The 57382-nt window shown below is 61.5% G+C and carries 56 protein-coding genes (1 of these 56 cut by a window edge); 24 read left to right on the forward strand and 32 right to left on the reverse strand.

The genetic code is table 11. The annotated features are described in order from the left end of the window. A partial coding sequence (locus tag VMH34_00560) for a hypothetical protein (protein HTT07274.1) occupies positions 1–222 on the reverse strand: 222 nt, incomplete at its 3' end. 196 nt (positions 223–418) lie between these two features. Between VMH34_00560 and VMH34_00565 the strand changes: the two genes are divergently transcribed. Continuing rightward, entirely contained in the window at positions 419–1369 is a 951-nt protein-coding gene (locus tag VMH34_00565; GenBank protein ID HTT07275.1) for an HD domain-containing protein, read from the forward strand. Between the two features lie 38 nt (positions 1370–1407). On the opposite strand, the gene ppk2 is transcribed toward VMH34_00565, so the two are convergent. The 4 genes from ppk2 to VMH34_00585 all read right to left on the reverse strand — a co-directional run bounded on the left by ppk2 (position 1408) and on the right by VMH34_00585 (position 4060). After that, complete coding sequence (gene ppk2, locus VMH34_00570) at positions 1408–2325, reverse strand: polyphosphate kinase 2 (GenBank protein HTT07276.1); 918 nt, start codon at positions 2323–2325, stop codon at positions 1408–1410. A gap of 113 nt (positions 2326–2438) precedes the next feature. Continuing rightward, positions 2439–2738, reverse strand: coding sequence for a cytochrome c (locus VMH34_00575; GenBank protein ID HTT07277.1), 300 nt, complete (start codon positions 2736–2738; stop codon positions 2439–2441). Between the two features lie 160 nt (positions 2739–2898). Continuing rightward, entirely contained in the window at positions 2899–3627 is a 729-nt protein-coding gene (locus VMH34_00580) for a cytochrome c biogenesis CcdA family protein (GenBank protein HTT07278.1), read from the reverse strand. Positions 3628–3655: 28 nt separating this feature from the next. Beyond that, a complete protein-coding gene (locus tag VMH34_00585; GenBank protein ID HTT07279.1) occupies positions 3656–4060 on the reverse strand; it encodes a thioredoxin family protein in 405 nt (134 codons plus the stop codon). Positions 4061–4359: 299 nt separating this feature from the next. Between VMH34_00585 and VMH34_00590 the strand changes: the two genes are divergently transcribed. Together VMH34_00590 and VMH34_00595 are read left to right on the forward strand one after the other, a co-directional pair. After that, positions 4360–5277 carry a PHB depolymerase family esterase gene (locus tag VMH34_00590; protein HTT07280.1) on the forward strand — a complete coding sequence of 306 codons (918 nt, stop codon included), beginning with the start codon at positions 4360–4362 and terminating at the stop codon, positions 5275–5277. Between the two features lie 270 nt (positions 5278–5547). Further along, a complete protein-coding gene (locus VMH34_00595) occupies positions 5548–7659 on the forward strand; it encodes a methyl-accepting chemotaxis protein (protein HTT07281.1) in 2112 nt (703 codons plus the stop codon). An 86-nt stretch (positions 7660–7745) separates the two neighbouring features. Here the strand turns inward: VMH34_00595 and VMH34_00600 are convergent, their stop codons facing one another. Continuing rightward, positions 7746–8048, reverse strand: coding sequence for a hypothetical protein (locus VMH34_00600; protein ID HTT07282.1), 303 nt, complete (start codon positions 8046–8048; stop codon positions 7746–7748). Positions 8049–8269: 221 nt separating this feature from the next. Between VMH34_00600 and VMH34_00605 the strand changes: the two genes are divergently transcribed. The 3 genes from VMH34_00605 to VMH34_00615 all read left to right on the forward strand — a co-directional run bounded on the left by VMH34_00605 (position 8270) and on the right by VMH34_00615 (position 10110). Then, positions 8270–8629, forward strand: coding sequence for a hypothetical protein (locus tag VMH34_00605; protein HTT07283.1), 360 nt, complete (start codon positions 8270–8272; stop codon positions 8627–8629). Positions 8630–8740: 111 nt separating this feature from the next. Further along, positions 8741–9193 carry a hypothetical protein gene (locus VMH34_00610; GenBank protein HTT07284.1) on the forward strand — a complete coding sequence of 151 codons (453 nt, stop codon included), beginning with the start codon at positions 8741–8743 and terminating at the stop codon, positions 9191–9193. A 47-nt stretch (positions 9194–9240) separates the two neighbouring features. After that, the gene (locus tag VMH34_00615; GenBank protein ID HTT07285.1) at positions 9241–10110 is read left to right on the forward strand and encodes an ADP-polyphosphate phosphotransferase; all 870 of its coding nucleotides are present in this window, start codon (positions 9241–9243) and stop codon (positions 10108–10110) included. Between the two features lie 18 nt (positions 10111–10128). On the opposite strand, the gene VMH34_00620 is transcribed toward VMH34_00615, so the two are convergent. The 4 genes from VMH34_00620 to VMH34_00635 form a co-directional block, all read right to left on the reverse strand. After that, positions 10129–10722, reverse strand: coding sequence for a hypothetical protein (locus VMH34_00620; GenBank protein HTT07286.1), 594 nt, complete (start codon positions 10720–10722; stop codon positions 10129–10131). Between the two features lie 95 nt (positions 10723–10817). Continuing rightward, positions 10818–11786, reverse strand: a complete 969-nt coding sequence (locus VMH34_00625; GenBank protein ID HTT07287.1) for a DUF2950 domain-containing protein — start codon at positions 11784–11786, stop codon at positions 10818–10820. Between the two features lie 33 nt (positions 11787–11819). Further along, positions 11820–13247: a DUF3300 domain-containing protein gene (locus VMH34_00630; protein HTT07288.1), complete on the reverse strand. Its 1428-nt coding sequence runs from the start codon at positions 13245–13247 to the stop codon at positions 11820–11822. Positions 13248–13343: 96 nt separating this feature from the next. Then, the gene (locus tag VMH34_00635) at positions 13344–13700 is read right to left on the reverse strand and encodes a hypothetical protein (protein HTT07289.1); all 357 of its coding nucleotides are present in this window, start codon (positions 13698–13700) and stop codon (positions 13344–13346) included. A gap of 127 nt (positions 13701–13827) precedes the next feature. Here VMH34_00635 and VMH34_00640 point away from each other — a divergent pair, with 127 nt between their 5' ends. The 4 genes from VMH34_00640 (at position 13828) to VMH34_00655 (ending at position 18424) form a co-directional block, all read left to right on the forward strand. After that, positions 13828–14226 (forward strand): copper resistance CopC family protein, encoded by a 399-nt coding sequence (locus tag VMH34_00640; protein HTT07290.1) that lies wholly within the window; start codon positions 13828–13830, stop codon positions 14224–14226. 9 nt (positions 14227–14235) lie between these two features. Then, positions 14236–15900 carry a CopD family protein gene (locus tag VMH34_00645; protein HTT07291.1) on the forward strand — a complete coding sequence of 555 codons (1665 nt, stop codon included), beginning with the start codon at positions 14236–14238 and terminating at the stop codon, positions 15898–15900. A 118-nt stretch (positions 15901–16018) separates the two neighbouring features. Beyond that, positions 16019–17461 (forward strand): circularly permuted type 2 ATP-grasp protein, encoded by a 1443-nt coding sequence (locus VMH34_00650; GenBank protein ID HTT07292.1) that lies wholly within the window; start codon positions 16019–16021, stop codon positions 17459–17461. A gap of 15 nt (positions 17462–17476) precedes the next feature. Next, on the forward strand, positions 17477–18424 hold the full coding sequence (locus VMH34_00655) for an alpha-E domain-containing protein (GenBank protein HTT07293.1): 948 nt from the start codon (positions 17477–17479) through the stop codon (positions 18422–18424). Positions 18425–18456: 32 nt separating this feature from the next. Here the strand turns inward: VMH34_00655 and VMH34_00660 are convergent, their stop codons facing one another. The 5 genes from VMH34_00660 to VMH34_00680 all read right to left on the reverse strand — a co-directional run bounded on the left by VMH34_00660 (position 18457) and on the right by VMH34_00680 (position 24301). After that, positions 18457–19218, reverse strand: a complete 762-nt coding sequence (locus VMH34_00660; GenBank protein HTT07294.1) for a peptidase — start codon at positions 19216–19218, stop codon at positions 18457–18459. A 252-nt stretch (positions 19219–19470) separates the two neighbouring features. Beyond that, entirely contained in the window at positions 19471–20643 is a 1173-nt protein-coding gene (locus tag VMH34_00665) for an MFS transporter (GenBank protein ID HTT07295.1), read from the reverse strand. Further along, a complete protein-coding gene (aroC, locus tag VMH34_00670) occupies positions 20643–21746 on the reverse strand; it encodes a chorismate synthase (protein ID HTT07296.1) in 1104 nt (367 codons plus the stop codon). The genes VMH34_00665 and aroC overlap by 1 nt, the downstream gene beginning before the upstream one ends. Positions 21747–21794: 48 nt before the next feature. After that, the gene (prmB, locus tag VMH34_00675; protein HTT07297.1) at positions 21795–22685 is read right to left on the reverse strand and encodes a 50S ribosomal protein L3 N(5)-glutamine methyltransferase; all 891 of its coding nucleotides are present in this window, start codon (positions 22683–22685) and stop codon (positions 21795–21797) included. Next, positions 22682–24301 (reverse strand): HD domain-containing phosphohydrolase, encoded by a 1620-nt coding sequence (locus VMH34_00680; protein ID HTT07298.1) that lies wholly within the window; start codon positions 24299–24301, stop codon positions 22682–22684. Before VMH34_00680 ends, prmB begins: the two co-directional genes overlap by 4 nt. Positions 24302–24508: 207 nt before the next feature. Here VMH34_00680 and VMH34_00685 point away from each other — a divergent pair, with 207 nt between their 5' ends. Beyond that, positions 24509–26344: a GNAT family N-acyltransferase gene (locus VMH34_00685; GenBank protein HTT07299.1), complete on the forward strand. Its 1836-nt coding sequence runs from the start codon at positions 24509–24511 to the stop codon at positions 26342–26344. 10 nt (positions 26345–26354) lie between these two features. On the opposite strand, the gene htpG is transcribed toward VMH34_00685, so the two are convergent. After that, entirely contained in the window at positions 26355–28235 is a 1881-nt protein-coding gene (gene htpG, locus VMH34_00690) for a molecular chaperone HtpG (protein HTT07300.1), read from the reverse strand. A 102-nt stretch (positions 28236–28337) separates the two neighbouring features. Between htpG and mutS the strand changes: the two genes are divergently transcribed. The 7 genes from mutS (at position 28338) to VMH34_00725 (ending at position 36552) form a co-directional block, all read left to right on the forward strand. Beyond that, a complete protein-coding gene (mutS, locus tag VMH34_00695; GenBank protein HTT07301.1) occupies positions 28338–30911 on the forward strand; it encodes a DNA mismatch repair protein MutS in 2574 nt (857 codons plus the stop codon). 86 nt (positions 30912–30997) lie between these two features. Continuing rightward, positions 30998–31321, forward strand: coding sequence for a ferredoxin FdxA (gene fdxA / locus VMH34_00700; GenBank protein HTT07302.1), 324 nt, complete (start codon positions 30998–31000; stop codon positions 31319–31321). Between the two features lie 40 nt (positions 31322–31361). Then, the gene (locus VMH34_00705) at positions 31362–31811 is read left to right on the forward strand and encodes a DUF4124 domain-containing protein (GenBank protein HTT07303.1); all 450 of its coding nucleotides are present in this window, start codon (positions 31362–31364) and stop codon (positions 31809–31811) included. 232 nt (positions 31812–32043) lie between these two features. Then, the gene (locus VMH34_00710) at positions 32044–32187 is read left to right on the forward strand and encodes a hypothetical protein (protein ID HTT07304.1); all 144 of its coding nucleotides are present in this window, start codon (positions 32044–32046) and stop codon (positions 32185–32187) included. 244 nt (positions 32188–32431) lie between these two features. Beyond that, entirely contained in the window at positions 32432–34969 is a 2538-nt protein-coding gene (locus tag VMH34_00715) for a serine/threonine-protein kinase (protein ID HTT07305.1), read from the forward strand. Positions 34970–34981: 12 nt separating this feature from the next. Continuing rightward, positions 34982–35809 (forward strand): Stp1/IreP family PP2C-type Ser/Thr phosphatase, encoded by an 828-nt coding sequence (locus tag VMH34_00720; protein HTT07306.1) that lies wholly within the window; start codon positions 34982–34984, stop codon positions 35807–35809. Between the two features lie 23 nt (positions 35810–35832). Next, positions 35833–36552: an FHA domain-containing protein gene (locus VMH34_00725; protein ID HTT07307.1), complete on the forward strand. Its 720-nt coding sequence runs from the start codon at positions 35833–35835 to the stop codon at positions 36550–36552. A gap of 188 nt (positions 36553–36740) precedes the next feature. Here the strand turns inward: VMH34_00725 and VMH34_00730 are convergent, their stop codons facing one another. Genes VMH34_00730 through VMH34_00770 form a run of 9 tightly spaced genes read right to left on the reverse strand, consistent with a single transcriptional unit; the run spans position 36741 to position 45686 of the window. Then, the gene (locus VMH34_00730) at positions 36741–39008 is read right to left on the reverse strand and encodes an adenylate/guanylate cyclase domain-containing protein (protein ID HTT07308.1); all 2268 of its coding nucleotides are present in this window, start codon (positions 39006–39008) and stop codon (positions 36741–36743) included. Continuing rightward, entirely contained in the window at positions 39008–39610 is a 603-nt protein-coding gene (locus tag VMH34_00735; GenBank protein HTT07309.1) for an ABC-type transport auxiliary lipoprotein family protein, read from the reverse strand. The genes VMH34_00730 and VMH34_00735 overlap by 1 nt, the downstream gene beginning before the upstream one ends. Continuing rightward, positions 39607–40653, reverse strand: coding sequence for an MlaD family protein (locus VMH34_00740; GenBank protein ID HTT07310.1), 1047 nt, complete (start codon positions 40651–40653; stop codon positions 39607–39609). The genes VMH34_00735 and VMH34_00740 overlap by 4 nt, the downstream gene beginning before the upstream one ends. A gap of 13 nt (positions 40654–40666) precedes the next feature. Then, the gene (locus tag VMH34_00745; GenBank protein HTT07311.1) at positions 40667–41467 is read right to left on the reverse strand and encodes an ATP-binding cassette domain-containing protein; all 801 of its coding nucleotides are present in this window, start codon (positions 41465–41467) and stop codon (positions 40667–40669) included. A gap of 16 nt (positions 41468–41483) precedes the next feature. Next, the gene (locus VMH34_00750) at positions 41484–42293 is read right to left on the reverse strand and encodes an ABC transporter permease (protein HTT07312.1); all 810 of its coding nucleotides are present in this window, start codon (positions 42291–42293) and stop codon (positions 41484–41486) included. An 8-nt stretch (positions 42294–42301) separates the two neighbouring features. Then, positions 42302–42634, reverse strand: a complete 333-nt coding sequence (locus VMH34_00755) for an STAS domain-containing protein (protein ID HTT07313.1) — start codon at positions 42632–42634, stop codon at positions 42302–42304. Positions 42635–42682: 48 nt separating this feature from the next. Beyond that, complete coding sequence (locus tag VMH34_00760; protein ID HTT07314.1) at positions 42683–44350, reverse strand: SpoIIE family protein phosphatase; 1668 nt, start codon at positions 44348–44350, stop codon at positions 42683–42685. A 10-nt stretch (positions 44351–44360) separates the two neighbouring features. Next, positions 44361–45020, reverse strand: coding sequence for an endonuclease III (nth, locus tag VMH34_00765; GenBank protein HTT07315.1), 660 nt, complete (start codon positions 45018–45020; stop codon positions 44361–44363). Between the two features lie 9 nt (positions 45021–45029). Continuing rightward, positions 45030–45686, reverse strand: coding sequence for an Rnf-Nqr domain containing protein (locus VMH34_00770; protein HTT07316.1), 657 nt, complete (start codon positions 45684–45686; stop codon positions 45030–45032). An 86-nt stretch (positions 45687–45772) separates the two neighbouring features. Between VMH34_00770 and VMH34_00775 the strand changes: the two genes are divergently transcribed. Both VMH34_00775 and VMH34_00780 read left to right on the forward strand, forming a co-directional pair. After that, entirely contained in the window at positions 45773–46966 is a 1194-nt protein-coding gene (locus tag VMH34_00775; protein ID HTT07317.1) for a class I SAM-dependent rRNA methyltransferase, read from the forward strand. A 140-nt stretch (positions 46967–47106) separates the two neighbouring features. Further along, the gene (locus VMH34_00780; protein HTT07318.1) at positions 47107–47592 is read left to right on the forward strand and encodes a tetratricopeptide repeat protein; all 486 of its coding nucleotides are present in this window, start codon (positions 47107–47109) and stop codon (positions 47590–47592) included. Positions 47593–47610: 18 nt separating this feature from the next. On the opposite strand, the gene VMH34_00785 is transcribed toward VMH34_00780, so the two are convergent. Beyond that, positions 47611–48294, reverse strand: coding sequence for a DUF4197 domain-containing protein (locus VMH34_00785; protein HTT07319.1), 684 nt, complete (start codon positions 48292–48294; stop codon positions 47611–47613). Between the two features lie 68 nt (positions 48295–48362). Between VMH34_00785 and VMH34_00790 the strand changes: the two genes are divergently transcribed. Then, positions 48363–48905 carry an NlpC/P60 family protein gene (locus VMH34_00790; GenBank protein HTT07320.1) on the forward strand — a complete coding sequence of 181 codons (543 nt, stop codon included), beginning with the start codon at positions 48363–48365 and terminating at the stop codon, positions 48903–48905. A gap of 2 nt (positions 48906–48907) precedes the next feature. On the opposite strand, the gene VMH34_00795 is transcribed toward VMH34_00790, so the two are convergent. Genes VMH34_00795 through VMH34_00820 form a run of 6 tightly spaced genes read right to left on the reverse strand, consistent with a single transcriptional unit; the run spans position 48908 to position 54361 of the window. Further along, positions 48908–49525, reverse strand: a complete 618-nt coding sequence (locus tag VMH34_00795; GenBank protein HTT07321.1) for an RnfABCDGE type electron transport complex subunit G — start codon at positions 49523–49525, stop codon at positions 48908–48910. Beyond that, positions 49522–50547 carry an RnfABCDGE type electron transport complex subunit D gene (locus VMH34_00800; protein HTT07322.1) on the reverse strand — a complete coding sequence of 342 codons (1026 nt, stop codon included), beginning with the start codon at positions 50545–50547 and terminating at the stop codon, positions 49522–49524. The genes VMH34_00795 and VMH34_00800 overlap by 4 nt, the downstream gene beginning before the upstream one ends. Beyond that, positions 50544–52076 carry an electron transport complex subunit RsxC gene (gene rsxC / locus VMH34_00805; GenBank protein ID HTT07323.1) on the reverse strand — a complete coding sequence of 511 codons (1533 nt, stop codon included), beginning with the start codon at positions 52074–52076 and terminating at the stop codon, positions 50544–50546. The genes VMH34_00800 and rsxC overlap by 4 nt, the downstream gene beginning before the upstream one ends. A 1-nt stretch (position 52077) precedes the next feature. After that, on the reverse strand, positions 52078–52566 hold the full coding sequence (locus VMH34_00810; protein ID HTT07324.1) for an RnfABCDGE type electron transport complex subunit B: 489 nt from the start codon (positions 52564–52566) through the stop codon (positions 52078–52080). Continuing rightward, positions 52566–53141 (reverse strand): Rnf-Nqr domain containing protein, encoded by a 576-nt coding sequence (locus tag VMH34_00815; GenBank protein ID HTT07325.1) that lies wholly within the window; start codon positions 53139–53141, stop codon positions 52566–52568. Before VMH34_00815 ends, VMH34_00810 begins: the two co-directional genes overlap by 1 nt. Before the next feature lie 20 nt (positions 53142–53161). Beyond that, positions 53162–54361: a carboxynorspermidine decarboxylase gene (locus VMH34_00820; protein HTT07326.1), complete on the reverse strand. Its 1200-nt coding sequence runs from the start codon at positions 54359–54361 to the stop codon at positions 53162–53164. 141 nt (positions 54362–54502) lie between these two features. On the opposite strand from VMH34_00820, the gene VMH34_00825 reads away from it, so the two are divergent. From VMH34_00825 to msrB, 3 genes are all read left to right on the forward strand, one after another. Then, positions 54503–55441, forward strand: coding sequence for an ABC transporter ATP-binding protein (locus VMH34_00825; protein ID HTT07327.1), 939 nt, complete (start codon positions 54503–54505; stop codon positions 55439–55441). Between the two features lie 6 nt (positions 55442–55447). After that, positions 55448–56218 carry an ABC transporter permease gene (locus tag VMH34_00830; protein HTT07328.1) on the forward strand — a complete coding sequence of 257 codons (771 nt, stop codon included), beginning with the start codon at positions 55448–55450 and terminating at the stop codon, positions 56216–56218. Positions 56219–56437: 219 nt separating this feature from the next. Next, a protein-coding gene (msrB, locus tag VMH34_00835; protein HTT07329.1) for a peptide-methionine (R)-S-oxide reductase MsrB crosses the window boundary here: on the forward strand, positions 56438–57382 show its 5' portion. Its footprint extends 252 nt past the window's final position; 945 of the gene's 1197 nt are visible here — the first part of the coding sequence; it begins with the start codon at positions 56438–56440; its stop codon lies off the right edge, out of view.

A 57382-nucleotide genomic window follows, 5' to 3' on the forward strand; every position in this document is an offset into this window, starting at 1 on the left:
GCCGGCGGCGCCGTCCGCGCGGCGCACGGTGATGTGCGCGACCGAGGGCCGCGCCAGCCGGGCGACCTCGCTCACCGTCCGCGAGTAGGCATCCCGCAGGGCCTCGTCCGCCTGCTGAATCCCGGGCTCCTGCGCACCGGCACCCTGAACTGCAGGCGCGGGTTTCCCCGAGGCGGGCGCGTCGTTGGCGGCTTGCAGCGTGGCGATTGCGGGGGTTTTCATGGCCTTGGCGTTCGGCGTGGGACACGGCATTGATTCATGGATATGGGGGCAAAATCCCCCTTCTTCAATACGCCCCCGCCGGCCGCCCTTCCGCACCGGCCATGAAGGCCGACTTAAAGTAATTTCTGAGGGTTGATTCCTGCAATCAGTCGGGGCAGACTTGCGCGCTAGAACGCGCCGGGGGGGAGTTACGAGCGTGCGCCGCAACGATTTCGACGTCACCGACAAGATCCGCACCACCGACCCGTCCGAGGTCGTCCATGAGGTGATGCGCCTGTACCTGGGCCTTTACCCGTCGGGAAAGTCCGGGCCGATGAGGCGCGCGTTTGAGGACGTGACCCTGTTGTATCGCGGCAGGCATCCGGACTATTACCCCTGCGACACCGAATACCACGACATCCAGCACGTGCTCGACGTGACGCTGGCGATGGCGCGCCTGCTCGACGGGTACGAGCGCGGCCGGCGGGGGGAGGCGGCGCTGCCGGCGGACTTTTTCAGCCTCGGCGTGATCACCGCCCTGTTCCACGATTGCGGCTACCTGCGGCGCCGCCACGACCACAGGCACCGCTTCGGCGGGGAATACACCCTGACGCACGTCTCGCGCGGTTCGCATTTTCTGCGCGAGTACCTGCCGCACATCGGCATGAAGCGCTACGCGGCCGCCGCCGCGCAACTGGTGCACTTCACCGGCTATGAGCGCCAGCCGGACACGATCCGACTGAGCGACCCGTTGCTTCGCCGTGTCGGCGAAATCCTCGGCACCGCCGACATCATCGCGCAGATGTCCGACCGTTGTTACCTGGAGAAATGCCGCGACCGGCTGTACCCGGAATTCGTGCTGGGCGGACTCGCCCGCCGCAAGCTGCCCGACGGCCAGACCGTCACCGTGTACGAATCCGGCAACGATCTGGTGCGCAAGACCCCGGGATTCTATGCCACCGCATCGAAACGCCTCGACCAGCAACTCCACGGCGCCTACCATTACGCGGAGAAACACTTCGGCAGCCAGAGGAACCCCTACCTCGAACAGATGGATAAAAACATCAATTATGCGGAGGTCATGGCCGAGGTCATGACTGATTCTTCCCCGGGAGGGCTGCTGCGTCGCTGCCCGCCCAAGACCGTGCAATCAGACCTGCGCCCATAACCCCCGGGCTCGAACGCCCGCGCCCCGCCGCACCGGGTTCAATAAACTTCAGGAACGGTCATCTCCGAGGGCACGGGTTGTCGCAGGTAGTCCTCATGGCGTTCGCGCTCGGGCAGCTGGATGACCGGGCGCTCGATCTCCGCGTACGGCATCTGGCCAAGCAGGTGGTGGATGCAGTTCAGGCGCGCCTTTTTCTTGTTGTTGGCCTGCACGATCCACCACGGCGCCTCCGGAATATGGGTGCGCTCGAGCATGATTTCCTTGGCCTTGGTGTAATCCTCCCAGCGACGGCGCGACTCCAGGTCCATGGGGCTCAGCTTCCATTGCTTGAGCGGGTCGTGGATGCGGGCGAGGAAGCGCAGGCGCTGCTCGTCGTCGGAGATCGAGAACCAGTACTTGATCAGCTGGATGCCGGAACGCACCAGCATGCGCTCGAACTCCGGCGCCGAGCGGAAGAACTCCTCATACTGATCGTCGTTGCAGAAGCCCATGACCCGTTCGACGCCGGCGCGGTTGTACCAGCTGCGATCGAACAGCACGACCTCGCCGCCCGCGGGCAGGTGCGTCGCGTAGCGCTGGAAATACCACTGCGTCCGCTCACGATCGTTGGGCGCCGGCAGCGCCACCACGCGGCACACGCGCGGATTGAGCCGCTGGGTGATGCGCTTGATGACGCCGCCCTTGCCGGCGGAGTCGCGGCCCTCAAACAGGATGACCGCCTTGTGGCGCGTGGCGACCACCCAATCCTGCAGCTTGACCAGCTCGGCCTGCAGGCGGAACAGCTCGCGGAAGTAGCTCTTGCGCTCCTCCCGATCCGCGTCGCCCGGCGCGGCTTCACCGCCCGCGGCGAAGCGGTCGGTATTGCGGTCCTCCAACTCGAGTTCCAGCTCCTCGTCGAAGTCGTCGCGCAGGTCCTGATGGACGCGCCGGATGAAATCTGCGTCAGAGTAGTTCAAGGGGGCTGGGTTACGGGCAACTTGAATCCAAATTCACACTAGGCGCGGTTCGTTGCAGTTTTGTGACGGGGCCCGCCGGCGGATCGCCCGGGCCGCGGACGGAGGCTTCCCGGTTATTGCGGCACGGGATAGTGGTAGTAGAGCGTATTCAGGTATTGCACGACCTCCGTAATGTCTTCATTGCTCCATCCGGCCCCGGAGGATTTCTGCCAGCGACGTACCTGCGCCTGCAGACTTATCCAGTCCGTGGCCAGTTTCTTTTCGCGCCAATGTACCTGCGCACTGTGGCAGGCGACGCATTGCGTTGAGTACAACAACTCACCGCGTCTGGCATCACGCTTTGGCTGTTCGCCGGCAACTGCGGGAGTCGCCAACGAGACGACCAGCAAGGCCGGTATCAAACTCCGAGACATGTCGCCCCCCAACGTTGTTATCCCATCCTGTCTCAAGTATATGCCTCTACACGGGCCCGGTCTTTGAAAAGCTGTCTCCCAGGCGGAATGCCGGTTCGCGAAGGACTGCTTCTGGTCGGCGCCAGGGCGCGACACCCGCATGGCCAGGGACGGGTGTGACCTAAAACCGCGTTGTGAGGGTCAAGAGCCAGTCCGGGGAATGGCCGACGACCCAGGCCTCCAGGCCCTTGTCGTAGCCCGAGAGAATCAGCAGCCCGATCAGGACGAACAGTCCGCCCAGCACCCGCGTGGACGCCTGCGCCCTCTGGATCAGGCGATCGCGAAACATCCGCGTCATGCTGCGGGCACCCAGGCCGATTGCCGCCAGCGGCAGGGCGGCGCCGAGACCGAAAATCAGCATCAGCAGGCCGACCTGCGTGAGGTCACGGCCCTGGCTGGCCAGCATGCTGGCGGCGCCGAGCGTCGGTCCGACACAGGGGCTCCACGACAGGCCCAGCAGGGCGCCGACCGCGAACTGGCCGGGGAGATTGTCGAAGGCAAACCTGGCCAGAATCCGGTTGCCGGCGTTTCCGAGCCAGGCGGTGGAGCCGGCGAAGCCGCGTTGCAGCGGCGGCAGCAGCAGCACCAAACCGAGCGCCGTCATCAATCCGGCCGCGACCAGACGGACGCTGTCCGGATTGAGTCCGGTGGCGGCGCCGGTGGCGCCGATGACGGTCCCCACAGCCGCGAAGGAAAAGGCGACACCGAGCGCGAGCAACACCGGGCCATAACGGTGGACGTTGGCCGCCGAGGCGCAGAGGATGGGGATCAGCGGCACCACGCAGGGCGACAGCGTCGTCAGCGCGCCGGCGACAAAGCCCAACAAATAGGTGTGAAAACCAAAATCCATTGGACGGCAGTCGGGCCCCCGGTGATGCTCAACCGCCACCCTGTCCCGATGCACGCTGGAACAGGATTTCGATGAGATCTTTCTGGGTGATGCCGACCTGGCGGCCGACCTCCCTGCCCCCACGATACGCGATCAACGTGCTCTGCCGGTCAACGTCGAACTTTCGCAGCACGTCCTTCTGCTTGTCGAAATCGACCACCAGCACGTTGACGCCGCCGTACGGTTTGCTGCCCGCAAAACCATCGACGATGGGTTTCTGAACATGGCAGACGGGACACCAGTCGGCGTGCACGAACACGATGATCGGCGCCCCCGCGGCGTTGAGCTTCTCGAAGGCGCCGTCGGTGTAGGGTTGCGGCGTCTCGGCCCTTGCCAGACCCATTCCAAAGGCGATGAGTATTAAAAACAGTGATGCGGCACGCAGCTTTGGCATATGACTTCCAGTTCGACCCGTGTTGGATGCCTGCACCCCGGCCCTGGTTACAAATCGCTGATCCCATTTTGTCCGGTTGTGAATCAGTATCTTGTTAGTCCTTCCACAAAGAACCGGGTTCCGATTTTCTGCCGGATGTTTGTTCCAGGCCTGCGCCAATGCCCGGTCATTGCCATCCGCGACCGGCCGGGAACAGACGTTCAGAACGCGTCGAACCATGATGGCCGCAAAATTTCAGCGGAATTATCATGCGGCTGCACGCCCACTGCCGCAGGCGCAACGGGATAAAAGGTGAGCACATGAGCATAATCAGGCCATACGCCGTTGGCGTCGTCATATTCATACTCTGGTGGCTGGCTGCCGGTGTTGTCGAAGTACGGGCGGCAGAAAGTCAAATCCGCAGGCTTTCTGATGGTGCTCGCGAGCGAACTTATCTGATTTACCGTCCGGCATTATTGAGCCGCCAGACGGCAGTCCCCCTGATCGTCATGCTGCATGGCGGCTTTGGTTCCGGCAGGCAGGCCGAAAATTCCTACCGTTGGGACGCGCAGGCCGATCGGGAGGGGTTTGTCGTCGCCTATCCTGACGGCATAGGACACAGTTGGAATGCCGGGGGCATCTGTTGCGGTCCGGCCCTGCGTGAGCATGTAGACGATCTTGGCTTTTTGACACGCCTGATCGACGCCGTGACCAGGGCTGAAAATATCGACCCCAGACGCGTGTATCTGACCGGCATGTCGAATGGCGCGGCCATGACCTATCGTTACGCCTGCGAAGGCACATACCCATTGGCGGCCATCGGCCCGGTCGCCGGCAGCCTTTCCTTCTCCTGTTCGAGACCGCACCCGGTTTCCGTCCTGGCAATTCACGGGCTGGATGATCAGCACGTGCCTTTTGCGGGTGGGCAGGGTACAAAAGGCGTGACCCAGGGTTCATGGATGCCGGTGCCGCAAACGCTGGACGCCTTCCGGGCCGCGGATGACTGCCGCCCGCCCGCCGAGCGGCGGGATGGCGTCCTGCACACGGATACATCGAATTGCGCGCAAGGACGCGAAGTGGTCCTGATCACCCTTGATGGCGCCGGGCATCAGTGGCCGGGCGCAAAATCAAAATCCGGCATCGTTCAGCGGATACTGGGGCTGGATCCGCCAAGTACCGCCATGGATGCCACGACCACGTTGTGGAATTTCTTCCAGGGTCACGTGGCGCAGCCATAAATTGCCACGTCATTGCATCTGCTTTTACCTCAAATCTTCGCACTGATTGTGGGCGATTCGTGCCTGATGTTCCCGTCTTAGTGCGGGTTTCAACCAATCTTTACAGTGACATGCGTCACCCGCTGTGGAGATAACCCACTGAAGCGTAACCATTTCAAAGAAAAGAATATTTAGCCTTGGATTTGGTATAGTTGTTGCACCGCACAATCATCATACGCTTGACACTTTTTCCGCCCATCCTCTGCTGCAGAAGGTTCTTTAGGAGGACTCATGAAAGGGTTTAGCAGAATGATGTTGTGGCAGAAGCTCCTGCTGCTGGTGCTGGTCATGTCCATCCCCGGGGATTATCTGGTGTACCTGCTGATGGCCGAGAAGGGCGGCAATATTGCGCTGGCGGAAAACGAGATGACGGGCGTGCAGTATCTGAAGCCGGTGCAGGACCTCCAGCAGCACGTGATGGAGCACAGGGGCATGAGCTACGCGCTGCTGTCCGGCGACACGAGCTTCCGCGATCCGCTCGAGGCGAAGCAGTTGGAAATTGCGCGGGACCTGGAGGCCATCGCGGCAATGGAGAAGCGCCATGGCGCGATCCTGCGGACCGGAAACCAATGGACCGCGGTACAGCAGGACTGGCGGCAATTGCCGGCCCAACTGCCGCAACTCGGGGCGGAGGAAAGTTTCAGCCGCCACACCGGAATCATCAAGGACATCCAGGCGCTCATTGGACGTGTCGGCGACACCTCGCATCTCATCTTCGATCAATCGGTGGACGGCTACTATCTGGTGGACGCGGTGCTAAAGAGAATTCCGGCGGCGCTGGAGGCGCTGGAGGCGCTGCGCGGACGCAGCGCGGGGATGGCGGCGGGGAAGGCGCTGACGGACGGGATGCGCACGTCGCTGATGGTGACGCAAAACTCGGTGCGCGATCAGGCGGAGGCCATCCGATCCGACATCGAACATGCCATTGAGAATAATCCGGCGCTGAAACCATTACTCGGCGGCCATCTCGACGGCTTTCTGGCGAAGACCAATCGCACCACCCAGCTCATCGATCAGGTGATCGTCCGGAACAGCGGCGACGGCGCCCGGGAGATCCATGCCTCGAGCGCGGAGGCCATCAGCGCCACCCTGGCGCTGAATGCCGGGGTCACGCCGGCGCTGGAGGATTTGCTGAACAAGCGCATCGAACGGTTGAATGATGAAAAATACCTGACGCTGGCCCAGGCGCTGGGCTGCATGTCCCTCGTGCTGCTGCTACTCTTTTTTGTCAGCCGTTCGTTCATTCGTTACATCGACGACATCGTTTCCGTCACCAGACAGCTTTCCAAGGGCAACTTGAGCATTGATCTTTACCAGAGCGATGACAAGGATGAACTCAGCCGCCTGTACAACTCGATCTATCACATGCGGCAGAGGCTGATGGAGGTGATCCGCGGCATACGCGCGGGTGCGGATGAGGTGGGGACGGCCTCGGATCAGGTGGCGCTCGGCAACGCCAGTCTCTCGCAGCGGACGCAGGAGCAGGCCGCCAGTCTCGAGGAGGTGGCCTCCAGCATGGAGGAAATGACGAGCACGGTGAGCCAGAACGCGGACAACGCGCAGCAGGCGAAGCAGCTGGCCATACTGGCGCGCGAGCAGGCGGAACAGGGCGGACAGGTGGTCGGGAGGGTGGTCTCCGCAATGGCCGGGATCAACTCGGCCTCAAAAAAAATCGTGGACATCATTGCGATGATAGATGGGATCGCGTTTCAGACCAACCTGCTGGCGTTGAATGCGGCGGTGGAGGCGGCCCATGCGGGCGAGCACGGGCGGGGGTTCGCGGCGGTGGCCGCGGAGGTGCGCAGCCTCTCCGGCCGCTGCCAGACTGCGGCGAAAGAGATCAAGGGTCTGGTGGAGGACAGCATGCAAAGGGCGAAAAGCGGGACGAAACTCGCCGATGAGTCTGGACAGGCGCTTACCGGAATTGTGCAGTCCGCGATCAAGGTGAGCGACATCGTGGCCGAGATTGCGGCGGCGTCGCGGGAGCAGTCGGAGGGGATTGGACAGATCAACAAGACCCTGTTGCAGATGGACGAGATGACCCAGCATAACGCCTCGCTGGTGGCGGAGGTGGAGTCGGCGAGCGAGGCGATGAGGACGCAATCGGAAAAATTGAATGAATTGGTGCACTATTTCAAGCTCGAAGCGGAGATAAAAGTCCGGTCTGAAAAAGGGCCCGCCGCCAATATCACGGGTCCGTTGGAGGAACGGCATGAACCCCGCCGTCAAAAGAACAATTCCAAAGTCCATACCCCGGCGTTTCAGGTCGCGTTTCACACCGCTCGTGAAAAGGCCGTGGGGAAGTCCAAGCTGCTGACCCGGCCGTCCGTGAAAACGGGGTAACCCCGGCCCCGGGCGACGTTGAATGCCAAAAGAAGGCCCCGCTCGGGGCGGGGCTTTCGTTACATCCCACTACCAGCGGTGAGGGGTTACCAACCGTGATCGTGGCCGCGCCACTCACGACTATCATGGCGCGGGGAGTAGCTCCAAGGCCAGACATAGTAGCGCACCGGGGACGGCTGCACGTAATAGCCGTAGGGATAATACGGCTGATACGCGGGGACCGTTTCCACATAGGCGGGCACATAGGCCGGCTGCCGCACCACCGGCGCGCCGATGTTGAACCCGAAGAAGAGCCCGGTACCGTGCGCGGCCGCCGTCTGCGGCAGCGCCATGCCGGCCATCATCGTGCCGATCAAAAGACCGCCTGCTGCCGTCGTTCGAATGTTCATGGTAATGCCTCCTTTCGATGAATGAGCGTGATTACACCCTGACGAAGCCAGTCTATGGCCGCCCCGCCAAACCGGCGCTGAATCCCCGGACTTAATCTCTGAAATGTGATGCGGTTCAGATCACCCGTTTGGCTTGCATTCAGGAACTTTTACCGGTGCGCCGGTACAAACCGTTCCGTAAGCATCCACACAACTGTATGTATCGGGGAGGAGCAATCAATATGCGCCGAGTGATCAGTACGTCGTTCCTGCTGTTGATGGTGCTGCCGGCAGTTTCCGAGGGGAAGGCCACCATCGCGAATTCCACCGGGACCCTGTATCTTTCCTGTCCCTATGACAAACCTGCGGAGCTGAGCGGCACCTATGTCCAGATCATCATCGATCAAGCCAAGAATACGGTGGTCACCGGATCGGAATGCCAGGTGTCCGACGTGCACATCAATCCGGCCCGCATTGCCTTCAAATGCGGAGATGAGCTGGACATGACCATCGATCGCCTGAACGGGCACTTTCTGGCGACGGTCAAGCCGCAGGGACGCGCCTCCGGATATTGCGTTAAAGAGAAGGGGCCCAGATTCTGATTTGATTTTGTCGCCTTTGCTCCATGCGGCGGTCTAAACTCGCCCGGACAAAGCAGCTAAGATGGCGGTGATGCCGACGCTGCGACCTTCCCCCACCTTCAAGGAACCCTGATGAACGCATCGATGCTTGCACCTGCATTGCTCCTGTTCAGCATGTCCGCCGCGGCCAATGAACTGTGTGCGGCCAAAATCCAGGAAAAGGATCTGCACTCGATATATGTGGAGTTGATGCAGCCCGTCCAGGAGCTTTCCCACGGCACGAACAATCCCGCCGATGAATTTCTGGTCTCAAACCTGTGGTACCTGCTGGTGGAAGTCACCGATTTAATCGCGATGGGCGGGGAGACCGTGCTGCCGATGCGGGACAAACTGGCCACTGACCCGCAATTCGTGGACCAAACGGCCGGCGGTTACTTTCGCAAGCTGCGTCAGATCGTGGATGACGTGGCCGGTGAGATGGGCAAGCATCAATCCGGGATCAAGACGCCGGCCGCCGCCGCGAGCATGGAGAAGGCACGCCAGGGACTGGTCAAGGTCCAGGCGGTTTTGAAGGACTGCACCTGAAGCGCCGGCCCATTGCAACGGCGGCGGTGCGTTGAATCCCCCAGATCATGAAAATCGAAGCCGACAGATTCCGCGTACGGGAGGGGGAAAAAGTCAGGCTCAAGAAGCGGCCGACGCTTGTCGCGCCCGTGTACAAATCGAAGGAGCAATATCAGGAGTTGCTCGACGAACATGCGCGGCAACTCAGCGCGTTTCAGGAAATGCACTACGCGTCGAACCACTGCGCCATTTTGCTGATTTTCCAGGCGATGGACGCCGCCGGCAAGGACGGCGCCATCAAGCACGTGATGTCCGGCATCAACCCGCAGGGTTGCCAGGTGTTCAGCTTCAAACATCCGAGCGTCAGGGAGCTCGAGCATGATTTTCTCTGGCGCACCACGCAATGCCTGCCGGAGCGCGGCCGCATAGGCATTTTCAACCGTTCGTATTACGAGGAAGTGCTGATTGTTCGCGTACATCCGGAGATTCTGCGCAGCGAGGGCATCCCGGATGGCCCGCTCAACGACGGCTCAATATGGGAATCCCGCTATCGCTCCATCGTCGACCTGGAGCGGCACCTGCATCACAACGGCACACGGATCATTAAATTCTTCCTTCACCTTTCCAAAGACGAGCAACGCAGGCGTTTCCTGGAACGCATCGACAACCCGAAAAAGAACTGGAAATTCAGCCTCGGCGACGTCGAGGAGAGAAAATTCTGGAAGAAGTACATGGAGGCCTACGAGGATTGCCTCAGCGCGACCAGCACCCGGACCGCACCCTGGTATGTCGTCCCCGCCGACGACAAGGAGAACGCGCGGTTGATCATCTCGCAAATCATTCTCGATCTGTTCCGCGGACTCAAGATGACCTATCCAAAAACAAGCCGCGAACGCCGGGGGGAATTGCTGGCGATCCGGAAACGGCTTGCAAAATGACAGCCGCGCGGACGGGAATCAGCCGCTGCCGCCTTCCGACCTGACCCCGGTCGGGGTCTTGTCGTGGTGCGGCTCGGCGACCTTGACCTGCGCGTGGCTCAGGCCCAGATAAATGCGGCGGCGGCGATTGATGGGCCACCAGTCGTAGAGGAAGATCTGAATCGGCCGCCACATCGCCACCCAGCCGGCGATGGTGAAGCTCTCGCGCCCGAAGACCAGCAGCGAGGCGGTCGCGTACCGGTCGATGGCTTTGGCGGCCAGCAGGCACAGCGCCAGAAAGCCCAGGCCGATGAGCAGGCTCTCGCGTCCCTGCTTGAGGAGCCGGCGCAGTTCCCTGCGCGCGAGTTCCGCCTTGTAGTTGAAGTAGTTGTGGATCGCCTGACCGATGACCATCCCTGGGTTGGGTTCGGCGGGCATCTGCTGGAGGTGGACGGTGATGTGATAGCGGCTGTCCGACGGATACTCCATCGCCCAGCTCTCGATGTATTCCTCCGCGTCCGGGCTGAGATCGCGATTCAAAAACGGCGCCGGATCCATCGAATTGAAAAGCTGGGCCAGCTCGCGCAACCGCAATTCGAGCCGGTGGACATGATGGGCTGTGGTGGATGTCATGACGAAAGCGTCCGGAGCGGATCAATGCGGCTATGCGCCAAACCTTGAATGCATGGAGTCGACCCGGATTGGCAACCGGGCGCGACATGATGCCCTCAATGCCGCACTGTCGTCCAGGTCAAATCCGGATTGAATATGGTCATCTGCCGCGCAATCGCGGCGGTGTCGGGGCCGAGGTTCTTCTGATAGACCGTGCCGTCCTGGTTCACGATGAAGGTCATGATGCCGGAGCCGCCGTATTTCGCCGGGAACGCCACCAACGCGAAGCCGCCAATCATGTGACCGTTGACGACGTAGTCAAAGGCGCCGGCCATCGCGGCCGCTCCCTGCCGGATCAGGATCTTGTAATAGTAGCCGTGATAGGGCGCACGCTGCCGGTGGGGCTCCTTGCCGCCGTATCCCTCGGCGCGGGCGCTGGCGACCATCGGCCCCATGGGGCTTTCCTCCTCGCCCCCCTGTACGTCCCAATAAAGCCCGTCATGCCGGCCGGGACTGCTCCTGAACTTCTGCGCGTACTCGAGGATTCCGTCGCCGTTGCGATCCACCGAGGCGTATTCGCGCTGCGCATCGACGTAGGCGCGGCATACCTCGATGGCGTTGAGCTCGTTGCGGCCGATCCGTCGCGTGAGGATCTCCTGCGCGCCCTTTGCGGTGTCGAATCGCCAGGCGCCGCCCTCCTTCACGATCGGGATCGCGAAAGGCCACGCCTCGTCACCGATGGAGAGGATCGCCGTCGTATCGTTCTGACGTTCAATCTTGTGGGCCGCGTCGTATTTAGTGACAAACTTTTCCCGCCCCAGCTTGTCGGCCACCGGATCGCCGGAGTAGACAAGCTTGTTGCCCGCCGGCCCCAGGACGTTGAGAAGGCCGCCGGTCTCTCCGTCGCGCGCCGCCTTGACGAGCGCCTCGACCGCCTCTTCGGGCGATGCAAACTGCATCTGCCGCTGGCTGGAGGCGGCGGGCGTGGATGCCGGAATCACCAGCAACGCCAGCGCCGCAATGGCACCCACCGCCATGACGCCATGGCGCAACAGGTTTCTCAGGTTGCAATTCAGTCCGGTCATGACGTCCTCGAACGAATGCCGTGAAATCTCATTTTACCGGCGAAACCGGCCGCTGCTATTGCCAGTTGTGCTGCTTGACCCGGAGCCGCTCGAACGGGAGCCTGAGTCGTGGCTCGGTGCGCCATGAATCGGAGCGGCGCCCCCGTCCTGCATCGATCGCGGCAACGATGAACTGCTGCCCCGGGGCTGCGCCGATGGTGATGGGGCAAGGCTTCTGTCCTGCATCGATCGCGGCAGCAACTGCTGGCTGGTCCGGGCACGCTCCAGCTGCCTCTGCACCTCGGGCGCTTGTGTCATCCCCTCGAATGCGGGCGGCTGCGGCCGCTGCGTCGCCAAGGGTTGCTGCATCACCGATGTTGGTGCCGTCACACGCGGGCTCACCACGGATTGTTGCGTTGTCGTTGTCGGGACACGCGGGCCTATCGGTGGCTGTGTCGTTGCCGGTGTCGTCACACGCGGGCTCACGGACTGTTGCGTTGTCGTTGCCGGGACACGCGGGCCCACCACCGGCTGACCACCCGACGCGGGGATACCTGCCGCGCCGCTGGTGGCCGGGTAGCCGCGGAAATCACGGCGCGTATCGGGCGACCCGGCGCTGTTGCCCAGGAACCGCGTGCGCGTATCGGGAGTGCGGTAGGGAACGCCACGGCGATGGTACGGATCGTGATCCCACGTGTCACCCGTAAATCTCGGATGGTTCCTGTGGTCGATGGCAAACCTGTCGATCTGGTTGAATCTGTCGTGATCGACATGTACCCGGTGATGATCCCAGTCGCAGCTCTCCCAGCCCCAAAGCGTGCCGATGATGCCCACGCCGATGCCGAAGATGATTCCGGTGCTGAAATCATAGCCTGGCGGCGCCGGGAAATAGTCCGGCGGATAGTCCGGATACGGCCAGTCGCCGTAGACGACCGTCGGGCTGTAGGCCGGGACGTAAACCACCTCGGGCGTCGCGGGCTGGATGATGATGGTCGATCCCTCCGTGATGACCACCTGCTGCGCCGTCGATCGCAGTGTCCCCGCCGCCAGCGCCTGCGCGCGGAGCCGCTGCACCGAGTCCATTACATCGGATTCCTGGGCCAGGAAGGCGTCGCCCAGTTGCTGCATCCAGCTGAGGTTGCCGTCCATCAGCTGGAGGACCTGCGGAAATGGAACCAGCGATTTCACGCTGGGGTCCCAGTCCTGCTCGTCGAGCGCGCCGGCGAGTTGTTCGCCGCTGAGCCCGGCGTTGTTCGGATCCTTGATCCAGCGTGCCGCCTGGACGACTTCCAGCGGATAGGTCGAGGCCGTGAGTATTTGCGTGAGCAGCGTATCCGGATAGAGCGCGATGGGCGCGAGCAGCTGATCGAGCTGCGGCGGCGCGAGCACGGGGGCCTCCTGCGCCGGGACCTTCGCCGGCGCGCTCCAGATGACGATGGCGGCAAGCATGCCGGCCATCATTCGGATCAGGTTCGCTTTCATATCCCGTCCCGCATCAGACAACCACAGCCCGGAAACTGCATGGGTTCCCTCGCCGAAGCGGCGGCCCGGCGGGGGCTCACGCAATTTTTGCAGGGACTATGGCTTCCTTTTGGCCTCCGAGCTGTTGGTCGGTGTACCGGTCAACGGCGCACCCGGCTTGAAGGCCGTCTTGACGTATTTGTCGCCCTCCTTCGCAATGCGCGTGGTCCAGCCCGTGTTCCAGTGGATTACGGCCGCGCCGTCCTCCTCCTTCCAGGTACCCTGCTTCATGGTGTCCTTGTGGGTGCCCGTGGCGGTGCCGTCCTTGCTCAAGGTGATCTCGAAGGGCTTGCCGTTGGTGTCGTTCAGCATCCACGAGCCTTCGTATTCCGAAGCCATGGCGGCGCCTGAAAGGCCGAAAAACAGTGCAACGGCCGCCAGTAGTGCTGAAACTTTCTTGAATTGGGTTGTCATTTACCTGTATCTCCAGTTTCGTATTATTGAACACTTCAACCTTGCGTTGGTATCGCCGGATTAACGCGGGTTGTATGCAGTTCAATTATAATGAATTTGAAGCCGCCCAATTGAATTGATTTGAATCATGACATGGTCATCTTTTACCGCACCTGAACGAATTCCGGCCATCGGGTTTCTCGGCATTCTCCTCATCCTCGGTCTGCTGGCTCATACGAAGCCGGCGTTTGCGCATGCGATCGTGGTGGAATCCACCCCGGCGGTTAACGCGGAAGTCGGCGGGCCCGATGTTCACATCGATTTGCGATTCAACAGCCGCATCGACCACGCCCGTTCGAGGTTGATCCTGACCGACGCCGCCGGGCACAAGGTGCGCGTGACGATTCCGGGCGATGCGCCCGCTGATCATATTTTGACCACAGTGAAGGGCGTTGCACCGGGAAAGTGCACGCTGGAATGGCGGGTCTTGAGCGTTGATGGGCATCTCACTCGCGGCCTGATTCCCTTCACTGTCACCGTTCCTTGAGGCGAAGATGTGGATCTGCTGATCGATCTATTCGCGTTCCTGAGTGTCATGTTGCGAGGTTCGGCGCTGACGGCGGAGGCGCTGACGGTGGGCGGAATCATATTCCACTATGCCGTGCAGCCGGCGCTTGATCCGGCGTCCGCCGCTGATCGGCGCGCCGCGGCGCGCATGACCGGATTGCTCTCCATCGGTGCGCTCGTGCTGGCGACGGTGGTCTTGATCGCAACCACCGTCGATGCCCTGGTGCTGGTCTCCACTGTCGGCGTGAGCTGGGCGGAGGCGATGACCGCCCCGTTTGTATGGGCGGGCGCAGGGACCATCGTCGCGGCCCTGGTTGTGGCGGCCGTCACGCGAATGGGTCTGCAGACCGGTGCCGGTCGCCTGACCGCTGCGGTGATGATGTTGGCAATGATCGTGATGATCGCATCATCCGTGTCGACGACGCACGCGATGGCGCGTCTCGATGGACGCATGCCGCTGTTGCTCGCCTCCGCGCTCCACCAGACGGGCGCCTTCACGTGGATTGGCGGCATTCCATATTTCCTCATCGCGTTGACCGGCATTGATGCGCCCGCTACTCGATCGCGGCTCGCGTTGCGGTTCTCCAGGCTCTGCATTGCCGCCGTGCTGGCAATCGCCGGCTCGATGATCGTATACGCCGTGCGTTATATCGGCAGTGTCGACGCCGTTTACGGCACCTCCTACGGCGTGATGGCAGCCACCAAGGCAGTGATGTTTGCGAGCCTGCTGGGCTTCGGTGCGGCCAATTACTTCGCCGTGCGCCGTCTGGGGGCAAGCAGCGGCGCAACGCTGTCGCGATTGCAGCGTTTTGCCGAGGTTGAACTGGGCATCGGCATCGCCGTGTTCTACGTCGCGGCGTCGCTCACTTCGCAACCGCCCGCCGTGGATCTGACCCAGGATCGCGTCAGCTGGCAGCAGATAGTGAATCGCGTGCTGACGCCCCGGGAGCCGCGGCTGATCAGTCCTGCGCATATCGAGCTCGCCATCCCGATGGAACAGGAGCGCCTGAATCGCCTCGCGGCGGCGGCCCGGCAACAGGCGCCGCAGGCTTATGTGCCGGGTTCGGCCGAGTCGGCGCCCAGCAATGCCGCCGACATGGCCTGGTCTGAATACAATCACAACTGGTCGGGGATACTGGTACTGGTCATCGGGCTCCTGGCGCTGGCCTGGCGCGCGGGCTGGCCCCCGGCCAGGCACTGGCCGGTGTTGTTCATCGTGCTTGCGATTTTCATCGCTGTACGTTCGGACCCGGAGGCGTGGCCGACGGGAGATATCGGATTTCTCGCAAGCATGCGCGCCCCGGAGGTGCTGCAACACCGGCTGATGACGCTGCTGGTCGCCATCTTTGGCATCTTCGAATGGCAGGTGCGCTCCGGCGCATTGAAAGGCACCTCGGCGGCCTACGTCTTCCCCCTCTCCAACGCCCTCGGCGGCATCATGCTCCTGACGCACAGTCACGCCCTGTCCAACGTGCAGGAGGCGTTGCTGGTGGAACTCAGCCACATCCCCATGGGATTGCTCGCCATCGCGGCCGGCGGGGCGCGCTGGCTGGAATTGCGCACTCAACCACCAGTGCGCAACGCCGCCGCCTGGATCTGGCCGCTCTGTTTTGTCGGCGTGGGTATCATTTTGCTGGCCTACCGCGAAAGCTGAACACGCCCGAAGCAGACCTTGAAGCTGTCATTCCACCGCGTCCAGTGGTTTTTCCACGTTGCCCGGCCTCACCCGGCATGGTCTTTGCTGTATTTTGAGGCATGGGATGGAGCAAGTTATGCACATCGACTGGCAAAATTACCGGCCGGGGAAGTTTTACGATGAATTGATCGAAGCGCCCGGCCAGCCGCGTCCCGACGCGCGGGTGCTGGCGGCCTATCTGTCGTCGTTGTCCGGCGCCGAAATCAAGGCCCGCAAGGCGGCGGCCGAACTGGCCATCCGGGTCATGGGCATCACCTTCACGGTCTACAGCGAGGGCGGCAACATCGACCGGCAATGGCCCTTCGACATCGTTCCCCGCATCCTGCCCGCCGATGAATGGCGGCGCACCGAGGCGGGACTCCGGCAGCGCCTGACCGCGCTCAATTGTTTCATCGACGACGTCTACAACAAGCAGCGCATCTTCAAGGCCGGCATCGTACCGAACGAACTGCTGGCCACCTCGCGCAACTACCGCAGCCAGTGCGTGGGCATGCAGCCGCGCCACGGCGTGTGGGCGCACATCTGCGGCTCCGATCTCGTGCGCGACGCCGACGGCACGCTGTACGTGCTGGAGGACAATCTGCGCGTGCCCTCCGGCGTCTCCTACATGATCGAGAACCGCAACATCACCAAGCGGGTCCTGCCGGAGTTGTTCGCCGATCAGAATATTCTGCCGGTGGACGATTACCCCGAACGCCTGTTCGACATGCTCGCCTCGCTGTCGCCGCGCCCGCAGGACAAGCCCGAAATCGTCGTGCTGACGCCCGGCATTTACAATTCGGCCTACTTCGAGCACGCCTTCCTGGCGCGCGAGATGGGCGTGGAACTGGTCGAGGGCGGCGATCTCGTCGCCGGCGATGATGATTGCGTCTACATGCGCACCATCGCCGGCCTGGCGCGGGTGGACGTGATCTATCGCCGCATCGACGATCTGTTCCTTGATCCGGAGACCTTCAATCCCGAGTCGCAGCTCGGCGTGCGCGGGCTGATGCGCGCCTGGCGCAAGGGCAACATTGCGCTGGCCAACGCCCCGGGCGCGGGCGTGGCCGACGACAAGGTCATCTACCACTATGTGCCGAAGATGATCAAATATTACCTGAGCGAGGAACCGATCCTCCCGAACGTGCCCACCTGGCTGTGCGCCAATGACACGGAGCGCCAGCACGTGCTGGCCCATCTCGATCAACTGGTGGTGAAGCCCGCCAACGAATCCGGCGGTTATGGCATGCTCATCGGCCCGCAGGCCAGCCGGCGCAAGCTGGCCGAATTCAGGAAACTCATCCACGCCGACCCGCGCAACTACATCGCCCAGCCGCTGCTCATGCTGTCGACCGCGCCGACGCTGTGCGGCAACCGGCTGGAACCGCGTCACATCGACTTGCGGCCGTTCATCCTGCAGGGCCGCGGCACCCATGTCACCGCCGGCGGCCTGACGCGCGTGGCCCTGGTGAAGGGATCCTACGTGGTCAATTCCTCGCAGGGCGGCGGCAGCAAGGACACCTGGGTCGTGGCCGGATAAGAGCGCATTTCCATCATGCTTTCACGCGTCGCTGAACGGATGTACTGGACCGGGCGTTACATGGAGCGCGCGGAGAACATGGCGCGGCTCATCAGCGCAAACACGCGCATGGCGCTGGACTCGCCGCGCGAAGTCCCGGCGCCGTGGCAATCCATGGTGCAGATTCTGGGTCTGGATCGATATTACAACGAGCATTATGGCGCCGCCGATGAACGCCATGTGGTGCGCTTCCTGATGGCGGACGCCGGCAATCCATCATCGATTGTGTCCTCGCTTGCACAGGCCCGCGAGAACGCGCGAACCACGCGCGAGATCCTGCCCAATGAGGCGTGGGAACAGATCAACGACGCCTACTGGCACGCCCGCGAGCACGCGACCCGCGCCCTGCCCCGCAATCATCGCGAACCTTTTTTGACCGGGATCGTGCGCACCTGCCAGCTGCTGAACGGCCTGCTGGCCGGCGCGATGAGCCATGACGACGCCTATCAGTTCGTGTTGCTGGGCCAGAATCTGGAGCGCGCCGACATGACCACGCGTGTCCTCGATCTGGGTGTCGTGGGCATGACGGAACTGGTCCGCACCACCCGGGCCGGCAAAACCCCGACGGCGTTCGCCAATCTGGCCTGGCTCAGCGTGCTGTCCTGTCTCTCCGGCTACCATATGTACCATCAGCACGTGCAGACGGGCGTCAAGGGCCAGGAGGTGATGCAGTTCCTGCTGCACGACTCGCGCTTCCCGCGCGCCGTGGCCCACTGCCTCGCGGCCCTGCAGGATGGGGTGACCCGCCTGCCGCGGCATGAACAACCGCTGCAGGCCGTCACCGCCATGACCAAACAATTGTTGGGAATCGAGGTCGCGCCGCTGTTGAAGCAGAGGCTGCGCACCTGCATGGATAATCTGCAACAGGCCCTGGATCGAATTCACACGGCCATAGAAACCAACTGGTTCCGCACCACCGCCTGAGGCAAAACTGGCGCGAGGGACTGCCGTGTAAATTAATGTGTTGCGGTGGTCAGTTCGCGGACATGCTCGCCACCGGCGCCGGCGAGATTCAAGGGCGGCAGCTTGCGGAAGGCCTCCGCCAATCCGCTTTCCCATGACTTTTTCAAGTCGCGCAGATAGGGGCTGTCATGGTTCAGGCGGACATGCTCGCCGGTCCGCAGGCTGCCGGCCCGGTAAATCAGGAGATCGATGGGCGGCCCGACGGTGACGTTGCTGCGCATGGTCGAATCCATCGATACCAGCGCGCACAGTGCCGCCTGTTCGAGGCTGGTCTCGGTGCTGATGATGCGATCGAGAATCGGCTTGCCGTATTTGCTCTCGCCGATCTGCAGGTATGGCGTCGCGTCAGAGGCGCTGATGTGATTGCCCTCGGGGTAGATCAGCAGAAGCGCGTGCGATTCGCTGCCGATCTGGCCGCCGAGGATGAAACTGGCTTCAAAGGTGGTGCCGCCGCCGGTCAGGCGCGTCTGCTGGTCGCGGCTGATTGCGCCGAGATAATCCGCGGCTGCATGCATGTCGCTCATGGTCATCAGATTGTGTTCCCAGCCCTCGCGGATGTCGCGTTGCAGGCGCGCCACCACGCCCTGGGTGGTGGCAAGATTGCCTGCGGAGAGCAGCACGAACTGGCGATCGCCATCGCGGCCGAAGGTGTGCATCTTGCTGTAGGTGCTGACCTGATCGATACCCGCGTTTGTGCGCGAGTCAGAAGTAAACACCAGCCCCGTCTTGACCTGGGCAGCCAGACAATAAGTCATTTGTGGTGTCCTGGTTTTTTTCCGTTGGGCCAGAGTAGGGCCTGCCCCCGAGCCGGGTCAAGGGCGTCCCTTCCAAAGCTGTTTAAAAAGTCCTTCCATGGAACTTTTTCAACTCGAAAAGCAAAAGGCATGGTTTTTACTTTTCACCGTTTCCCAACAACGTCAAGTCGTTGGAAAACGGCAGTACCTCCTTGTACCACATGGCAACTTATGGAAAAAGTTGTGGGTTCGGCACGTTCATGACGCGCCGCATCAAACGGGGTCTGGACGAAGCTGCGGCGCACCTTCCAGCCATCGCCAGGCGATGGCGAACGCCAGCACGCACAGGAGGCTCGCGGCGGTGAAGGTCCACACCGGACCCCGCCCTTCCCAGAGATAGCCGCTGCTCAGTGCGCCGGCGGCGCCGCCGACGCCGTAGGCGACGCTGCTGTAAAGGGCCTGGCCGCGGCCCTGGTGGCGGCCGGTGAAATAACGGTGGATGAACTGCACCGCCGCCACGTGCTGCATGCCAAACGAGATCGCGTGCAGCAATTGCGCCAGCACCAGCACGAAGAGCCACTGGACGAAACCGGCGATCAAAAGCCAGCGCACGGTGGTGGCGGCGATGCTGAGCAGCATGAGCAGGCGCAGCGGCATCCATGGCAGCAGCCGGTGCATGACGAGGAACAGCAACACCTCCGCCGCCACGCCCAGGGCCCACAACTGCCCGACCACGCCGCGGGCATAGCCGTGCTCCTCCAGATAGATGGTGTAGAAGTTGTAATAAGGCCCGTAGCTCACCTGGGTCAGCAGACAGACAGCCAGCAGGGCCGCAACTTTGGGCTGGCCGAGCACGCGAGCGAGGTGCATGCGCGCCGGCCGGGGATGCGGAACCCTCCGATCCGGCGTATACAGGCTCATCACGGTGGCAGCGGCCAGCAATCCCACCAATACCGCCGGCAGCGGCGTCAAACCGGTACGTTCGAAGATCCATCCCAAGGCGACGACGGTGACAATGAAACTGATGGAACCCCAGACGCGGATGCGGGTGTAGGCCTCCGTCGAGTCACCGAGATGGTTGAAGGTTACCGCCTCGAATTGCGGCAGCGAGGCGCTCCAGAGGAAACCGAACACCAACATCACCACCAGCGCCGGTGCGTAGGTTGTGATCCACAGCATCGGCAGGAAACTCACCAGCGACAGCAGGAAACTCACGCGCACCACCCGCATCCGTCCGCCATGGTGATCGGCGATCCAGCCCCACAGCGTCGGCGAAACGATGCGCCCCGCGACCAGCGCGCCGGTCAGCAGGCCGATCTGCGCCGGCGTGCAGCCCAGCAGTTTGAAATAGGGATTGAGATACGGCACCAGCGCGCCGATGACGGCGAAGTAGGCGAAGTAGCCGCCGGACAGCCTCCAGTAAGGCACCCCCGAATGACGCAACATCAGCGCTTGGGCGTGGCGGGAACTACCGGTGTCGGCGAACGAACGTCAAGATTCTGGGCGCGGTGGCGCAGGGCATGATCCATCAGCACCAGCGCCAGCATGGCCTCGGCAATCGGCGTGGCGCGGATGCCGACGCAGGGGTCGTGGCGCCCGTGCGTCGCCACCTCCACCGGATTGCCCCGCGCGTCGATGCTGCGCCCCGGCAGACGGATGCTGGACGTCGGCTTCAGCGCGATGCTGACGAGAATGTCCTGGCCGCTGGAAATGCCGCCGAGAATGCCGCCGGCGTTGTTGCCGAGAAAACCTTCCGGCGTCATTTCATCGCGGTGCTGCGTGCCCTTGTGTTCGACGGCGGCGAAACCGGCGCCGATCTCCACCGCCTTGACGGCGTTGATGCCCATCATCGCCTTCGCGATGTCGGCATCCAGCCGATCGAACACCGGTTCGCCCCAGCCCGGCGGCACGTTGCTGGCCACGACGTTGATGCGCGCGCCAATGGAATCGCCCTCCTTGCGCAGCGCGTCCATGAACGCTTCCAGCTCGGGGACACGCGCCGGATCCGGACAGAAAAATGGATTGTCATCAACGGCGCTCCAATCCCGGCGTTCCAGTTTGATCGGCCCCAGTTGCGCCAGATAACCGCGGACCTGCACGCCGTATTTCTCGCGCAGGTATTTCTTGGCGATGCCCGCTGCCGCCACGCGCATGCAGGTCTCGCGCGCCGAGGCGCGGCCGCCGCCGCGGTAATCGCGGAAGCCGTACTTCTGATTGTAGGTGTAATCGGCGTGACCGGGACGGAAGCGATCGAGAATGTTGTCGTAATCCTTTGACTTCTGATCGGTGTTCTCGATCAACAGTCCAATCGGCGTGCCGGTGGTTTTGCCCTGGAACACTCCCGACAGGATGCGCACCCTGTCATCTTCGTGCCGCTGCGTGGTGTGGCGCGACTTGCCCGGTTTGCGCCGATCCAGATCGTGCTGCAGATCCTCCTCGCTCAAGGCGAGGCCGGGCGGGCAGCCGTCCACGATACAGGCGTACGCCGGCCCGTGGCTCTCGCCGCAGGTGGTGAGCGTGAACAGTTTGCCGATGGTGTTACCTGACATGGCGCTATTGTAGCGACATAAGCATATTCCGGCGAAATCTTCGCCGGTTTACGAGGATCGGTCGCCGCCGAAGTGTTCGCGCAGTTGCGCGGCGGTGAGCAGGAACACGCCGTCGCCGCCGCGTTCAAACTCGAACCACATGAACGGCACCTTCGGATAACGCGCCAAGAGAACCTCCTGCCGGTCGCCCACCTCCACGATCAATGCCCCGTGTTCGTTCAAGCGGGCGGCGGATTCATGCAGGATGCGGATGACGACGGCCAGCCCTTCGTCACCCGCGGCCAAACCCAGGGCCGGTTCGTGCTGGTATTCGCGCGGCAAACCGGCAACGTCTTCCGCGGGAACGTAAGGTGGATTGCTGATGATCAAGTCATAACGCTGCCGCGGGACGTCACGGTACAGATCCGATTTGATCATGCGCAGGCGATCCCCCACCGCGTACCGCTCGACGTTGATCGCGGCCACCGCCAGCGCCTCCGGCGAGATATCGGTGGCGTCAACCCGCGCTTCAGGAAAGGCCAGCGCGCAGGCCACTGCGATGCAGCCGCTGCCGGTGCAGAGTTCCAGGATGCGACGCACGCGGCTGCCGTCCACCCACGGCGCAAAACCCTGTTCGATCAATTCCGCAATCGGCGAGCGCGGTACCAACACGCGTTCGTCGACGTAAAACTCCAGACCCGCGAACCACGCCTTGCGCAGCAGATAGGCGGCCGGTTTGCGGGTGGCGATCCGCTTGCGCAACAGCGCGCGCAGGCGTTGGAGCGTGTTTTTGTCCAGTGGCTCGTCCAGCCGGGCGCCGCCGTAATCGAAGGGCAGATCGAGCGCCCCCAGCACCAGATACACCGCCTCCTCGCGGGCGTTGCGGGTGCCGTGGCCGTAGCTCAGGCCCGCGTATTCAAACTTGGATTCGGCCCAATGGACCAGTTCGCGCGGCGTCAATGGGCCATGACGCCGGGTATTTTTTTGAAATCGATGGCGTCGATCTGTTCGGGGGCCAGATACTGCCGCGCATACTTGAGATAGACCTGTTCATGGATGAACACGTCGAACAAATCCGCGTCGATATGATGTTCCAGTTTCATGCGGCCGAGGATCGTGAGCGCCTGCGACAGCGGCATCGGTTTTTTGTAGGGGCGATCCTTGGCGGTCAGCGCCTCGAAGATGTCGGCGATCGCCACCATGCGCGCCGGGATCGACATCTGTTCGCGCGTCAGTTTGTTGGGATAACCGGTGCCGTCCATTTTTTCATGATGCCCGCCGGCATACTCCGGCACCCGCCGCAGATGTTTTGGATAAGGCAGTGACTGCAGCATTTTGATGCTGACGCTGACGTGGTTGTTGATGATCTGCCGTTCCTCGAAATTCAGCGTGCCGCGGCTGATGTGCAGGTTGTAAACCTCGTTGTCCGACAGAAAGGGTTTGTCGTTACCATCCTCCCGCCAGCGGTAGGCGGCGATGCGATTGACGCGCTCCTTGTCTTCCTCGGAGAGAAACTCGCCGCCCTTGTTGCAGCGATGGAGAAATTCGCGATCGTCGGCGTATTGCTTCAGCAGCCGCCGGTATTCGGGATCGGTATCCACCTCCGCATCGGCGCCGAAGCGGGCCTGCAACCGGCGCAGCAGCGCGGCGATCTCGGCGTCGCGTCTCAATATTTCAAAGCGGGTGTCAATCTCCTTGATGCGGTCGAAAATCGTCTCCAGTTTGGTGGACTTGTCGACCACGAATTCCGGCGTGGTGATCTTGCCGCAGTCGTGCAGCCATGCGGCGACATTCAGTTCATAGCGCTCCTCCTCCGTCATGGCGAAATCCGCCAGCGGACCCTGCCTCGTGTTGCAGACCGCCTCGGCCAGCATGTCGGTCAGCACCGGCACGCGCCGGCAGTGCCCCGCAGTGTAGGGTGATTTTTCGTCAATCGCGTTGGCGACCAGCTGGATCATGGAATCGAACAACTGTTTCTGCGCCTCTATCAGTTGTTTGTTGGTGATGGCCACCGCCGCCATCGAGGCCAGCGATTCCACCAGCTTTTGATCGTGCTGGGTAAACGAGACCGCATCCGAGCCATCGGGTTCGCGCTTGTTCAGGAGCTGCAGCACGCCGATGACCTCATTCTCATGATTGGTCATCGGCACGGTGAGAAAGGATTTTGAACGGTAGCCGGTCTTCTGATCGAAGGTGCGAGTCCCGGAAAAATCGAATTCCTTGCTGGCGTAGGCGTCCTTGATGTTGATGGTGCGGCGGCTCAGGGCCGCGCTGGCGGCGACCATTTTCATGTTGGGATTGCCCGCGTCGTCGTACAAGGGCAGCGGCGGGAAGGGAATGGGCTTGCCGCTGGTGCCGCCCATGCGAAAGTTGAGGCTGGCGGTGTGCATGATTTCGAATTTCAGGCGTCGATCCTCGGTGACCGAATACAGCGTGCCGCCATCCGCGCTGGTGAAGCGCTCCGCCTGCTCCAGGATCATCTCCAGCAGCCGGTCGTGATTCTTCTCGGCCGAGAGGGCGATGCCAATGGCCGTCAGTTCTTGCAGCAGTTGCAGAGAATGGGTGGTGGTGGTCATCAATTTCAGCCGTCGATTAGACAAATTTTAGCCGGATTCCGACCCTACTGCCATGCAAAACAGCATGTTGCGGTGCGATCAGCGTCGCAAACAGAACTTTTTCGATGTAAAAAGCTGAATTGTCACCAACCTGTCAACGGACGTTCGCCGGCCTGTCACAGCGTTGGGGCAGTATGGCCGTCACATGCTCCGCGTGGAGAACAACCGATGACCTCAGCAGAAATTCGCGGTCATTTCAGCACGCGTCACATCTTTTCCAACCACCGATTGTCAAACCACCCCGATTTCCTCTATCGATCCCTGGATCGGCTCTGCCGCTTGGATCACCTGGATCGTCTCTATCAGCAACTACCCCCCGGATTGGAAGGCGAGGCCTTTCTCCGGCAGGCGCTGGAACTGCTCGACATCCGGCCGCGCATTTTGAGCGGGCGGATCGATGACATTCCGGCCGGCGGGCCGGTCATCGTCGTCGCCAATCATCCCTTCGGCGGCCCCGAGGCGCTGCTGCTGGCGCAGATGCTGCTGAAGATCCGCCCTGATGTGCGCATGATGGCCAATTACCTCCTGCGGCAAATCACGGAAATCCGGGATTATCTGATTGACGTGGATCCCTTCGGGGGAGGAACGTCGGCCCGCAGAAACGCGGCGCCGTTGCGCCGCTGCCTGCGCTGGTTGCAGGCCGGCGGCCTGCTGCTGACCTTTCCATCGGGCACGGTATCGCATCTGCAATGGCGTTCCGGAAAGATTATCGATCCGCCGTGGGATCCGTCCATCGGACGTCTCGTGCAGTTGAGCCAGGCCAGCGTGGTGCCGGTGTACATCCACGGCCACAACCGGCTTCACTTCCAGCTCCTGGGCCTGCTGCACCCGCTGCTGCGCACCGCCCTGCTGCCGCGCGAATTCGCGGCCCGCACCGGTCGGCGCATTGAACTGCGCATCGGCGCACCCATCGCGTACGCCGGCATGAAACGGCTGCCGGACAAGACCACACTCATTGAACATCTGCGCCTGCGCACCGAGCTGCTGGGCCAGATGAGCCAGACTGCTTCCTCCGGCGCGGCCGTTGAGCCGCCTTTACCGCGACGTGCGATCCCCTTAATCCTCGCGCCCGCACCATCGTTGCTCAAGGCGGAGATGGACGCCCTGCCGGAGGAGCAGATCCTGATTCGCAACAAGGAATGGCGGGTCGCCTGCGCGCCCGCGCGGCAAATCCCCTGGTTGTTGCAGGAGATTGGGCGGCTGCGCGAGCTGACGTTCCGGAGCGTCGGCGAGGGCACCGGCAAGCCCGCGGACATCGATCTGTATGACGCCTATTACCAGCACCTCATCGTCTGGAACGAGGCCTCCGGTCAGGTGGCCGGCGGTTACCGGCTGGGCGTCGTGGCCGACATCCTGCGGCACTACGGCGTGCGCGGCCTCTACACCCATTCCCTGTTTGAATTCAAGCGGCCGCTGCTCGGCCAGCTGGCGACGGCCGTCGAGTTGGGCCGCTCGTTCGTGCGGCCGGAATTTCAGAAGAGCTTCGCGCCCCTGTTTCTGTTGTGGCGCGGGATCGGGGAATTCATCATCCGCCGGCCGCAGTGCCACCGCCTGTTCGGCCCCGTCAGCATCAGCAACGATTATCACTGGCTGTCGCGCCTGCTCATCGTGAAGCACCTGCACACGCGGCATTACGAACGGGAATTGTCCCGCTGGGTGCGGCCACGCCGCCCATTCAAGCCATTGCGTATGGGGCCCTGGCGGGAAGCCATCATCTCACCGGGCCTGGACGATCTGGACGTGATCGCAGACATGGTGCGCGGCATCGAGACGGACGGCAAGGAGCCTCCCATTCTGCTGCGCCAGTATCTGAAGCTGGGCGGGCAATTGCTCGGATTCAATGTCGATCCGGAGTTCGGGAATACGCTGGACGGCCTGATCCTGGTCGATCTGCGCCGCACCGATGCCCGCCTTTTGGAGCGCTACATGGGTCAGCGGGGCGCGCGCGACTTTCTCGCGTTCCACCGCTCACGGCCCGCCGCCACGACACGCCAGGCGGCGTGACCGGCGGGGCTCAGGACGCCATGGTTGCGAACATGGCGTTCAAACGGCGGACAAAGCCCGCCGGGTCGCTGAGCCTGCCGCCCTCGGCCAGCAAGGCCTGATCGAATAATATCCTCGCCCAGTCGCCGAAACGCGTTTCATCCTCGATTTTGCCAAGATGTTTGATCAGCGCGTGCTCCGGGTTGATCTCCAGGATGGGTTTGGCGGCGGCGATGTTCTGCCCCACGGCCTTGAGCAGGCGTTCCAGATTGCCGCCCATGTCCTGGCTGTCCGCCACCAGGCAGGCGGGTGAGTCGGTCAGGCGGCGGGTGACGCGCACGTCCTTGGTTTCGTTATCCAGCGTCTTGCGCAGCCGGCCCAGCAGGTCTTTCAGTTCGCGGGTTTCGCCCTGCCGTTCCTTCTTCTCCTCCTCCGTCTCCAGCCTGCCGAGATCCAGATCGCCCTTGCTCACGGATTTGAGCGGCCTGCCCTTGAACTCGGTCAGGTGCATGACCACCCACTCATCCACCGGATCGGACATCAGCAACACCTCGATGCCCTTTTTGCGGAACACCTCCAAATGCGGACTGCTGCGCGCGGTGGCGGCGTCATTCGCGGCCAGATAGTAGATGGCGTCCTGCGCCTCCGGCATGCGGGAGACATAGTCCGACAGCGCCACGGTCTGCCCCTCGCCGGGGTGGAGCGTGCTTTCGTAACGCAGCAGGCCGGCCAGCGTCTCGCGATTGTCCGCGTCCTCGGCGATGCCCTCCTTCAGCACCCGGCCGAATTCCTTCCACAGCGTCTTGTAGTCCTCCCTGCCCGCCAGACTTTCAATGAGCCCCAGGATCTTCTTCACCGAGGCGGCACGGATGGTGTCGATGGTCTTGTTCCGCTGCAGCAACTCCCGTGAGACATTGAGCGGCAAATCATTTGAATCGACAATGCCGCGTACGAAGCGGAGATAACGCGGCAGCAGTTGCTCGGCGTCGTCCATGATGAATATGCGCCGCACGTACAATTTCACGCCGTGGCGGGCCTCGCGATCCCACAAATCGAACGGCGCGTGCGACGGAATGTAAAAGAGCGTGGTGTATTCGAGCCTGCCTTCGGTGCGGGTGTGCACGTGCGCCAGCGGCTTTTCGAAATCGTGCGCGATGTGCTTGTAGAACTCGTCGTAGTCCCCGGCCGTGACTTCCTTCTTGTTGCGCGCCCACAAGGCCGTGGCGCGGTTGACGGTCTCCCATCCGGTCTTGTCCTTGCCCTCCTCCGGCATGCGGATGGGCAGGGCGATATGATCGGAATATCTGCGGATGATGTCCCGCAGGCGCCAGCCGTTTAGATAATCCTTGAATTCGTCCTTGAGATGCAGCACGACCTCCGTGCCGCGTTTCTTGCGCAATACGCCCTGGACGGTGTACTCACCCAAACCGTCGGATTCCCAGCGCACGCCCTGCTCGGCGGGCTGACCCGCCCGCCGGCTGGTGACCGTGACCTTTCCGGCCACGATGAACGCCGAATAAAATCCCACGCCGAACTGGCCGATCAATTGGGTGTCCTGCTGTTTGTCGCCGGTCAGATTCTTGAAAAACTCGCGCGTACCGGAGCGGGCCAGGGTGCCGAGATTGCCGATCATCTCCTCGCGCGACATGCCGATGCCGTTATCACGGACGGTGATGGTTTTCTGCTGCTCGCTGTACTCCACCTGAATGTTGAGTTCGCTGTCGCCCTCGTACAGGCCATCGTTGCCCAGCGCCTCGAACCGCAGCTTCTCGGCCGCATCCGAGGCGTTGGAAACGAGTTCGCGCAGGAAAATCTCCGGGTGGCTGTACAACGAATGGATGACGAGATCCAGCAGCGCCTTGGTTTCGGATTGAAATCCGAGGGTCTCTTTGTTTACGTCCACACTGCTCATGGCTGTTTCATCCTCCGCAATGGCTTTTCCTTGACATGGATTGATCCCGTATAGTTGGGGCATGATCCTGCGAATTTCAATATCTTCGCACAGACCGCCGCCATGAGTACCCGCCCGCCTGCCAGCGCAGCAACCACCATCGAGCATACGCCAGTCATGCGCCAGTATCTGGCCTTCAAGGCGAAACATCCCGACCTGCTGCTGCTTTACCGCATGGGCGATTTCTACGAATTGTTCTACGACGACGCCCGCAGGGCGGCACAGCTGCTGGGAATAGCGCTGACTTCGCGCGGACAGTCGGCGGGTGAACCCATCCCGATGGCCGGCGTACCGGCGCATGCCGTGGATCAATACCTGGTCAAACTCATCCGCCTGGGTGAGTCCGTGGTCATTTGCGAACAGGTGGGCGACCCGGCATTGAGCAAGGGTCCCGTTGAGCGGCAGATCACCCGCATCGTGACGCCCGGCACGGTGACCGATGAGGCGCTGCTGGAGGCGCATCGGGACAATCTTCTGCTCGCAGTGTACGCCGCGGGCGGCGGGATCGGCTGCGCCGCGCTGGATCTCGGCAGTGGACGCTTTTCCCTCATGCAATGCGAAAGCGCCGATACATTTGCCGACGAACTGGAAAGGCTGAAACCCGCGGAAATACTGTTGCCGGAGTCCTCGCCGCTCAAGGAAAAACTTTCAACCTGGCGCGGCGTCAGCGTGAAACCGCCGTGGTATTTCGACGCCGACACCGCGCGGCGGGCGTTGATGCAGCAGTTCGGCGTGGCCGATCTGGCCGGCCTGGGCTGCGAGCAGGTGCCGCTGGCGGTGACGGCGGCGGGCTGCCTGTTGCAGCACGCCCGCGACACGCAATGCGCGGCCCTGCCGCACCTGCAGGCGCCGCATGTTGAACAGCGCCGCGATTGCCTCATCCTTGATGCCGCCAGCCGCAGAAATCTCGAAGTCGACGAGAGCCTCGCCGGCCGCCGGGAGCACACCCTCTCTCATTTGATGGACAGCGCCGTCACGCCCATGGGCAGCCGCTGGTTGCGACGCTGGATTAGCCAGCCGCTGCGCGATCAGGACATCCTGCGCGCGCGGCACGACGCCATTGCCTGCCTGTTGGAATGGGCACGGCACGAACGTCTGCGTGAACTCTTGAAACCGATCGGCGACATGGAGCGCATCCTGGCAAGGATCGCGCTGTTGACGGCGCGACCGAGAGATCTCGTCCAACTGCGCGCGGCACTGGCGCAACTTCCCGCGTTACAGGCATCGATGCAGGAACTGGACAGCCCCCGCCTGCGTGATCTCTCGGCGCGGCTGCGGTGCTTTCCGGAACTCCATGACCTGCTGCGGCATGCACTGGTGGAATCGCCGCCGGTGTGGCTGCGTGACGGCGGCGTCATCGCGCCGGACTACGACGCGGAGTTGGATGAATTACGCCGGCTCGGCGCGAATGCCGGCGACACGCTCGCCGAGATGGAGTTGCGCGAACGCATCGCGACCGGCATCGCCAATCTGCGGGTGGGTTACAACCGGGTGCATGGCTACTATATCGAGGTCAGCCGCGCCCAGGGCGCGAACGTGCCGGCGCGTTATTCCCGACGCCAGACACTGAAATCCGTCGAACGTTACATCACCCCGGAATTGCAGGAACTGGAGCAGCGGGTGTTGAGCGCCGGCGGGCGGGCGCTGGCCCGCGAAAAAATCCTGTACGAAGAGTTGCTGCGCAAATTGCAGGACCATCTGCCCGCACTGCAGGGCTGTGCGGCGGCGCTGGCCGAATTGGACACGCTGGCCGCTTTTGCCGAGCGTGCCGCGACGCTTAATCTCTCCCGTCCTGAACTGTTTGCGGAGGCGGGTGTCACCATCCGCGCGGGCCGTCATCCGATGGTGGAGCACTGCGGCGGCGAACCCTTCATTCCCAACGATCTCACCCTGAATGACGCGCGCCGGCTGCTCATCATCACCGGCCCGAACATGGGCGGCAAATCCACCTACATGCGCCAGACCGCGCTCGTCGTACTGCTGGCGCACGCCGGCAGCTTCGTACCCGCGGCGGGCGCCAGTATCGGCCCCATCGATCGCATCTTCACCCGTATCGGCGCCACCGATGATCTGGCCGCCGGCCGCTCCACGTTCATGGTGGAGATGATCGAGACGGCGCAGATCCTGCGCCAGGCGACACGACAGAGCCTGGTGCTGGTGGATGAGATCGGACGCGGCACCAGCACCTACGACGGACTGGCGCTGGCCTGGGCCACCGCCGAGGCGCTGGGGCGCGACGTGGGCGCATTCACGCTGTTCGCCACCCATTACTTCGAACTGACCGCGCTGACCGAGTTGATCCCGCAGGCGGCGAACGTGCATCTCGACGCCGTTGAGCACCAGGATCGCATTGTCTTCCTGCGCGCGGTCAAGGAGGGGCCCGCCAGCCGCAGCTACGGCCTGCAGGTCGCCTCACTGGCCGGCGTGCCGGCGCCGGTCATCGCCCGCGCGCGGGCCTATCTGCACGATCTGGAGAATCACCCGCGCACCGCGCCGGAAGCACCAAAGCAGGCCACGTTGCTGCCCCACACCCATCCTGTCTTGGCGGCGCTGATGCATCTCAAGCCCGATGATTTGAGCCCGCGCGAGGCACTCGAGGCAATCTACCGCCTGCGCGGGTTGCTGGATAAATCCTGACCGGCGCCCCTGCGCCATCATTTTCATTGGCGGGGCTTGGGACTATAATTATTTTCCTTCGTTACTCTGGAACCGCGAGAATAATCATGACATTTGTCGTCACTGAAAGCTGCATCAAGTGCAAATACACCGATTGCGTGGAGGTCTGCCCGGTGGATTGTTTTCACGAAGGCCCCAACATGCTGGTGATCGACCCCGACGAATGCATCGATTGCACGCTCTGCGAACCCGAGTGTCCGGTCAACGCCATCGTTTCCGAGGATGATTTGCCCGACAATCAGCAGGAATTCCTGAAGCTGAACGCTGAATTGTCAAAGACCTGGCCGGTCATCAACGAGGTCAAGGACGCGCCGGCCGACGCCGACAAGTGGAAAGACGTCAAGGACAAGCGGCAACATTTGGAACGCTGATCCCGCTGTTCTTCCCCGAATTAATTGAAGGGGGGATTCCATGTCATCCTGGTTGCGGATGTTGTCCCTCCTCCCCTTGCTCGCCCCAGTAACGGCGTCGTACGCCGAGGTGTACAAATGGGTGGACGAACAGGGCAAGGTGCACTACGGCGATCATCCTGGTAATGCCCGGAGCCAGCCGGTCCAAATCCAAGCCGCACCGCAGCCGGACCCGGACTCCGCTGAACGCAGGGAAAAAAGCCAGAAGCTGTTGAACGAATACTCCGATGATCAGACGGAACAGAAGAAACAGCAGGAGTCCAGGGAGAAGGAGGCGGCGCAGCGCAAGGTTAATTGCGAACTGGCGAAAAAAAATCTGGACACGTACGAACACGCGGCCACCCTCTACACCACGGACAAAGACGGGGAACGCCACAACCTGACCGACGATGAGTATAAAAAAGCCATCGAAACCAGCCACGCCAACGTAAAAAAGTGGTGTGATGAATAATCGCGGCTGTCCTGGTGGTCTTTTTTCCCAATCCGACAAGTGCCTTCTTAAAAAGTGATGTCACCGGTGTCCTGAATGCCGGTTCATGGATCCAGGCGGCGATCTGCGCGCCGTGGAGGCAAATTAAATTTTGGTAATGTTCTGAATCGGTTGCGGATATCGGGTCAAAATACCAAGTCTCGCGAACCCTGCGAGATGATTTTTCAACCATAGACATTTAAGGAGATCCATTATGACCATCCGCAAATTCATCCTGGCGATCATGACCGGCCTGTTTTTGGTCAGCACCGGCGCCATGGCCGCCGATACGCACAAGTGCAAAAAAGGCAAGGTCTGGGATGCGGACAAGAAGCACTGTGTAGTCGAGAAAAAGTAATTCAGGCTGCAAGTTGTTGCGTAAATAGAGGAGGGCCATCCGCCCTCCTCTTTTTTTGCCGGCGATAATCAGGAGTACGTTCATTTTTCCCCGCCATGCGTTGCGTGTGAGCTTGTACGCCGCCCCAGGTGCCCGCGTATTTTTTGATTTCCAGGTTCGGTGTTAGGATTTGACGCGCGGGAGGCTCTGAGTCCGATCAGAGGTTCCCCGATGATGCAACCCATTCCCACGCACGGACAGGCGCATGCGGAAAAAATTCTGGACCAGCGACTGGTTTGCCGGCCTTGCGGTATCGGTGGTGTTTGTCGTCCTGTACTGGATGCAGCCCCCATTCGTGGAATCACTGGAGCGCACCGCCTACGACTTCGGGGTGCGGGCGTCGACCCAGCAGCCCAGCAGCCAGATCGCAGTCATTGCCATCGACGACAACAGCATCACCAACATCGGACGCTGGCCGTGGCCACGCAACATCATCGCCGAGTTGATCGACCGTCTGGCCAAGGCGGGCGCCAAGGTCATCGCCAATATGGTGCTGTATACCGAACCGCAGATCGACCCCGGATTGACCCACATCAATGAATTGCTGGCCCTTTATGATTCGAAGGGATTGTCCAAAAGCAACGATGCCACCGTCGCCGAGCTGGGCAAAAAACTCAAGACGGCCCAGGAAGACCTCGACAAGGACAAGAAACTCGCCGATGCCATTGGCCGTGCCGGCAATGTCGTGCTGGGCATGCAATTCATTCCCGGACAGCCGCTGGGCAAGGCGGACAAGCCGACGCCGGATTACATCGCGAAGAACGCCCTGCCGGACAAAAAGGTGCTGCCCGGCAAGGATGACGACGAGCCGCTTTTTGCCAGCCAGCTGTTCGCGCCCATCCCGGACATCGGCAGCAAGGCCGCGGCCATCGGGCATCTCAATCAGGATCCGGATTCTGACGGCGGATTGCGCAAGGAGCCGCTGATTTTCAATTATTTCGATCATTACTATCCCTCGTTTGCGCTCGCTGTCGCCGCGCGGACCCTCAATCTTGCACCGGGCGAGATCGAACTGGTCAAGGGCGATCACGTCGGGATCGGCAAGCTCTTGATCAAGACCAATCCGGAATCAGAGATGTACACGTTCTTCTACAAGGACCAGGGCGACAAACCGGCCTTCAAGATCGATTCGTTCTACGATGTGTACTACAACAAGATCCCGCTGGAAAATTACAAGGACAAGGTGGTGTTGATAGGCCCCACCGCCTTTGGTGTCGGTGAAACCTTTCCAACGCCGATCTCCAAGGGCATGGCACCGGTCGTGGTTCTCGCCCATACCGTCTCCAGCATCCTCAATGAAAACTTCTTCATCACCCCGTCCTGGGCGCCCCTCGTCCAGTTCCTGATCCTGATCGGGGTGGCGGCCTATCTCATCGCCGCCCTGCCGCGGCTGCCGGCCGGTCCGGCGGCGGGCGCGACCGGGGCATTCCTGGTTCTGCTCTTGGCCGTCAGCTTCATCTCCATGAAGGCCGGAGGGATGTGGCTGCAGACGATGCTCCCATCCCTGTTTCTGGTCTGCGGGCACCTGCTGCTCACCACCAAACGGTTCCTGGTCGCGGAAAAGGGCAAGATGAAGGCCGACACCGAATCGGCCGAGAGCAACCGGCAATTGGGACTCTCGTTGCAGCAGTCCGGTCAGTTGGACATGGCCTTCGAGCGATTCCGCCGTCTGCCGATGGACGATTCCGTCATGGAACTGCTGCTCAACCTCGCCGGTGATTTCGAACGCAAACGACAGTTCAACAAGGCCAACTCCGTTTATACGACCATGGCGCAATACAACAAGAAGTTCCGCGACCTGGAGATGCGCATGACCCGCGCCAAGGCGATGGAGGAGACGGTCATGCTCGGCGGCGGTGGCGCCCGCCATCCAGGCGGCACCCTGATCTTGGCCGACGGCAATGTCCAGAAACCGATGCTGGGCCGCTATCAGGTGGAAAAGGAGCTCGGCAAGGGCGCCATGGGTGTCGTCTATCAGGGCCGCGATCCCAAGATCAACCGCATCGTCGCCATCAAGACATTGGCGTTGCAGGAACTGGCCGCCGATGAAGTGGAAACGATCAAATCGCGCTTTTACCGTGAGGCCGAAACCGCCGGCCGCCTGCAGCACCCGAACATCGTCGCCATCTATGACGTCGGCGAGGAGCATGATCTGGCCTACATCGCCATGGAATTCCTGAAGGGTCATGACCTCAGCCGCTACACCAAAAAAGACAACCTCATGGCAGTGCAATTGGTGATGGGAATAGCCTACAAGGCCGCATTGGCGCTCGATTATGCGCATTCCCAGGGCGTGGTGCATCGCGATATCAAACCGGCCAACATCATGTTCGATCCCGAAGGCAAGAGCATAAAGCTCACCGACTTCGGCATCGCCCGCATCACCGATTCCAGCAAGACCAAGACCGGCATGGTGCTCGGCACGCCGTCGTACATGTCGCCGGAACAACTCGCCGGCAGGAAAATCGACGGACGTTCCGATCTCTTTTCCCTGGGTGTCATGCTCTATCAGATGATTACCGGCGAATTGCCATTCAAGGGCGAATCAATGGCCACTCTCATGTACAATATCGCCAACGAACCGCATCAGGACGTGTTCACCGTGCGCCCGGAAATTTCGAAGACCAAGCCCTGCCTGCGGGCGATCATCAACAAGGCCCTGGAGAAAGATCTCACCAAGCGTTATCAGACCGGCGCGGAGATGGCCAGGGACATACAAAGCTGCGCCAAAAAGGCCGGGTGAGGGCGCGTCGCCATGGACATGTCTGGCGTGATTGAAATCGTCAACATGTCCGATACGGGGCGCAAGCGCCCACACAACGAAGACAGCACCGTCAGCGACTCGCGCATGGGGCTGGCCATCGTTGCCGATGGCATGGGCGGCTACAAGGGGGGCGAAGTCGCCAGCGCCATCGCCGTAACCTCCATCCTGCACGAGATGCGCGAGGGGCTCTCCCACATCAATCCCAGCCAGATCGACAAGGCCAGCGGCCACAGTATGGGCGCACTGCTGCTGCGTGACGCCATTACCCTGGCCAACAGCCAGATTTTCCAGACCGCGAGCCAGGAGCCGATATGCCAGGGCATGGGTACCACCGTGGTCGCCGTCCTGGTGCACGATGGCAACAAGATCAGCATCGCCCACGTCGGTGATTCAAGACTCTACCGTCTGCGAAACGGCCAGTTTGAGCAGGTGACCAGCGATCATTCCCTCATCCAGGAATTGATCAACAAGGGGTATTTCACCAAGGAAGAGGCCATGGCCAACACCCCTAAAAATCTGGTGACTCGCGCCCTGGGGATTGAAGAAGACGTCGTGGTGGACATCCAGGACGAGGTTTTTGAGCCCCAGGACACCTACCTGATGTGCTCGGACGGCTTAAATGATATGATATCTGATGAAGAAATTCACTTAACCCTAAGTAAATATAGTGGTAATCTTATACAGGCGGCTGGCGAACTGATACGTATTGCCAACCAAAATGGGGGCAAGGACAATATTTCGGTCATCTTGATCCGACCGCGCAGCGGGGCTGGCGGAGGGAGTGGGTGGCGTAAGAAATTATTCAGATGGTTCAGTTAAGTATGAAATAACAGGATGAACGCATGGCGAAACTCATACTCAGCCTGAACGGCGTGGTACAGGGGGAATACCAGCTCAGCAAGGAACGGACGACCCTCGGCCGCAAACCTGACAACGACATCCAGGTCGACAATCTTGCCGTGAGCGGCAAGCACGCGCTCATCATCACCATCCTCGATGACTCCTTCCTGGAAGATCTGGGCAGCACCAACGGCACCTACGTCAACGGCAAGCTCATCAAGAAACACGCCCTGCGGGACGGCGACGTCATCGGCCTCGGTAAACACGAATTGAAATACGTCAACGAGCACGCCAGTGCCGATGACGAGGAATTCGAGAAGACCATGATCATCAGGCCGGGTTCGGCCAGTGCCGCGGTTGCCGCCGCACAGGCCGCCGCCGCGGCCGCACCCGCGGCGGCTGCATCCGCGGCGGGTGGCGCGCCGGCTGCCGCCGCGCCCGGCATGCCGCTCGGCAAACTGCATGTGTTGAACGGCCCCATCGCCGGCAAGGAACTGGAACTCACCAAGGCGTTGATCACGCTCGGCAAGCCGGGCGTGCAGGTGGCGGTGATTTCACGCCGGCCGCAAGGCTATTTCCTGACGCACATCGAGAGCGACAGCGGCGGCAAAAATTACCCCGTGGTCAACGGCAAGCCCATCGGCCCGCAGGCCTACACCTTGCAGAGCGGGGATGTCATCGAACTGGCGGGGATCAAGATGGAGTTCTCCCTCGCCCGCTGAGCAGGTCGCTGCAAAACTATTGCGGAGCCCGTCTGCGTCCTTGGTTATTCTCTCGAAAGCCCGCCGTACTGTCTTGTACTGTCTCACTTCCTCGCTCGTGGCGCCTGGCATCCGGGCTTCCTCATAACGTTTTTCAGCAACCTGCCACACCTTTCGATTCTTAAATTTCTCTCCGCTTTCGCTCCGCCTCATTTCGTAGTGTGGGTGTAGACGCCGTCCCAATCCTTGCCCGGCGGATTTCTGCGGAATTCGGCGACACGTTCCGCATACATCTGGTACAAACGCGGACGTGCCGAGGACTTGGCCAGGTTCAAAAACTGCAATTCGGCCATGTCCCATTGTTGCGTGCGGTAATATTTGAGCGCCTGCTTGTAGATGTCCAATTCGTCCCGCAGGATCTTGGAGACGTCGGCCGCCGAACCCAGCGGTTCATAAATCGACACCGGTTTGTCCTTGCCTTTGACGCGTACCATGTCCAATTCGCGATAGGCCAGTTCCGGCACCGCCGCCTTCGTGCTTTCACTGACGATGACGTCGACGCCATAAGTCTTGGTCAGCCCCTCCAGCCGCGAGCCGAGATTGACGCTGTCGCCCATGACGGTGTAGGCCATGCGGAATTCCGAGCCCATGTTGCCGACGGTCATGGTGCCGGTGTTGATGCCGATGCCGACCTTGATCACCGGCCAGCCGCGTTGCTTGAATCCGGCATTGACGCTGTCCAGTTTTTGGATCATGCGCAGTGCCGCCAGCAAGGCGTGCCTGGCGTGATCGTGATCGGGGACCGGCGCGCCCCAGAACGCCATGATGGCATCGCCCATGTATTTGTCGATGGTGCCGCGATGCTCATGAATCACATGGGTCATCGGCGTCAATACCTCGTTCATCAACTCGGATAACGCCTTGGGGTTCATGCCTTCGGAAATGGTGGTAAAACCGCGGACATCGGAGAACAGGACCGTCATCTCGCGGCTGACGGCTTCAAGCGAGTAACGCTCCGGATCATTCGCCATCTCGTCGACCAGCTCCGGCGGTACATACTGCCCGAACAGCCCGGTCAACTGGCGCTTGCCGCGCCTCTCGACAAAGTAGCCGTAGAACATGTCGATGATGAACAGGAGGGTGATCAACACGAGGCCCGAGGCCAGCGGCAGCACCAGTTGCCCCTTGACCCAGCACAGCATGTTGAACGCGGTGTAGAGCGTGAGCGCACCAAGCGTCATCAGGACCTCGGCCAGCGGGCCGAGGAACGGCAGCGTCAGCGCCATGACCAGGCCAAAAACAAGCAGCAGGATGATCTCCGCCCCTTGGACGTAGGCGGGCTTTTGCATGATGCGCCCTTCCAGAATTCCGGCGATCAGATTGGCGTGCACCTCAACGCCGGGATAGGCCTTTTGCACCGGTGTCGAACGCAAATCGAGCAGGCCGGCGGCAGTGGTGCCAACGATGGCGATGGCACCCGGCTGCAGCAATTCCGGATTGGCCTGCCCATGGATGACATCCGTGGCGGAGACATAGGGAAAGCTTCCCTGCCCCCCGCGATAGGGCACCAGCGCCTCAATGTGCTCATCGACCGGGATCACGCGATTGCCGATGCGCAGCGATTCCAGGCCGGCGTAATTCCTAGAGGCGCCGAGCGGCGCCTGCTCAAACTTGGCCTCCACCTCGCGCGCCCCCAGATAGACGCGCGCCATCGCCAGCGACAGCGATTCATACTGCGCGCCGTCATAGTCCATGACCATGGGGACCCGGCGGACGATGCCGTCGGAGTCCAGCGACGGATTGAAATGGCCGGCGGCGGCGGCCTTGTCCTGGAATATGGCCAGATTGCCGCCATAGCCCGATGCCGGGCGGAAAGCAATGTGTTTGCCTTCGAAAGCCCCCTTTGGGAAGGTTGGCGGAGGGAGGACGCCGGAATGCACGGCCTCGATCTTGGCGCTGGTGACTTCATTGAAAAAATAACCCAGCACCACTTTGTATTTGCCGATAACGCCGGAGAAGATGCCGTCGTTGTCAAGGGTGGGCTTGATTTCCCGCAGGCGCTGCTCAAAACCGGCAATACCGCTGAACTCCCGCCGCGACAGTTGCTCCAGCACCTTGAGGCCCGAGCTTTCATCGGGCTCGGCGAAAACCACGTCAAAGCCGACCAGTGCAACCTTGTATTTCTCGAAGAGTTGCTCGACCATGCGCGCCACGCGATCACGGCCCCACGGCCAGCGACCTTCCGCCTGCAGGCTCTTTTCGTCGATGTCGATGATGACCACGCCGGGGTCAACCGTGCGTGGCATGGTGAGCAACAGGCGTGCGTCGTAGGCCAGGTTTTCCATCTGGTCAATGGCCGACCAGCGCAGCGGGCCGCCCTCATCTTCGCGGGCGTGCAGCAGCAGTATCACCAGCACCCCCATGCTCAACGCAATGGGGACGCTCTGTTTTTTCAGCTTTTCCAGCCAACGCCGCATCAGTGATCGGCGGCGACCGCTTTGGAGGCATCGGCTAGAAAGCGGGTAAAGAGGGTGTTCAGGGCCTGATCGAAGGCCGTCGCCGTGCTGCCCAAATCATCGCCGCCGGCGGGGACATGCTCGCTGTAATCCTGCACCAGCAGCGGCTGCCCATGCGCATCATCCAGGCGCAATTCCAGATCGACGCGAACGGTCGTTTGACTACCGCCATCCAGACGTTCGAATTCTTTGATGCGCCCGGAAACAGTCAGCGCCGGCCCGCCATCCAGTTCGCCCACAACCATCCGCCCGGACTGCGCGGCGCGCAGATAATCGATCAACTGGTGCTGGATCATCCGTGGTGGCGCCTCAGTCCAGAAATGATAGCTGTACTGCGTGAGCACCGCGCCCTGCGCATCCTCGGCATGAAGGATGGCGCGGTCCGAATGCAGGCCGTCACCCATCAGCGGCCGCACCAGGATGATGCCCGTGGTCAGCTTTGTTGCGGCGCCCACCTGGGGCGCGGTCAGGCGGTAATACGTGTCCGTGGGCACCGGTGGCGCCTTGGCACATGCCGACAAAACCAGCAACGCGGTCACGCCCAGTAGGCGCAAATGTCTCATGGCGTTTCCTTCCCCTGCTCCGTTTTCTTCTGCGTGCCGCCCGATACATCGTTTCTGATCTCCGAACGATCCTTCACCTCATCCTTCTGCGGCGAGCTGTTCAACAATAATCCAGGATTCTCGCGCAGCTGGCGCGCGAACTCATGCATGTCGCGGCTGCTGCCCTCCAGATGATAGAGAATGGTGTCCAGATTGTGGGAGATGGTGTCGAGGCTTTGCCGCAGCGACTGCATCGACGCGCGCAGATCGGCGGTCGACGCCGCAGTGTCACTCACCACCTGATTCACATTGCCGCGATTGTCGGTGACCATCTGGTCGAGCTCGCCGAAGGCGTGATGCATCTGCAGACGCGTGACTTCGATGCGGTTCAGCAGGTCGAGCGTGTTTTCGGAGACCTTCTCGACGTTGGTCAGCGTCGTCGTCACGGCCTGCTGGTTCTTGTCGCCCAGGAGGCGCTGCACGCGGGCGGCGCTGTCATCCATCTTCTTCAGGATGGCCTTGAGCTCATCAAACAATTCCGGATCGTCGATCCGTTTGCGTATCGATTCCAGCAACGGTCGCAGATCCGATTGCGACAGTTCTTTGTACTCCTGGGACAGCGTATGGAAATCCGCGGCGACGTCGTTCAAGGCGGCAAACATGTTCACCTGCCCGGCGCCCTTGATCTCCGAGCCCGGCGCCAGCATGGCTTTGCTCTTGCCTTCCTGGATATTGATGGCCACTCCCGAGAGCAGTCCCGAAGCGATGACAGCAGCCGTACTGTCATCCGGAATCTTCCACCCGGACCTCACGCTCAATTCCACCTTGTAGCGCGTATGGTCGCCATCGCGCTCCGGGGTGATTTTTTCAATCTGGCCGACTTGAAACCCTTCATAGAACGTGCCGGTGCCGTACTTGAGACCGAAGACGTTGTCATAGTGAACGAAGTAGCGATCCGCCGGGCCGGTACTGCCGGTCAGCTTGTAGAGCAGCACCATGAACGCCACGCCCATGATGAGCACAAAAGCGCCGACCACCGTGTAATTGATGTGTTCCCGTCTCACAAATCAGTCCTCTCTAACCTTCGGTTAACCGGTGCAAGTATTCGTCCGCGTCGATCTCTTCATCGCGCGGGCGTCGGTTCAGCAGATCCTGCACCCGCGTATTGTCGCAATTGCGCACCTCATCGACCGTACCGGTCATCAGAATGCGGCCGTGATCGAGCACGGTGATGCGATCCGCAATCTTGAACGCGCTGTCGAGTTCGTGCGTGACCACCACGATGGTCATGCCCATGGCGTCACGCAGGCGCAGAATCAATTCATCCAGTTCGGCGGACACCACCGGATCCAAACCCGCCGAGGGCTCGTCGAAAAACAGCAGCTTGGGATCCATGATGATGGCGCGCGCCACGGCGGCACGCTTGATCATTCCGCCGGACAACTGCGCCGGCATCAGGTTCTCGAAACCCGCCAGGTTCACGACTTCAAGCTTGAGACGCGTCATGATGTTCATGGTCGCCTCATCAAGCTTGGCATGCTCGCGCAGCGGTAGCTTGATGTTCTCGCCCACGGTCATGGAGCTGAACAGCGCGCCACCCTGGAAGGCGACACCCATGCGCTTGCGCAGATCATGCACGGTATTCGCAGGGGCACGGGTGATATCCACGCCCAGGATGCGGATGTGGCCGGAGGTCGGCAGGTTCAGGCCCAGCAGATGGCGCAGCAGCGTGCTCTTGCCGGAGCCGCTGCCGCCCATGATGATCATGATCTCGCCGGACTCCACCTGCATATTGATCTGATCCAGGATTTTGCGGCTGCCGTAGTGGGCGACCAGTTCGTTCACTTCGATCACGGGCCGTGTGGCGGTGGCATTCATGGGTGCGGGTCGGTGACTAGCGGTTCAGAAAATAAGTAAACAACATGTCCGCCACCACGATATACGAAATCGAGAGCACGACGGAGCGCGTCGTGGCCCTGCCCACACCCTCGGCACCGCCCGTGACCTGGAACCCGTTGCTGATGCCAACGACGGTGATGATCGTGCCGAATACCAGGCTTTTTTGCAGCCCCTGCATGACGTCGTCGACTTCCAGCGCATCCAGCGTGCGATCAACATAGGCATTGTAGCTCAAGCCCAATTCCAGATTGGTAAACACCGAGCCGCCAAACAGGCCTGACAGATCGGCCAGATAGGTCAGCGCCGGCAACATGACCAGCATCGCCGCCAGGACCGGTGAGGACAAATAACGCACGGGATTGACGCTCATGACACGCAGGGCGTCGATCTCCTGCGAGACCTGCATGGTGCCGATGCGCGCCGCCAGCGCCGATCCCGAGCGTCCCGCCACCACGATGGCGGTGATGAGGGCGCCGAATTCCCGCGTCACCGACAGCGCGATGCCGGTCACGACCTGCTCCTCGGCGCCGAAGGTCTTGAGCGTGTGGATGCCCTGGATGGCGAGCATGATGCCGATGGTGAACGACAGGATGAACACGATGGGGATCGCGGCGACGCCGATGGTCATCATCTGCGCCGCGATGGACGGCGGCCGCACCGGCTGATGGCGGAACGGCCCGGCGATAAGCCAGTAGATGCTCTCCAGAAACAGAAGAAAATAGTAACCGAACTCTTCAACGGCCTCGACCGTGACGCGGCCCAGCTGCTCGAGTGCGGAGGGATGATGGGTGTGGGCGTCGGCCATCCGCCGCCTCACACGTCTGCCTTGGCGCGATCAGCCACGGTGGCGTGGATGGGAAACACCTTGTCGAGCCGCGCCAGTTTGAGCACGTTCAGCGCCGATCCGCTCACGCCGACAAGCCCGAATTTCAGCTTCTTTTTTTTGGCAGTCTGGTAGCCTTCCACCAGGCTGGCCACGCCGGAACTGTCGATGTAGGTCACGCGCGACAAGTCCACCAGGACATTCTTGGCGTTTTTAAGACAGGATAAGATGACGCTGCGGGCCTCCGGGGAGCAGGACAAGTCCACGTCACCCGTCAATTCGACCACCGCATAGCCGCTGTCGTCGCGGACCTGATAAGACATCGTGACATCCCCTCGTTTTTTTCTTTGCCGGCGCGGTTCGTCCGCTGCTCAGCCTATTTTTTTCTTCATCTTGAGATAATTGCCGCATTCCGCCGGGAGGTGGCCATAGACCCAATCATCCATGATGGTCTGAATGAAATGTGTTCCCAGACCCCCGGGCCGCAGATCGTCCAGATCACGCGGCTTGATGTTGCTGATATCAACGGGCGCGGCAAAATCCCGCACCTCAAATTCCAACTCACGGCCATTATTGAGGATTTCAAGAATAATTTCACCTGAGCAGTCGCCACCGTAGGCATGCTGTATGACATTCATGCAGGCCTCGTTGACGGCCAGCACCAGACTATCGGCCAGCTCCCGGCCACAGCCGCTGCGGTCCACCGCCTCGCGGACCCGCTCACGCACTTCCCTGAGTTCGACGGGATTGGAACGAAATCTCATTTCCAACAAAGGATTAGACATCGCCGCCTCCACCCGCCGGTCGACCAGCATCAAGGTAATGTCATCGCGCTGTTTCTGCCCCATATGCCGCACCGAACCCACCAGCTCCTTCAGCCGCGTGCGGGGCTCAAGTCCGGCATGGCGTTTGATGAGCGCAATCAATCCCGTGGTTTCCAGCGGCCGCCCTTCTTCGTCCAGGGCCTCGGTGACGCCGTCGGTGTACAGATAAAGTGAACCACCGTGCAGATCCAGGCGGGTGACCGGGAATTCCGCGCCCGGCAGCACACCCACCGGCGGCCCTTCGGCCTCAATTTCGCCAAACTCGCCGGCGCGGTTGCGATACAGCACGGGCAGATGGCCGGCATTCACCAGCGTCACGGTGTCATCACGCGGATCCAGAACGCCGACCACCAGCGTCACAAACATGCCATGCGAGGCGGTCTCGCAGATCTCGTCATTCACCCTGGCCACCAGCGCGCTCAAATCCGGAATGGTCTTGGCCAGGCAGCGCAGCAGCCCGCCGGTCTTGGCCATCCACAGGGCCGTGTTCATGCCCTTGCCCGAGACGTCCGCGAGATTGAAATGGATGCGCCCATCCGGCAGGGCGAAATAGTCGTAAAAATCGCCGGAGACCTCGCGCGCCGGGAAATTGATGGCCACCACCGGCAGGGCACCCTCCGCCACCTTGGGCAGCAGATTGACCTGCACCTCGCGCACCAGTTCCAGTTCCTTGCGCATGCGCTCCTGCTCGACCAGCGCCTCGGCGATGCGGGCGTTGTGGATCGCCAGCGCCGCCGCGGCGGCCAGTGCAATCAATATATGTTCATCCTCGCTGTCAAACAGGCCGTCGCCGCTCTTTTTGTTGATCAGTTCCAGCGCGCCGAGACGCTGGCCGCGCACGGTCAACGGCGCGCACAGGATGGAGCGGGTGATGAAACCAGTGTCGGCATCCACGGCGGCCATGAAGGCGGCCTCCTTCTGCACGTCGCGCACCATCTGGCAGCGCTGTTCGCGCACCGTCTTGCCGACGATGCCCTGATCGGCGGCAATGCGCAGCCCCGTGATGTCCACCGGCCCGGCGCACTGCTGGCAGGCCAGCTCCGTTTCCTCCTTCTCGAGCAGAAAAATGGAGGCCGCCTCGGCGTCCATGTATTCGATGAAGGTGGCAATGGCGTGACGCAGGGTTTCGCGCAGATCCAGCGAGGTGGCAAAATTCTGAATCACCTCGGCCAGCACTTCCAGCCGCTGCTCCAGTCGTGTGCGCGTCTCCACCATCGCCGGGTCCTTACGCCGCCTTCCTGGATGAAGCCATGAAGCGCCCTTTATCCTTCCAGCCGCATACATCCCGAATCACGCACTCGCCGCAACGCGGCCTGCGCGCCATGCAGACATAGCGTCCGTGCAGGATCAACCAGTGATGCGCATCATGCAGGTACTTTGGTGGCACGCGCTTGAGCAGGCCCTGTTCGACCTCCCACACCGTTTTGCCGGGCGCCAGCCCCGTGCGATTGGCGACGCGGAAGATGTGTGTGTCCACGGCAATGGTCGGCTGTCCGAAGGCCGTGTTCAGGATCACGTTGGCCGTCTTGCGGCCCACACCCGGCAAATTCTCCAGTGCATCGCGATCCGCGGGTACCCGGCCGTCGTGCTCTTCCAGCAGCAGCCTGCAGGTCTTGAGGATGTTCTTCGCTTTGGTGTTGTAGAGACCGATGGTCTTGATATAACGCTTCAAACCGCGCTCGCCCAGCGCCAGGATGGCCGCCGGCGTGTTGGCTACGCGGTATAGCTCGCGAGTGGCCTTGTTTACGCTGACATCGGTGGCCTGTGCCGACAGGATCACGGCAATTAGTAATTCAAACGGGCTCTGGTATTGCAATTCCGTGCGCGGTTCCGGATTGAGGACGCGCAACCGTTCGAACAATGTTTCACGCTGGGCGGGATTCAAACGCACGGATTACACCGGGCGTTCAGCAGTTGGCGGTGGGGTCAGCCGGCGATGGAGGGCGAGCACCACCCCCAGCAACAGCAAGGCGCCGGGCGGCAGGGCGGCGACCGCCAGTCCCTCATCCCCCGGCCACAGGCGCAGCGTGAATTCCGGTGACAACGTTGGTAAAAGTTGGTCGGCGTCGCGCAGGAGCGTGCCATAGGCCAGCACTTCGCGCGCCGCCGAGAACGGGATCAGAAACATCGCCATGGCCGCGGCAATGCCGGCACCGCTTCGGAGACCCGCGACAACGGATTGACGGCCGGCGGATTCGGCGGAATGCGCCATCAGCAGGCAACAACCCGCCATCACCGGCACGTAGATGCCGAGTTGCACGGCCATATCGAGGCGGAAGGTTTTCAGCAACAAAGTGACCATGCCCACACCCGTGGCCAGAAATAACGCGTGACAGATCGGGCGCGCCTCCGGCGGGATCAGATAACGGGTGCCCGACACCAGTCCGGAGGTCCACAAACTCACCACCATCAACAGCAACGTCAGCGTGATGCCGTCGATCAGCCGTGTTGAAACGGCCAGCAACGGACACAATCCCAGCAGCCGGACAAGCAGCGGGTTCTGCCGCCACAATACATCACAGCCATGCATGCAGGGGTTTGGGGATGACATCGGTCAGGTCGCTCCGGAGTTGGCATGCCCAAGCATCAGACTGCGGGCCATTATACTATGCGTTTTAAACCAACAGGTTGATGCGAATGGAATACGCGACCCTTTACTTGAAGAAAAACGAAGATCGCCGGTTGCGCGCCGGCCATGTCTGGGTGTTCAGCAACGAAGTAGACATTGCCCGCAGCCCGCTCACGGTATTCCAGCCCGGCCAACCCGTCCGCGTTCTGGCCCACAGCGGCCGGCCGCTCGGCACCGGTTACGTCAATCCGCGCTCGCTGATCAGCGTCCGCCTGGTCAGCACAAATCCGGCCGCGCCCCACTCACCCGCATTGATCCATGAACGCCTGCAATCCGCCCTGCGTTTGCGCGAGAGATTCTACACGGAGCCCTACTACCGCCTGGCCCACGCCGAAAGCGACGGCCTGCCCGGCCTCATCATTGATCGTTACGGTGAAATCCTGGTGGTGCAGATCAACACCGCCGGCATGGAGGTCATGCGAGCGACAATCATCGACAGCCTGCGCGAATTGTTGCAACCCACGGGCATACTGCTGCGCAACGATGGCGCCAGCCGCGCGCTGGAGGGCCTGCCGGGCGAAATCGAAGCCGCTCACGGCGAAGTGCCCGCGGTTTTGACCATCATCGAAAACAGCTGCCGGTTCAAGGTTGCCATGCGCGAGGGACAGAAGACCGGTTGGTTTTACGACCACCGCGCCAACCGCGCGCGGCTGCCCGACTACGTCAAAGGCCGGCGCGTACTGGACGTGTTCAGCTATCTGGGCGGCTGGGGCATACAGGCCGCCGCCGCGGGCGCCGCGCAGGTGCATTGTGTCGAAGCCTCCGCCACCGCCGCGGAATTCATCCGCGATAACGCCGCCTTGAACAATATCGGTGAAGCGCTCACTGTCGACGTGGAGGACGCCTTCACGGCGCTGAAAAACCTGCGCGAATCGAACAAGCGATTCGATGTTGTCATTCTCGATCCGCCCGCTTTCGTCAAGCGTAAAAAGGACACGGAACAAGGCATGGAGGCGTATCAGCGCCTCAACACGCTGGCCATGCAGGTGTTGAATGAGGACGGGATCGTCATCAGCGCCTCGTGCTCATCGCACGTCACGGCCGCGGATTTTCGCAACGTAGTGCGGCAGGCGGGGCTCAAGGCGCATTGCACGCTGAGAATACTGGAACAGGGGCATCAGGCCCTCGATCACCCCATCCATCCCGCCATCCCCGAGACGGAGTATCTTAAAACCCTGTTTCTGTACGCCTCATCCTCGTGAGTTTTACATTCTCAAAAACTCAAGGATGTGGATGACGGTCCCGCCGGATTGAGACCATGATTAGAATATCCAGGCTGCTCAGACTGTGCGTTATTGCCGCATTGATACTGCTGCTGTTGTGGATCTATGCGCCGCCATTCATGGACACCCTGCGCGACAACGCATGCATGCAGCCCGTGGCAAAGAAAAAGTACGTGGAAGCCTTCAAAGGATGTTCCAAACGCGCCCAGGAAGGCAGCCTGCCGGCCAGATTGATGCTGGGGAAGCTCTACGAAGACGGCCGGGGAACGTTACAGGACTATGCCAAGGCCGAGGAAAACTATCTCGCGGTGGCAAACGCCAGAGACCAGCTTTATACGGTAGCCGCCTTGAGTCTGGGCGATCTCTACAAACGACCGGATTTTGAAAAGGGCGGCCCCGAAAAATCCGCCTACTGGTACCGGCAAGCCGCGGATAACGGAGATAAACAGGCGCAAGTGCAATATGGCGCCATGTTGATACTGGGTCATGGCGTCATAAAAAACATCCCCCTGGCCAAAACCTATCTTGAGAAGGCCGCCCTGGCCGGAGATGGAAACGCAAAGACCCTGCTGGAGCAACTTAAGAACAAAGAAAAAGCAAAATAATAAAAGCCGGACTCGTTATTAGTGACCGACGGCGCCAAAAACCTTGCGGAGGATGCTGACAGACTGTCCCATGGGGTCTTTGCGAATGGCGCGCTCCTCCTCGCCCATCATCAGAAATAATCCATCCAGCGCCTTTTGCGTGACGTAACCCTCAACACTGCTTTGGTCTTTGCTCAGTAATCCCAACTGCGATGCCGAACCGGCGTAGGTGTTGTATTTCTTTGCAACGTCGAGCTTGTCAGTCGCGGCCTTGACGATGGGCAGGAACTTCTGGGTCAACGGCGCGGTGGTGGTCTTCTTGAAATACTGCGTCACCGAGTCATCGCCGCCGGTCAGCAGCGCCTTGGCATCCTCCACGCTCATGCCCTTGACGGCATCCAAAAGGATCGGCTTGGCCTCCGGCACTGCCTGCTCGGCGGCATGGTTCATGGTCGTGATCAGGTCATCCGCCTGCCTGCCCATACCGGCCATCCGCATCCATTTCTCCGCCTTCTTGAGCGGCCCGGGCAGAGGGATCTTGACCTTGGGATTGCCCAAAAACCCGTTGGGTACGCCGAGCTTGCCGACCGCCGCCGTCACACCCTGGGACAGGGCCTCGCGTATGCCGCTGTCGGCTTCGCTGCCGGTCAGGTCCGCCACGCCCAGCGCCCAGACCATGGGCGCCAGTAATAGTGCACCACAACATGCAATGAATCCGCGCATCGTTTATGCTTTCTTCAAATAATTTGCCGAACCCAGTATAACGCCGTTGCTAGGGGGAATTTGACGTAATGCGGATTGGCGTTCTGGCCCTGGTGGTCATGCTGCTGTCCGGATGCGCGGGCACGCCGCAGGCGCCGGCGCCAGTGGTCGATCTCAATGCACCGCCCGGGTACGCACCCCATCCCCCCCCACCGCTGCCGGCGCCACCCAGCACGCCGCTCGCTGAGTTACTGTCCTACGCCACCAGTCTGCGTGGTGTCAGCTATCATCCGGGCGGGACGTCACCACAACAAGGCTTCGATTGCAGTGGCTTCGTCCGGCACGTGTATGGCCGCTGGGGTGTATCATTGCCGCACAACGCGGATGAGATGGCGCGCAGCCTGCCGCCCATACTGCCGGCGGATCCGCGTCCGGGTGATCTGGTGTTCTTCAACACCCTCGGCCGCGCCCATTCGCATGTCGGCATCTATCTGGGAAAGGATGAATTCATCCATGCCCCCAGCAGCCGCAGCGAAACGGTGATGGTATCCAGCCTCCAGGACAGCTACTGGCGCAAGCGCCTCGATGGGGTGCGCCGCCCCTCAATCGCACCGGCGCAAACCGCGAAATAACCTCAACGCGCGGCGGTGATTTCGTCGTGGTGGGCGGCGTACAAAGCCAGTGCCTGATGCAGGGCATTGGTTGTCACGCGCGAGGTGATGGTCGCACCGCTCAGCGCGTCAAAATCGCCGCCGTCCTGCTTGACCGACCACCGCTCCGCGGGAGGATTACCCAGCGAGCGCCCACCGAATTGCGACAACCAGCCGGAATGGCGCGGATCGACGTTGGCGCCCAGTCCCGGCGTTTCATGCTGCTCCAGCACCCGTACGGCGCGCAGCCGCCCGTCCGCCTCCACGCCGATCATCAGGCGCAGCGGCGCGTTGTAGCCCGGCGTGGTGATGATCGCAAGCGCCGCGCCGATCAGCGCCTTCCCCTTCCTTGCCGGGTAGATCGTCAGTGGCTCGGTGCCGCCGAAATAATCCGGATCGGTGAATTGCACCGCTTCTTTCAGCACGTCATTGTCATAATCCGGCGGCAATACCTGCCGCAGATCGCGCAGGAGATGCTGCTCAGCCGCCAGTCCGGCACGCGCGGAGGTGTAATTGTCGACGCTTTTCAATACCGCGCCGGAAAACAAACTCACAATCAATACGGCAAGCGGCGTGCGCCAGGATCGCAAACGGCCGTTCACGATCGCGCCCCCAGAATGCGCGGCTGGGTATGGCGCTCGATGAATGGCGCGGCGCCGTTCATGATCAGCACCGCAAAGGCCACCCCGTCGGGATAGTTTCCGAAGGTGCGGATGAGATAGATCAACAGCCCGACGGCTATGCCGAACAGCAACCGGCCGCGCTGCGTGCCGGGCGCGGACACCGGATCGGTGGCCACGAAAAAGGCGCCCAGCATGGTGGCCCCGCTGAAGAGATGCAGGAGCGGCGGGGCATAACGATCGCCATCCGCCAGATGAAAAACAGTGGCGATGATAAACAGCGCCGACAGCAGCGCCGCTGGAATTTGCCAGCGGATCACCCCGATCCTAAGCAACCACAATCCACCCACGAATGCAGCCACGTTGACCCACTGGGCGTTGCGATCTCCGAGCAGGCCGTAGATCGGTTGCGAGCCGATCTCCGACATCATTTTCATGGCGCGCAGCTGCGTGCGCGTGTATTCCAACACCGTTGCACCGCTATAGCCGTCAACCGGCGATGGTGCGCCACCGACAAACCGGATCAAAGACTCGATCCATCCCGGCGCGGTGTGTCCGGCGTCGATCGGCGCCCACGCCTTCATCGCCACCGGAAAGCACAGCAATAGAAAAACATACCCGGCCATCGCCGGATTGAAGAGATTGTGGCCGAGGCCGCCATAGGCGTGTTTTACCAGCGCCAGGGCGAAAACAAGGCCCATCACCGTGAGCCACCATGGCGCCCATGGCGGCATCGCGAGCGCGAAGATCGTGGCGGTAACTGCCGCGCTGCCGTCGCTCAAATGCGGTTGCAGCGGCAGACCGCGCCAGCGCAACAGCAGCGCTTCGCAGGCATGGGCGACGAGCAGCGCCCACAACCACTGGAGAATCACGCCGGGGCCGTAGCAATAAAACATGACAACAAGCATTGGAATAATCGCCATCAACACCTGGCGCATCACCAACGCGACGGAGGCAGGCTGATGTAAATGCGGTGAACCTGCGCCGCCGGAGGTGGCCGTCATGCCGCACCGCTTTCTCCGCCGTTCGTGGGGTCCGGCGGTTCGTTCGCGGCGCGTTTGGCGCGCACTCGCTCGACAGCGGCCGTGATTTCGGCACGCATCGCCTCCTTGTCCATCGTGCCGGCCGGTGATGCCGACTCGGCCGTTTCCGGCGCGGTTTGATCCGCCGCCAGACGCTGCTCATGCCGCTCGTAGCGCCGGCGATTTTCCGCCGCCGTTTGCTGCCGCCGTTCGGTGGCGGCAATGCCGGCCTTGGCCTGCCGGTAGTAGCTCACCAGGGGAATATGGCTTGGGCAGACATAAGCGCAGGCGCCGCATTCGATGCAATCGAAGAGATGCAGGTCCTGCGCGGCATCAAGATCGCCGGCCCGCGCGTATTCATACAGCGCGCGGGCATTGAGTTGCACCGGGCAGACCCGCAGGCATTCGCCGCAGCGTATGCATGGCATGGACATCATGGACACCCGTGCGGCCTCCTGTACCAGCAGGCAATTCGTCACCTTGGTCACCGGTACTTCCAGATGCGACAGCGCCATTCCCATCATGGGCCCGCCCATGATCACCTGTTGTTTCCCGTAACCGCCCCAGCCGCTCTGCTGCAGCAGATGACTGACGGGTGTGCCGAGCAGCGCCTGCCAGTTGCCCGGCTGCTGCACGGAGCCCGTGACCGTGACGTAGCGCGACATGAGCGGACGGCCCTCCACCACGGCTTGGTATACCGCCTGCGCAGTGGCCACATTGTGCATCAGCACCCCCGCCTGTATGGGCAATCCCTTGCTCGGCACCTCCCGACCGGTCAGCATTTTGATCAACTGTTTCTCGCCGCCAGCGGGATAGATCGCCGGCACCGATCCGACCGTCACGTCCTCACCGGCATGGGACTGCAACGCGGCCAGCGCCTCCGGCATGTCCTCTTCCACGGCGATGAAACACTCGCCGGCATTCACCGCCCGTTTCAGCCAGCGCGCGCCGGCCACGATCCCGGTGGCATGTTCGCGCATCAGTCGATCGTCACAGGTGATGTAGGGCTCGCACTCCACGCCATTGATGATCAAGGTCTGCACCGTACGCGTCAGTCCCTCCCTGACCTTGACGTGCGAAGGGAAGCCGGCGCCGCCCATGCCGATGACGCCGGCTTCCACCAGCCGGCGCTGAATGGCGTCGCCATCCGCGTCAGCGGACAGGGGCGGCCAGGGATCCACGCTGCGGCCTTCGCCATCGACTTCAATAACGATGCACGTCGCGGTGATGTCTCCGGGCGCAACGGGAAAATCACCGATGTCCCGGACCACGCCGGAGGTCGCGGCATGCAGCGCCTGACTGACATAGGTATCCGGTTGCGCGAGACATTGTCCCCGCAGCACGCGATCACCGGGCTTGATGATGGGCCGCGCCGCCGTGCCGATGTGGCTGCGCAGGGGATAAATCAGTCGCGCCGGCAACGGCGGTACGCGCGACGCCCCGGTGTTGGACAGGTTTTTGTGGCGCGGCACCCGCACCCCACCGCCCCACGCATGTTGCGGCAGCGTCACTTCAACCTCCCGAAGTCCGCAACTGGATGCAATCCACCGGGCATGGCGGCAGGCACAGACCACAGCCGGTGCACAGCGCGGCGATCACGGTGTGCATCAGTTTGGGCGCGCCGATGATGGCGTCGACCGGGCAGGCGTCCAGGCAGAGCGTGCAGCCGATGCAGGTGGCTTCGTCGATCAACGCCACACGCGGCGGCGACATGGCGGGCGCCGGCATGGGTTCCACGCCCAGCAGATCCGCCAGCGCCGCGACCGTCTCCGTCCCGCCGGGCGGACAGCGGTTGATCGCCGCCTCGCCGCGCACCACTGCCTCGGCATAAGGCCGGCAACCACGATAGCCGCACAAACCGCATTGGGTCTGCGGCAGCAGCGCGTCGATGCGATCAGTTTCTTCCGCGAGCGCCAGACCCTTGCCGGGATCGCGCGCGGGCCGTGCCACGGAAAATCCCGCAGCGAGGCCCACAATCGCCAGCAACAACCAGGGCAGCATTAGAAAATACCCTTCAACCCCTGCCAACCCAATGACATCAGGCCGAGCGTGATCACGGTGATCGGCGCGCCGCGGAATGCCGCCGGCGTCTCGGCAAGCGCCAATCGCTCGCGCACCGCCGCGAGCATCAGCAGCACCAGCGCATAACCCGCGGCCATTCCCAGCCCGCCCAGCACGGCGGCGAAAAACCCGTCGAATTTATCCACCGCCAGCAAGGCAGCGCCCAGCACCAGGCAGTTCACCCGGAACATCGGCAGGAACACGGCGTATTGTTCATGCAGGCCGGGACGTAATCGTTGCGCTGCCAGCTCCAGTCCATGCAGTGCCAGGAAAAAAACCAGCACCCAGAGCGGCAGTTGCCAGGCCGTGAGATTCAGCGGTACCAGCACCTCCACCTGCACGGCGTAGCCGATGATGGCCAGCAGCGGCACGACGACCAAGGTCACCACCGCCATGCCCTGCGCCACTTCATAACGCCGCGACATCGCCAGCAGCGGGCAGATGCCCAGTTGATACTCCAGGGCGAGATTGCCGGCGAGGGCCATGGTCCAGAAACCGTAGGCGGCGTGCGACATGGCCCAATCTTACTCCACGATCAACACCATTGCCGGTGGTAGTCTTCGTAGTCGTATTGTTTGATTGACCGCAATTCGCCGGTCGGCAACCGCAGATGGATCGCCGGCAGATTGTGACCGTTGAAGCGGTGCGCCTTCGCCAGCGCATAGGCCCCGACGCCGTGGAAAGTCACGCGGCTGCCGATTCGGAGCGGCCCCGCAAACCGGTAACGGCCGAAGAGATCGCCCGCGAGACAGGTGCCGCCCGCCAGCAGGTACTCATGAGCACCGGCCACCGATGATTCCAGCACCCGCGGCGTGCGCTGATATTCGAACACCTCCGGCTGATGATTCACCGAGGTGTCCAGCACGGCGATTTGGGTATCCCCCTGTTCGAACACGTCCACCACCGAGGCAACCAGGCTGCCGGCATCGTTCACCAGCGCCTTGCCAGGCTCAAAATAAACCGTGAGTTTTGGATAATGGTCCTTGAGATCGGCCACGAGTGCGGTCAGCACCGTGGCATCGGCCCCATCATCCAGCAGATAGCCGCCGCCCAGATTGAGCCACCGCACCTGTCGCAACGCCTCGGGCAGGGTGTGTTCGATGCGTTCGACGATTTCGCGCAGCGGTGTGAAATCCCGCGACTCGCAATGGGTGTGGAAATGCAGGCCGTCGGGCGGATGGGCGCCGTTCATCAGCCGCGCCCAGGCGGAGGCGCATTGCGCCAGCGGGACGCCCAGCTTGGAATCCGGCCGGCAGGGATCGTAACGCGCATCGGGGACCCGCGAATATTGCGGATTGATGCGCAGGCCCCTCTGCACGCCGCCGCGAGCCTCCGCGGCGAAACGTTCGCACTGCGAAAGTGAGTTGAAATTGATGTGATCGGCGTATCGCACAAGGGCATCGAAGTCCGTGGGCGCGTATCCCGGGGAGGTAACGTGTACCTCTCCCGACGAACCCAACACCTCCCTCGACAACCGGGCCTCGAACAGCGAGCTGGCGGAAAAGCCGTCCACTGAAGGGGCAATCCTGTGCAGCAGCTCCGCCAGTGCGCAGGCCTTGACCGAATACAGCACTCGCAATCCGCTTTGCGCGCGGAGATGCCGTATATGCTGCAATTGTTTCTCCAGTACGGCCAGATCGTAAATCACGGCCGGTGTTTCCAGCGTTGCCGGCAGCGGGATGCCGCGCCCTTCCCGGCCGGCAGCTGTTTCCAGTACCTTCTCCCGATTTGTCATTGGCCTTCGGTCTTCCAGCGTGGAGAAACGGCGTCGCCCGTCAACAGTATTGTGGCACATGGCGGCGAACGGAACATCCTCAGGAAGCGCGGTTCTAGCCCGCGTCGCCATGCGGTTGTTGTAGAATACGCGTGTCATCACATGAACGCGCTTGAAATCACCGGCCTGCGCAAGGTCTACAAAAACGGCGTCCAGGCCCTCAAAGGCATCGATCTCCGTGTGGAACAGGGCGACTTCTTCGCACTGCTCGGACCCAACGGCGCCGGCAAGTCCACCACCATCGGCATCGTCAGCTCGCTGGTCAACAAGACGGCGGGCCGGGTGCGCGTCTTCGGCCATGACATCGACATCGAACTGGAGATCGCCAAGGCCCACATCGGCCTGGTGCCGCAGGAATTGAACTTCTCCCAGTTCGAATCGAGCCTGCAGATCGTCGTCAATCACGCCGGTTTCTACGGCGTCCCCCGCGCGCTTGCGCATCAGCGCGCCGAAAAATATCTGAAGCAACTGGGGCTGTGGGAGAAGCGCAACCAGCCCTCGCGCATGCTCTCCGGCGGCATGAAGCGGCGACTGATGGTCGCGCGCGCGCTGCTGCACGAGCCGAAACTCCTCATTCTCGACGAACCGACCGCCGGCGTGGACATCGAATTGCGTCGCTCGTTGTGGGATTTCCTGAGAAAGATTAACGCCAACGGCACCACCATCATCCTGACCACGCATTACCTCGAGGAGGCGGAGTCGTTGTGCCGGAACATCGCCATCATCGACAATGGTTTGATCATTGAAAATACCGGCATGAAGAGCTTGCTGGCCAAACTGCACATGGAAACCTTCATTCTCGACATAGACCGGCCGCTGGCCGCAGCGCCGTCCCTGCCCGCCTTTCACCTGCAACGGCTGGATGAACTCACGCTGTCGGCAGACATCACCAAGGAACAAAATTTGAATGACCTGTTCACCGCCCTGAGCGCGCAGGGCATACACGTCAAGAGCATGCGCAACAAGGCCAACCGTCTGGAGGAATTGTTTTTGGGCCTCCTCGGCAAAAACGGCCAAGCTGATAGCAAAACAACAGGTTGATTATAGATGCGCCCACGCTACTGGACAGCCTTTCAAACCATCGTCACCAAGGAAGTGACGCGCTTCATGCGCATTTGGATGCAGACGCTGCTGCCGCCGGCGATCAGCATGTCGCTGTACTTCGTCATCTTCGGCAGCCTCATCGGCCCGCGCATCGGCATGATGCACGGGTTTCCCTACATCCAGTACATCGCGCCGGGCCTCATCATGATGTCGGTGATCACCAACGCCTACGCCAACGTGGTGTCGTCCTTCTTCGGCTCGAAATTTCAGAAAAGCATCGAGGAAATGCTGGTTGCGCCGATCCCAAACTGGGTCATCATGAGCGGGTTCATTGCCGGCGGCGTGGTCCGCGGATTGTTCGTGGGCCTGGTGGTCACCGCGGTGGCGCTGTTTTTCACCGATCTGCATCTCTATTCATTCTGGATCACCGCGATTGTGGTCTTGCTGACCTCCATCCTGTTTTCTCTCGGGGGCCTTATCAACGGCATCTTCGCCAAGAAATTCGACGACATTTCGATCATCCCCACCTTCGTGCTCACGCCGCTGACCTATCTGGGGGGCGTGTTTTACTCCATCCAGTTGCTGCCGGAATTCTGGCAGGGGGTCTCGCTTGCCAATCCCATCATCTACATGGTCAACGCCTTCCGTTACGGCATTTTGGGTGTATCCGACATCAGCGTCACCAACGCACTCATCGTGCTGGCGCTGTGTAGTGTGGCACTGACCGTCGCGTGTATCATGCTGATGAATCGGGGCGTCGGCATCCGCACCTGATCATTGCGACGCAGCGGCAGGTGGACACCTGGTCAACACGAACCTGTCTCTGCCGGCATTTCCTGCCAACAGGGGATTTCAACGTATTGAGCCATAAAGACACCTCGGCGCTGCGTTAAGGCACTGGTCTAAAAGATGTAACAAAGCGCGACCGCCGGGCATCGAATTTACAGGATTTGATGGCATAACACCGTTTACCGCGCCCGGGAGGTGGAGAACATGCGTTCAGTTTCAACCGGTATTGTGATCGCCGTGTTAGTTGCGGGGGTTTTGTATTTCACGTCCAACGAATTGCGCCCCAACGATGCAACGGCTGCAGAGCCTGTCTCGGGAACCGCGACCGCAAAGGCGACGTTCGCGGGCGGGTGCTTCTGGTGCATGGTGCCACCTTTCGATCGATTGAACGGCGTGCTATCGGTCACCTCCGGATATACCGGTGGCACGGTGGCCAATCCGACCTACGAGCAGGTCTCGACAGGCACCACCGGTCACGCGGAGTCTGTCGACATAGTCTATGACCCAACGAAGATCTCATACGAGAAATTACTGGACATCTACTGGGACAATATCGATCCCTTAACAGACGATGCTCAGTTCTGCGATGTCGGTAATCAGTATCGAACTGCCATCTTCTATCACGACGAAACCCAACGACAGCTGGCCGAAGCCTCGAAGAAAGCGGAGGAAGCTCGACTGCACGCGCCGATAGTCACACAGATTGTGCCCGCGGGTCCCTTCTATGCAGCGGAGGAACATCATCAGGACTTTTATAAGAAACAAAGCCTGCACTATCACTTGTATCGCGAGGCCTGTGGACGAGACAGTCGACTGAAGGAACTTAGGGAAAAAGCCGGCGGGCAATCCGGCACGGGGGTTGGGAATTTACCGCCAGTGGCCACAACGGGCACCGTAATTCCAATCGCAACTGGAGATATCTCGACTCCCAGGCCGGGTTGGGATGCGAAAAATTTCAAGAAACCGGGTGATGCCGAGTTACAGAAACGTCTCACTCCAATGCAATATGGCGTGACTCAGCAGGAAGGAACAGAGCCCCCCTTCAATAACGAATATTGGCATAACAAAAATGCCGGCATTTATGTCGATATAGTGTCCGGTGAACCGCTGTTCAGTTCACTTGACAAGTACGACTCGGGCACCGGCTGG

This window comes from Gammaproteobacteria bacterium, assembly GCA_035501935.1.
GTDB lineage: Bacteria > Pseudomonadota > Gammaproteobacteria > JAJPIJ01 > JAJPIJ01 > JAJPIJ01.

What these genes read in the sequence shown, in the direction of transcription:
- aroC (HTT07296.1), bottom strand. Translation starts at nt 21,746, where the DNA reads ATGTCAGGTAACACCATCGGCAAACTGTTCACGCTCACCACCTGCGGC.
- VMH34_00775 (HTT07317.1), top strand. Translation starts at nt 45,773, where the DNA reads ATGGAATACGCGACCCTTTACTTGAAGAAAAACGAAGATCGCCGGTTG.
- VMH34_00600 (HTT07282.1), bottom strand. Translation starts at nt 8,048, where the DNA reads ATGAACATTCGAACGACGGCAGCAGGCGGTCTTTTGATCGGCACGATG.
- VMH34_00610 (HTT07284.1), top strand. Translation starts at nt 8,741, where the DNA reads ATGAACGCATCGATGCTTGCACCTGCATTGCTCCTGTTCAGCATGTCC.
- VMH34_00800 (HTT07322.1), bottom strand. Translation starts at nt 50,547, where the DNA reads ATGACGGCCACCTCCGGCGGCGCAGGTTCACCGCATTTACATCAGCCT.
- VMH34_00715 (HTT07305.1), top strand. Translation starts at nt 32,432, where the DNA reads ATGCGGAAAAAATTCTGGACCAGCGACTGGTTTGCCGGCCTTGCGGTA.
- VMH34_00770 (HTT07316.1), bottom strand. Translation starts at nt 45,686, where the DNA reads ATGTCATCCCCAAACCCCTGCATGCATGGCTGTGATGTATTGTGGCGG.
- VMH34_00705 (HTT07303.1), top strand. Translation starts at nt 31,362, where the DNA reads ATGTCATCCTGGTTGCGGATGTTGTCCCTCCTCCCCTTGCTCGCCCCA.
- VMH34_00810 (HTT07324.1), bottom strand. Translation starts at nt 52,566, where the DNA reads ATGCTGCCCTGGTTGTTGCTGGCGATTGTGGGCCTCGCTGCGGGATTT.
- VMH34_00725 (HTT07307.1), top strand. Translation starts at nt 35,833, where the DNA reads ATGGCGAAACTCATACTCAGCCTGAACGGCGTGGTACAGGGGGAATAC.
- VMH34_00635 (HTT07289.1), bottom strand. Translation starts at nt 13,700, where the DNA reads ATGACAACCCAATTCAAGAAAGTTTCAGCACTACTGGCGGCCGTTGCA.
- mutS (HTT07301.1), top strand. Translation starts at nt 28,338, where the DNA reads ATGAGTACCCGCCCGCCTGCCAGCGCAGCAACCACCATCGAGCATACG.
- VMH34_00660 (HTT07294.1), bottom strand. Translation starts at nt 19,218, where the DNA reads ATGACTTATTGTCTGGCTGCCCAGGTCAAGACGGGGCTGGTGTTTACT.
- VMH34_00630 (HTT07288.1), bottom strand. Translation starts at nt 13,247, where the DNA reads ATGAAAGCGAACCTGATCCGAATGATGGCCGGCATGCTTGCCGCCATC.
- VMH34_00790 (HTT07320.1), top strand. Translation starts at nt 48,363, where the DNA reads ATGCGGATTGGCGTTCTGGCCCTGGTGGTCATGCTGCTGTCCGGATGC.
- VMH34_00760 (HTT07314.1), bottom strand. Translation starts at nt 44,350, where the DNA reads ATGGTGGAGACGCGCACACGACTGGAGCAGCGGCTGGAAGTGCTGGCC.
- VMH34_00735 (HTT07309.1), bottom strand. Translation starts at nt 39,610, where the DNA reads ATGAGACATTTGCGCCTACTGGGCGTGACCGCGTTGCTGGTTTTGTCG.
- VMH34_00605 (HTT07283.1), top strand. Translation starts at nt 8,270, where the DNA reads ATGCGCCGAGTGATCAGTACGTCGTTCCTGCTGTTGATGGTGCTGCCG.
- VMH34_00750 (HTT07312.1), bottom strand. Translation starts at nt 42,293, where the DNA reads ATGGCCGACGCCCACACCCATCATCCCTCCGCACTCGAGCAGCTGGGC.
- VMH34_00640 (HTT07290.1), top strand. Translation starts at nt 13,828, where the DNA reads ATGACATGGTCATCTTTTACCGCACCTGAACGAATTCCGGCCATCGGG.
- VMH34_00785 (HTT07319.1), bottom strand. Translation starts at nt 48,294, where the DNA reads ATGCGCGGATTCATTGCATGTTGTGGTGCACTATTACTGGCGCCCATG.
- VMH34_00745 (HTT07311.1), bottom strand. Translation starts at nt 41,467, where the DNA reads ATGAATGCCACCGCCACACGGCCCGTGATCGAAGTGAACGAACTGGTC.
- VMH34_00620 (HTT07286.1), bottom strand. Translation starts at nt 10,722, where the DNA reads ATGACATCCACCACAGCCCATCATGTCCACCGGCTCGAATTGCGGTTG.
- fdxA (HTT07302.1), top strand. Translation starts at nt 30,998, where the DNA reads ATGACATTTGTCGTCACTGAAAGCTGCATCAAGTGCAAATACACCGAT.
- VMH34_00720 (HTT07306.1), top strand. Translation starts at nt 34,982, where the DNA reads ATGGACATGTCTGGCGTGATTGAAATCGTCAACATGTCCGATACGGGG.
- VMH34_00825 (HTT07327.1), top strand. Translation starts at nt 54,503, where the DNA reads ATGAACGCGCTTGAAATCACCGGCCTGCGCAAGGTCTACAAAAACGGC.
- VMH34_00655 (HTT07293.1), top strand. Translation starts at nt 17,477, where the DNA reads ATGCTTTCACGCGTCGCTGAACGGATGTACTGGACCGGGCGTTACATG.
- VMH34_00780 (HTT07318.1), top strand. Translation starts at nt 47,107, where the DNA reads ATGGACACCCTGCGCGACAACGCATGCATGCAGCCCGTGGCAAAGAAA.
- VMH34_00625 (HTT07287.1), bottom strand. Translation starts at nt 11,786, where the DNA reads ATGACCGGACTGAATTGCAACCTGAGAAACCTGTTGCGCCATGGCGTC.
- VMH34_00595 (HTT07281.1), top strand. Translation starts at nt 5,548, where the DNA reads ATGAAAGGGTTTAGCAGAATGATGTTGTGGCAGAAGCTCCTGCTGCTG.
- VMH34_00685 (HTT07299.1), top strand. Translation starts at nt 24,509, where the DNA reads ATGACCTCAGCAGAAATTCGCGGTCATTTCAGCACGCGTCACATCTTT.
- VMH34_00650 (HTT07292.1), top strand. Translation starts at nt 16,019, where the DNA reads ATGCACATCGACTGGCAAAATTACCGGCCGGGGAAGTTTTACGATGAA.
- VMH34_00580 (HTT07278.1), bottom strand. Translation starts at nt 3,627, where the DNA reads ATGGATTTTGGTTTTCACACCTATTTGTTGGGCTTTGTCGCCGGCGCG.
- VMH34_00615 (HTT07285.1), top strand. Translation starts at nt 9,241, where the DNA reads ATGAAAATCGAAGCCGACAGATTCCGCGTACGGGAGGGGGAAAAAGTC.
- VMH34_00590 (HTT07280.1), top strand. Translation starts at nt 4,360, where the DNA reads ATGAGCATAATCAGGCCATACGCCGTTGGCGTCGTCATATTCATACTC.
- VMH34_00830 (HTT07328.1), top strand. Translation starts at nt 55,448, where the DNA reads ATGCGCCCACGCTACTGGACAGCCTTTCAAACCATCGTCACCAAGGAA.
- VMH34_00680 (HTT07298.1), bottom strand. Translation starts at nt 24,301, where the DNA reads ATGACCACCACCACCCATTCTCTGCAACTGCTGCAAGAACTGACGGCC.
- VMH34_00730 (HTT07308.1), bottom strand. Translation starts at nt 39,008, where the DNA reads ATGCGGCGTTGGCTGGAAAAGCTGAAAAAACAGAGCGTCCCCATTGCG.
- VMH34_00755 (HTT07313.1), bottom strand. Translation starts at nt 42,634, where the DNA reads ATGTCTTATCAGGTCCGCGACGACAGCGGCTATGCGGTGGTCGAATTG.
- VMH34_00820 (HTT07326.1), bottom strand. Translation starts at nt 54,361, where the DNA reads ATGACAAATCGGGAGAAGGTACTGGAAACAGCTGCCGGCCGGGAAGGG.
- VMH34_00710 (HTT07304.1), top strand. Translation starts at nt 32,044, where the DNA reads ATGACCATCCGCAAATTCATCCTGGCGATCATGACCGGCCTGTTTTTG.
- VMH34_00575 (HTT07277.1), bottom strand. Translation starts at nt 2,738, where the DNA reads ATGTCTCGGAGTTTGATACCGGCCTTGCTGGTCGTCTCGTTGGCGACT.
- VMH34_00585 (HTT07279.1), bottom strand. Translation starts at nt 4,060, where the DNA reads ATGCCAAAGCTGCGTGCCGCATCACTGTTTTTAATACTCATCGCCTTT.
- VMH34_00665 (HTT07295.1), bottom strand. Translation starts at nt 20,643, where the DNA reads ATGTTGCGTCATTCGGGGGTGCCTTACTGGAGGCTGTCCGGCGGCTAC.
- VMH34_00815 (HTT07325.1), bottom strand. Translation starts at nt 53,141, where the DNA reads ATGTCGCACGCCGCCTACGGTTTCTGGACCATGGCCCTCGCCGGCAAT.
- htpG (HTT07300.1), bottom strand. Translation starts at nt 28,235, where the DNA reads ATGAGCAGTGTGGACGTAAACAAAGAGACCCTCGGATTTCAATCCGAA.